This window comes from Pseudomonas rhizoryzae (assembly GCF_005250615.1).
Classification (GTDB): domain Bacteria; phylum Pseudomonadota; class Gammaproteobacteria; order Pseudomonadales; family Pseudomonadaceae; genus Chryseomonas; species Chryseomonas rhizoryzae.
Genome location: NZ_SULM01000016.1, coordinates 1 through 54,641, shown reverse-complemented (window position 1 = coordinate 54,641; position 54,641 = coordinate 1). Strand labels below are relative to the sequence as shown.

General features: G+C 64.6%; 57 protein-coding genes, 1 other RNA gene and 1 pseudogene (1 of these 59 running past the window's edge). 29 read left to right on the top strand and 30 right to left on the bottom strand.

Going from position 1 to position 54,641, the window contains the following annotated elements; genetic code table 11:
* On the top strand, window positions 1–625 hold the 3' portion of the coding sequence (locus FAZ11_RS21950; protein ID WP_137279591.1) for a hypothetical protein. Its footprint begins 359 nt before the window's first position; the window shows 625 of its 984 coding nt (coding positions 360–984); the start codon falls outside the window, past its left edge; it ends in the stop codon at window positions 623–625.
* Between the two features lie 194 nt (window positions 626–819).
* Here FAZ11_RS21950 and FAZ11_RS21945 read toward each other — a convergent pair whose 3' ends face one another.
* Window positions 820–1,290 carry a phosphate-starvation-inducible protein PsiE gene (locus FAZ11_RS21945; RefSeq protein ID WP_058773695.1) on the bottom strand — a complete coding sequence of 157 codons (471 nt, stop codon included), beginning with the start codon at window positions 1,288–1,290 and terminating at the stop codon, window positions 820–822.
* Window positions 1,291–1,569: 279 nt separating this feature from the next.
* On the opposite strand from FAZ11_RS21945, the gene FAZ11_RS21940 reads away from it, so the two are divergent.
* The gene (locus FAZ11_RS21940) at window positions 1,570–2,376 is read left to right on the top strand and encodes a SirB1 family protein (RefSeq protein WP_058773694.1); all 807 of its coding nucleotides are present in this window, start codon (window positions 1,570–1,572) and stop codon (window positions 2,374–2,376) included.
* Here FAZ11_RS21940 and FAZ11_RS21935 read toward each other — a convergent pair.
* The 3 genes from FAZ11_RS21935 to FAZ11_RS21925 form a co-directional block, all read right to left on the bottom strand.
* Complete coding sequence (locus FAZ11_RS21935; protein ID WP_058773693.1) at window positions 2,373–3,062, bottom strand: LrgB family protein; 690 nt, start codon at window positions 3,060–3,062, stop codon at window positions 2,373–2,375. The two genes, FAZ11_RS21940 and FAZ11_RS21935, sit on opposite strands and share 4 nt — an antisense overlap.
* Complete coding sequence (locus FAZ11_RS21930; RefSeq protein WP_058773692.1) at window positions 3,055–3,438, bottom strand: CidA/LrgA family protein; 384 nt, start codon at window positions 3,436–3,438, stop codon at window positions 3,055–3,057. Before FAZ11_RS21930 ends, FAZ11_RS21935 begins: the two co-directional genes overlap by 8 nt.
* 100 nt (window positions 3,439–3,538) lie before the next feature.
* A complete protein-coding gene (locus FAZ11_RS21925) occupies window positions 3,539–4,003 on the bottom strand; it encodes a flavodoxin (RefSeq protein WP_058773691.1) in 465 nt (154 codons plus the stop codon).
* 213 nt (window positions 4,004–4,216) lie between these two features.
* Here FAZ11_RS21925 and FAZ11_RS21920 point away from each other — a divergent pair, with 213 nt between their 5' ends.
* From FAZ11_RS21920 to FAZ11_RS21905, 4 genes are all read left to right on the top strand, one after another.
* Window positions 4,217–4,777 carry a putative antibiotic biosynthesis monooxygenase gene (locus FAZ11_RS21920; RefSeq protein WP_058773690.1) on the top strand — a complete coding sequence of 187 codons (561 nt, stop codon included), beginning with the start codon at window positions 4,217–4,219 and terminating at the stop codon, window positions 4,775–4,777.
* 95 nt (window positions 4,778–4,872) lie between these two features.
* Window positions 4,873–5,571 carry a dihydromonapterin reductase gene (folM, locus tag FAZ11_RS21915; protein WP_058773689.1) on the top strand — a complete coding sequence of 233 codons (699 nt, stop codon included), beginning with the start codon at window positions 4,873–4,875 and terminating at the stop codon, window positions 5,569–5,571.
* A gap of 15 nt (window positions 5,572–5,586) precedes the next feature.
* Window positions 5,587–5,880, top strand: coding sequence for a DUF1244 domain-containing protein (locus tag FAZ11_RS21910; protein ID WP_058763623.1), 294 nt, complete (start codon window positions 5,587–5,589; stop codon window positions 5,878–5,880).
* Window positions 5,877–6,215 (top strand): HopJ type III effector protein, encoded by a 339-nt coding sequence (locus FAZ11_RS21905; protein WP_058763625.1) that lies wholly within the window; start codon window positions 5,877–5,879, stop codon window positions 6,213–6,215. The genes FAZ11_RS21910 and FAZ11_RS21905 overlap by 4 nt, the downstream gene beginning before the upstream one ends.
* Before the next feature lie 58 nt (window positions 6,216–6,273).
* Here the strand turns inward: FAZ11_RS21905 and lpxC are convergent, their stop codons facing one another.
* The 17 genes from lpxC to rsmI form a co-directional block, all read right to left on the bottom strand.
* Window positions 6,274–7,188, bottom strand: coding sequence for a UDP-3-O-acyl-N-acetylglucosamine deacetylase (lpxC, locus tag FAZ11_RS21900; protein ID WP_058763626.1), 915 nt, complete (start codon window positions 7,186–7,188; stop codon window positions 6,274–6,276).
* A gap of 109 nt (window positions 7,189–7,297) precedes the next feature.
* Window positions 7,298–8,479, bottom strand: a complete 1,182-nt coding sequence (gene ftsZ, locus FAZ11_RS21895) for a cell division protein FtsZ (protein WP_058763627.1) — start codon at window positions 8,477–8,479, stop codon at window positions 7,298–7,300.
* A gap of 53 nt (window positions 8,480–8,532) precedes the next feature.
* Window positions 8,533–9,777 carry a cell division protein FtsA gene (ftsA, locus tag FAZ11_RS21890; protein WP_058763630.1) on the bottom strand — a complete coding sequence of 415 codons (1,245 nt, stop codon included), beginning with the start codon at window positions 9,775–9,777 and terminating at the stop codon, window positions 8,533–8,535.
* A 16-nt stretch (window positions 9,778–9,793) separates the two neighbouring features.
* Window positions 9,794–10,645 carry a cell division protein FtsQ/DivIB gene (locus tag FAZ11_RS21885; protein WP_058763631.1) on the bottom strand — a complete coding sequence of 284 codons (852 nt, stop codon included), beginning with the start codon at window positions 10,643–10,645 and terminating at the stop codon, window positions 9,794–9,796.
* A 65-nt stretch (window positions 10,646–10,710) separates the two neighbouring features.
* Complete coding sequence (murC, locus tag FAZ11_RS21880) at window positions 10,711–12,129, bottom strand: UDP-N-acetylmuramate--L-alanine ligase (protein WP_058766429.1); 1,419 nt, start codon at window positions 12,127–12,129, stop codon at window positions 10,711–10,713.
* A 34-nt stretch (window positions 12,130–12,163) separates the two neighbouring features.
* Window positions 12,164–13,234: an undecaprenyldiphospho-muramoylpentapeptide beta-N-acetylglucosaminyltransferase gene (gene murG / locus FAZ11_RS21875; RefSeq protein ID WP_058763635.1), complete on the bottom strand. Its 1,071-nt coding sequence runs from the start codon at window positions 13,232–13,234 to the stop codon at window positions 12,164–12,166.
* Window positions 13,224–14,423: a putative lipid II flippase FtsW gene (ftsW, locus tag FAZ11_RS21870; protein WP_099049461.1), complete on the bottom strand. Its 1,200-nt coding sequence runs from the start codon at window positions 14,421–14,423 to the stop codon at window positions 13,224–13,226. Before ftsW ends, murG begins: the two co-directional genes overlap by 11 nt.
* Window positions 14,423–15,766 carry a UDP-N-acetylmuramoyl-L-alanine--D-glutamate ligase gene (gene murD, locus FAZ11_RS21865; protein WP_081320048.1) on the bottom strand — a complete coding sequence of 448 codons (1,344 nt, stop codon included), beginning with the start codon at window positions 15,764–15,766 and terminating at the stop codon, window positions 14,423–14,425. The genes ftsW and murD overlap by 1 nt, the downstream gene beginning before the upstream one ends.
* A 5-nt stretch (window positions 15,767–15,771) precedes the next feature.
* The gene (gene mraY, locus FAZ11_RS21860) at window positions 15,772–16,854 is read right to left on the bottom strand and encodes a phospho-N-acetylmuramoyl-pentapeptide-transferase (protein WP_058763639.1); all 1,083 of its coding nucleotides are present in this window, start codon (window positions 16,852–16,854) and stop codon (window positions 15,772–15,774) included.
* Complete coding sequence (locus FAZ11_RS21855) at window positions 16,854–18,221, bottom strand: UDP-N-acetylmuramoyl-tripeptide--D-alanyl-D-alanine ligase (RefSeq protein ID WP_058773687.1); 1,368 nt, start codon at window positions 18,219–18,221, stop codon at window positions 16,854–16,856. Before FAZ11_RS21855 ends, mraY begins: the two co-directional genes overlap by 1 nt.
* Window positions 18,214–19,683, bottom strand: coding sequence for a UDP-N-acetylmuramoyl-L-alanyl-D-glutamate--2,6-diaminopimelate ligase (locus FAZ11_RS21850; RefSeq protein WP_058773686.1), 1,470 nt, complete (start codon window positions 19,681–19,683; stop codon window positions 18,214–18,216). The genes FAZ11_RS21855 and FAZ11_RS21850 overlap by 8 nt, the downstream gene beginning before the upstream one ends.
* Window positions 19,680–21,374, bottom strand: a complete 1,695-nt coding sequence (locus FAZ11_RS21845) for a peptidoglycan D,D-transpeptidase FtsI family protein (protein WP_420849728.1) — start codon at window positions 21,372–21,374, stop codon at window positions 19,680–19,682. The genes FAZ11_RS21850 and FAZ11_RS21845 overlap by 4 nt, the downstream gene beginning before the upstream one ends.
* 59 nt (window positions 21,375–21,433) lie before the next feature.
* Window positions 21,434–21,727 carry a cell division protein FtsL gene (gene ftsL, locus FAZ11_RS21840; protein WP_058763647.1) on the bottom strand — a complete coding sequence of 98 codons (294 nt, stop codon included), beginning with the start codon at window positions 21,725–21,727 and terminating at the stop codon, window positions 21,434–21,436.
* Window positions 21,724–22,665 (bottom strand): 16S rRNA (cytosine(1402)-N(4))-methyltransferase RsmH, encoded by a 942-nt coding sequence (gene rsmH, locus FAZ11_RS21835; protein WP_058766370.1) that lies wholly within the window; start codon window positions 22,663–22,665, stop codon window positions 21,724–21,726. Before rsmH ends, ftsL begins: the two co-directional genes overlap by 4 nt.
* A gap of 2 nt (window positions 22,666–22,667) precedes the next feature.
* Window positions 22,668–23,123, bottom strand: a complete 456-nt coding sequence (mraZ, locus tag FAZ11_RS21830) for a division/cell wall cluster transcriptional repressor MraZ (protein ID WP_058763651.1) — start codon at window positions 23,121–23,123, stop codon at window positions 22,668–22,670.
* A gap of 288 nt (window positions 23,124–23,411) precedes the next feature.
* Window positions 23,412–23,767, bottom strand: an RNA gene (rnpB, locus tag FAZ11_RS21825) — RNase P RNA component class A.
* A gap of 62 nt (window positions 23,768–23,829) precedes the next feature.
* The gene (rsmI, locus tag FAZ11_RS21820) at window positions 23,830–24,675 is read right to left on the bottom strand and encodes a 16S rRNA (cytidine(1402)-2'-O)-methyltransferase (RefSeq protein ID WP_058766371.1); all 846 of its coding nucleotides are present in this window, start codon (window positions 24,673–24,675) and stop codon (window positions 23,830–23,832) included.
* Window positions 24,676–24,798: 123 nt separating this feature from the next.
* Between rsmI and FAZ11_RS21815 the strand changes: the two genes are divergently transcribed.
* Genes FAZ11_RS21815 through FAZ11_RS21800 form a run of 4 tightly spaced genes read left to right on the top strand, consistent with a single transcriptional unit; the run spans window position 24,799 to window position 28,152 of the window.
* Window positions 24,799–26,586 carry a penicillin-binding protein activator gene (locus tag FAZ11_RS21815; RefSeq protein WP_058773684.1) on the top strand — a complete coding sequence of 596 codons (1,788 nt, stop codon included), beginning with the start codon at window positions 24,799–24,801 and terminating at the stop codon, window positions 26,584–26,586.
* Complete coding sequence (locus tag FAZ11_RS21810) at window positions 26,583–26,957, top strand: YraN family protein (RefSeq protein ID WP_058763658.1); 375 nt, start codon at window positions 26,583–26,585, stop codon at window positions 26,955–26,957. Before FAZ11_RS21815 ends, FAZ11_RS21810 begins: the two co-directional genes overlap by 4 nt.
* A gap of 32 nt (window positions 26,958–26,989) precedes the next feature.
* On the top strand, window positions 26,990–27,583 hold the full coding sequence (locus FAZ11_RS21805) for a phosphoheptose isomerase (protein ID WP_058763660.1): 594 nt from the start codon (window positions 26,990–26,992) through the stop codon (window positions 27,581–27,583).
* Window positions 27,580–28,152, top strand: coding sequence for a BON domain-containing protein (locus tag FAZ11_RS21800; RefSeq protein WP_058763662.1), 573 nt, complete (start codon window positions 27,580–27,582; stop codon window positions 28,150–28,152). The genes FAZ11_RS21805 and FAZ11_RS21800 overlap by 4 nt, the downstream gene beginning before the upstream one ends.
* Window positions 28,153–28,214: 62 nt before the next feature.
* Here FAZ11_RS21800 and FAZ11_RS21795 read toward each other — a convergent pair whose 3' ends face one another.
* Complete coding sequence (locus FAZ11_RS21795; RefSeq protein ID WP_058763664.1) at window positions 28,215–28,451, bottom strand: DUF2171 domain-containing protein; 237 nt, start codon at window positions 28,449–28,451, stop codon at window positions 28,215–28,217.
* Between the two features lie 144 nt (window positions 28,452–28,595).
* Between FAZ11_RS21795 and FAZ11_RS21790 the strand changes: the two genes are divergently transcribed.
* Window positions 28,596–29,249, top strand: coding sequence for a sulfite oxidase-like oxidoreductase (locus FAZ11_RS21790; RefSeq protein ID WP_058766374.1), 654 nt, complete (start codon window positions 28,596–28,598; stop codon window positions 29,247–29,249).
* Window positions 29,250–29,256: 7 nt separating this feature from the next.
* On the opposite strand, the gene FAZ11_RS21785 is transcribed toward FAZ11_RS21790, so the two are convergent.
* Window positions 29,257–29,664 (bottom strand): hypothetical protein, encoded by a 408-nt coding sequence (locus tag FAZ11_RS21785; protein WP_058763668.1) that lies wholly within the window; start codon window positions 29,662–29,664, stop codon window positions 29,257–29,259.
* Window positions 29,661–30,881, bottom strand: a complete 1,221-nt coding sequence (locus FAZ11_RS21780; protein WP_058773683.1) for an N-acetylmuramoyl-L-alanine amidase — start codon at window positions 30,879–30,881, stop codon at window positions 29,661–29,663. The genes FAZ11_RS21785 and FAZ11_RS21780 overlap by 4 nt, the downstream gene beginning before the upstream one ends.
* Window positions 30,882–31,158: 277 nt before the next feature.
* On the opposite strand from FAZ11_RS21780, the gene osmE reads away from it, so the two are divergent.
* From osmE to FAZ11_RS21730, 11 genes and pseudogenes are all read left to right on the top strand, one after another.
* Window positions 31,159–31,497: an osmotically-inducible lipoprotein OsmE gene (osmE, locus tag FAZ11_RS21775; protein ID WP_058763673.1), complete on the top strand. Its 339-nt coding sequence runs from the start codon at window positions 31,159–31,161 to the stop codon at window positions 31,495–31,497.
* 191 nt (window positions 31,498–31,688) lie between these two features.
* The gene (locus FAZ11_RS21770) at window positions 31,689–32,210 is read left to right on the top strand and encodes a hypothetical protein (protein WP_058773682.1); all 522 of its coding nucleotides are present in this window, start codon (window positions 31,689–31,691) and stop codon (window positions 32,208–32,210) included.
* A gap of 231 nt (window positions 32,211–32,441) precedes the next feature.
* Window positions 32,442–34,277 carry a dihydroxy-acid dehydratase gene (gene ilvD, locus FAZ11_RS21765; RefSeq protein WP_058763677.1) on the top strand — a complete coding sequence of 612 codons (1,836 nt, stop codon included), beginning with the start codon at window positions 32,442–32,444 and terminating at the stop codon, window positions 34,275–34,277.
* A gap of 350 nt (window positions 34,278–34,627) precedes the next feature.
* Window positions 34,628–35,872, top strand: a complete 1,245-nt coding sequence (locus FAZ11_RS21760) for a maltoporin (protein ID WP_058763679.1) — start codon at window positions 34,628–34,630, stop codon at window positions 35,870–35,872.
* Between the two features lie 63 nt (window positions 35,873–35,935).
* A complete protein-coding gene (locus FAZ11_RS21755; protein ID WP_058773681.1) occupies window positions 35,936–36,946 on the top strand; it encodes a sugar ABC transporter substrate-binding protein in 1,011 nt (336 codons plus the stop codon).
* A 106-nt stretch (window positions 36,947–37,052) separates the two neighbouring features.
* Window positions 37,053–38,135 carry an ABC transporter permease gene (locus tag FAZ11_RS21750; protein WP_058773680.1) on the top strand — a complete coding sequence of 361 codons (1,083 nt, stop codon included), beginning with the start codon at window positions 37,053–37,055 and terminating at the stop codon, window positions 38,133–38,135.
* Window positions 38,135–38,902: an ATP-binding cassette domain-containing protein gene (locus FAZ11_RS21745; protein WP_137279593.1), complete on the top strand. Its 768-nt coding sequence runs from the start codon at window positions 38,135–38,137 to the stop codon at window positions 38,900–38,902. Before FAZ11_RS21750 ends, FAZ11_RS21745 begins: the two co-directional genes overlap by 1 nt.
* Before the next feature lie 142 nt (window positions 38,903–39,044).
* Window positions 39,045–40,109, top strand: a pseudogene (locus FAZ11_RS25635) (PDC sensor domain-containing protein); the annotation flags it as partial.
* A gap of 153 nt (window positions 40,110–40,262) precedes the next feature.
* Window positions 40,263–40,967 carry a methyl-accepting chemotaxis protein gene (locus FAZ11_RS25630; protein ID WP_421958183.1) on the top strand — a complete coding sequence of 235 codons (705 nt, stop codon included), beginning with the start codon at window positions 40,263–40,265 and terminating at the stop codon, window positions 40,965–40,967.
* Between the two features lie 106 nt (window positions 40,968–41,073).
* Entirely contained in the window at window positions 41,074–42,432 is a 1,359-nt protein-coding gene (locus FAZ11_RS21735; protein ID WP_058773678.1) for a nucleobase:cation symporter-2 family protein, read from the top strand.
* Window positions 42,433–42,554: 122 nt separating this feature from the next.
* Window positions 42,555–42,755: a hypothetical protein gene (locus tag FAZ11_RS21730; protein WP_058763689.1), complete on the top strand. Its 201-nt coding sequence runs from the start codon at window positions 42,555–42,557 to the stop codon at window positions 42,753–42,755.
* On the opposite strand, the gene FAZ11_RS21725 is transcribed toward FAZ11_RS21730, so the two are convergent.
* Both FAZ11_RS21725 and FAZ11_RS21720 read right to left on the bottom strand, forming a co-directional pair.
* Complete coding sequence (locus FAZ11_RS21725; RefSeq protein ID WP_058773677.1) at window positions 42,752–43,246, bottom strand: 2-thiouracil desulfurase family protein; 495 nt, start codon at window positions 43,244–43,246, stop codon at window positions 42,752–42,754. The two genes, FAZ11_RS21730 and FAZ11_RS21725, sit on opposite strands and share 4 nt — an antisense overlap.
* Before the next feature lie 30 nt (window positions 43,247–43,276).
* Window positions 43,277–43,909: a 2OG-Fe(II) oxygenase gene (locus FAZ11_RS21720; protein WP_058763692.1), complete on the bottom strand. Its 633-nt coding sequence runs from the start codon at window positions 43,907–43,909 to the stop codon at window positions 43,277–43,279.
* Between the two features lie 179 nt (window positions 43,910–44,088).
* Here FAZ11_RS21720 and FAZ11_RS21715 point away from each other — a divergent pair, with 179 nt between their 5' ends.
* Entirely contained in the window at window positions 44,089–44,823 is a 735-nt protein-coding gene (locus tag FAZ11_RS21715; protein WP_058773676.1) for a DUF2059 domain-containing protein, read from the top strand.
* A gap of 96 nt (window positions 44,824–44,919) precedes the next feature.
* Here FAZ11_RS21715 and bipL read toward each other — a convergent pair whose 3' ends face one another.
* On the bottom strand, window positions 44,920–45,858 hold the full coding sequence (gene bipL / locus FAZ11_RS21710) for a phospholipase BipL (RefSeq protein WP_058773675.1): 939 nt from the start codon (window positions 45,856–45,858) through the stop codon (window positions 44,920–44,922).
* 180 nt (window positions 45,859–46,038) lie between these two features.
* Here bipL and FAZ11_RS21705 point away from each other — a divergent pair, with 180 nt between their 5' ends.
* The 4 genes from FAZ11_RS21705 to FAZ11_RS21690 are packed head-to-tail and all read left to right on the top strand — an operon-like array spanning window position 46,039 to window position 50,769.
* Window positions 46,039–46,509 (top strand): MarR family transcriptional regulator, encoded by a 471-nt coding sequence (locus tag FAZ11_RS21705; protein ID WP_058763697.1) that lies wholly within the window; start codon window positions 46,039–46,041, stop codon window positions 46,507–46,509.
* 3 nt (window positions 46,510–46,512) lie between these two features.
* Window positions 46,513–47,967, top strand: coding sequence for an efflux transporter outer membrane subunit (locus FAZ11_RS21700; protein WP_058766387.1), 1,455 nt, complete (start codon window positions 46,513–46,515; stop codon window positions 47,965–47,967).
* A 16-nt stretch (window positions 47,968–47,983) separates the two neighbouring features.
* A complete protein-coding gene (locus tag FAZ11_RS21695) occupies window positions 47,984–49,195 on the top strand; it encodes an HlyD/EmrA/EmrK family protein (RefSeq protein WP_058763702.1) in 1,212 nt (403 codons plus the stop codon).
* A 47-nt stretch (window positions 49,196–49,242) separates the two neighbouring features.
* On the top strand, window positions 49,243–50,769 hold the full coding sequence (locus FAZ11_RS21690; protein ID WP_058763704.1) for a DHA2 family efflux MFS transporter permease subunit: 1,527 nt from the start codon (window positions 49,243–49,245) through the stop codon (window positions 50,767–50,769).
* Here the strand turns inward: FAZ11_RS21690 and FAZ11_RS21685 are convergent, their stop codons facing one another.
* The 3 genes from FAZ11_RS21685 to FAZ11_RS21670 form a co-directional block, all read right to left on the bottom strand.
* On the bottom strand, window positions 50,770–51,144 hold the full coding sequence (locus tag FAZ11_RS21685; protein ID WP_058763706.1) for a c-type cytochrome: 375 nt from the start codon (window positions 51,142–51,144) through the stop codon (window positions 50,770–50,772). It abuts the gene before it with no gap.
* The gene (gene mutM / locus FAZ11_RS21680; protein WP_058763707.1) at window positions 51,141–51,953 is read right to left on the bottom strand and encodes a bifunctional DNA-formamidopyrimidine glycosylase/DNA-(apurinic or apyrimidinic site) lyase; all 813 of its coding nucleotides are present in this window, start codon (window positions 51,951–51,953) and stop codon (window positions 51,141–51,143) included. The genes FAZ11_RS21685 and mutM overlap by 4 nt, the downstream gene beginning before the upstream one ends.
* A gap of 251 nt (window positions 51,954–52,204) precedes the next feature.
* Complete coding sequence (locus FAZ11_RS21670) at window positions 52,205–53,029, bottom strand: HDOD domain-containing protein (RefSeq protein WP_167371478.1); 825 nt, start codon at window positions 53,027–53,029, stop codon at window positions 52,205–52,207.
* A 220-nt stretch (window positions 53,030–53,249) separates the two neighbouring features.
* Here FAZ11_RS21670 and FAZ11_RS21665 point away from each other — a divergent pair, with 220 nt between their 5' ends.
* A complete protein-coding gene (locus FAZ11_RS21665) occupies window positions 53,250–53,789 on the top strand; it encodes a type 1 glutamine amidotransferase domain-containing protein (RefSeq protein ID WP_058766388.1) in 540 nt (179 codons plus the stop codon).
* A 372-nt stretch (window positions 53,790–54,161) separates the two neighbouring features.
* Complete coding sequence (locus tag FAZ11_RS21660; protein WP_058766389.1) at window positions 54,162–54,353, top strand: hypothetical protein; 192 nt, start codon at window positions 54,162–54,164, stop codon at window positions 54,351–54,353.
* The last annotated feature ends 288 nt before the right edge of the window (window positions 54,354–54,641 follow it).

Below are 54,641 nucleotides of genomic sequence, written 5' to 3'. Positions count from 1 at the left end.
GTATTGCACCAATACCGGATTTGAATTATTAGGCGCCGGAGCTGCTAGCGAGTCAGTGAACTTTAAAGCCAGTCGCACGGCTGGACGGACGGAAATTCCCTTCGGTAGCAACGCTCAAGCCATCTGGTCAGAAAGGATATCTCCTTTAGCCAAATACTCTAAAAATATAACTATAATTGATCGCTATTTATATACTCGCATTCGCGAAAGCCTTGGACGCGGCCAGACAGCGTCAGGAGCCTTAGGTTTTCTGAGGATGCTTGCCAATAGCGATAAAAAATTTAGTGTCACTATAATTTCCGGGGGCGATGAAAAAAACAGCATCGCGTATCATGAAATAACAAACTACTTTTATGTGAATATTGCAAACTGCCCCCCAATAGCAAGAGCGCTAAATAGCCTAACTTTAATATCCAATCATGATAACTTTTTCAGAGACTATGCGCATGAACGCTTCATTCGCTTCGACTCACACGTTTGCGAAATAGGACTCGGGATGCAAATTTTTGAAAACCACCCGTCTCCCATGACCAGCTTTTCTCTAAAACACATTTCTGAAACACGTTTTAGTGAAAGAGAAAAGTTGAGTTCAAAGCAAATCCTCTGGCGTGAACTCACAATTTAGAACAACATTAAAAATTCGCGAGCAATGCTTCTAGCATTGCTCGCATCAATCCTAAACTCTCAAAAAACTCAAATCCCGCCTTGCCCGACATCGAAAGCTAGACCAGTCTAAAAGACGAAGACCCATATTTGCCAGAGCAAATCAAAACCACGCAAATCTTATCTTAAAAAGTACTATTACCCTGGCGTACCGCCTTATCTTTCTCCACTGTCCCCTACTACATCTCCGGTCGCATCTATCGCCTTGCTGGACGGAAACTTGTTGGAGGCGACCCTGACCGCCAGCACCGAAAGCGACAGCAGGAAGATCCCGCCGCAGAGATAGAGCAGCCCGACATCCGGCGGCCGGTGGTGCGAGACATCACCGATCAGATAGCGGGTCAGCGCGGTGATGGCGATGTAGAGCAGGAAGCGGATGGGCAGGTGGTTGGTCTTGAAGTAGATACCGACCATGGCCCCCAGCTCGAGGTAGATGAAGAGCAGGAGGATGTCATCGATGCTCGCCTGGCCCTTGTCCACCATTCCCATGAACGCCATCACCGAGGCCCAGGCGGTGGCGGCGCCGATGGCGAACAGACCGAAATAGTGGAAGCCTTCCACCATGAGGTTGCCGAGCGAATTCGCCCCGTCGTGCATGCGTTTGCGACTGCTATCTGCCCACTTCATACCCGGTCGCTCCATCCAGCCACCCAGAAATCCCTGGAACATCCAGCCTGCCGGCTGCCCAGACCGTCGATCCGTTGCTGCTCACGCTGGCGAAGATGCCTGCTCGAAGACTCATCCATGCTGGAAACTCCCGTTCGTCAGGTTGCTCTGGCATCAGGGCCAGCCGTTCTTATAGCGAGAAGCCGGACGGACGGCCAGTGCGCAACTGTCGCAGACTGGACGGACGCGCCTACCCAGGCTAAAAACATCAGGAAAAGCCCCGAGGGCCTGGAGTCTGCCGTGGAGCCGCGCCTTGCCTGTCTCGCCTGTCTGGACCGTACCGATCCCCGGCTGTTGGAAGCCGCCCTGTGGATCGCCGCCGAGCATCGCCAGCCTCTCGAACCCCAGGCGCTACTGCACTCGCTGGACGATCTGGCCCTGCAACTGGACGCGCGCCTGGATGGCGATGCCAGTCATGCCGAACGCGCCCAGGCCCTGCTTCGACAACTATGCGAGGCGGGCTTCCGTGCGGCGGAATGGCCACTCCGCCCGGACGCGGCGCTGCTCGACGAGGTGCTGACGCGCCGTCGCGGCCAGCCGCTGTCCATTGCCCTGATAGCGCTCGAACTGGCCCGGCGGTTGGAAATCGATCTGCAAGGCATCGGCTTTCCCGGCCATTTCCTGCTGCGCGTCCCGGGCGCCGATCACCTGCTCGAACCCTTCGGTGGCCGTCGCCTGTACATGAGTGACTGTCGCCAACTGCTGGCGGATCAATTCGGCGCCACCGCGCGCCTGCAGGCCACCCACCTGACACCTCTCACCCCGCGCCAGATGATGCAGCGGCTGTCACGCAATCTGCGCGAACTGCACCGGCAGGGCGATCAACCCCTGGCAGCGCTCAAGGATGCCCAGCGGGTCATCGAACTCGGCGCGGCCAGCGTCGCCGATCATCTGGCGCGGGCCGAGCTGTATCGCCAGCTCGACTGTCCCCAAGCCGAACGCTACGACCTGCAACACGCGATGCTGATCAGCGACGACGAAGCCGAGCGCGAGCAACTGCGACGGCGTCTCGAGCGCCTGGGTGCGCCCGCGGCCACGCTGCACTAGCCCCGCAGTAACCAGAGCACCAACTGGGCTCCGAGCAGATTGCTCAGCCCGGCCAGCACCATGACCAGACCGGCCACGGTGCCCTCCTCCAAGCCGACCTCATAGGCCTTGCTGGTGCCGACGCCATGGGCGCCCATACCGAACAGCGCCCCTCGCGCCAGGGCCGATTTCAGCGGCAATAGCTTGATCAGCAGACTGCCGAGGATGGCACCACCCAGTCCGGTGATCATCACGAAGGCCGCCGTCAGCTCGGGTACGCCGCCGACATTGGCGGACATCGGCATGGCGAAGGGCGTACTGATGGAGCGCGGCAGCATGGACAGCAGCACCCGGTCATCGAGCAAGAACAGCCGGGCCAGCAACCAGGAACTGCCGATGGCGACGGTACTGCCGACACAGAGACCCGCCAGCAAGGCCTGCCAGTAGCGCGCCAGGAGCCGGCGCTGCTGCCAGATGGGCACGGCGAAGGCTACCGTCGCCGGACCCAGTAGCATGATCAGCCAGCGGCTGTAGTGGGCGTATTGCGCATAGCTCACCTGCTGCCAGAGGGTCGTGGCATAGAGCAGCACCGTGACGAAGATGATCGGACTGACCAGATACCAGCGCAGTCGAGCATAGAGCAGCCGACTCACCACATAGCCAGCCACCGTCAGCAGCAGCCAGAAGAGTCCGGACAGATCAAGCATCGCGACGCCCTCGACGGCGGAACATGAAGTCTACGGTCAGGGCGGTGGCCACCATGGTCAGCACGGTGCTGAGCAGGATAGCCAGCAGGATACGCACGCCCTCCTGGCGCAACAGCGGTCCGTAGTCGAGCAGACTCAGCAAGGCCGGGATGAAGAACAGCAGCATCTCGCCCAGCAGCAGGCGTACTCCGTTCTGCAACCACTCGGGCTCGACGATGCGGGCGGCCAGCAGTAGCAGCAGCATGGCCAGCCCCACCACACCCCCCGGTACCGGCCAGGCGAAGTAGTTCGCCAGCAGTGTCCCCAGTCCCCACAGCGCGCCCAACGCGCACAACTCCAGAGCCAGGCGCAGATATCTATTCACCCAGGGCTCCATCTCAGAACAATCAACCAGTTTGCAAGGATACCCAGGCTGCTTGGACGGGGACAGCGACCCAGAGACACAGTGCGGACTCAGGCAGGTAAAAGACCCTTGCTTAGGATGAAACGTCCTTCGCCAGCGCAGCCATGACTTCATCGATCCAGGGCGCGGCCTCTTCGTCCGGCGTCACCGTCTCGCTGGCATCGATCCGCCGCATGGGCAGCAGCTCGCGCAGCCCCAGTTCGGCGAACAACTCCTGCATCAACTCGCCACCCCCGCAGTAGGTGTCGCCATAGCTGGAATCCCCCAACGCCAACACCGCGCCAGGGCGGCCCCGCCACGGCGGCAGACGGTCACGCAGCTGGAAATACAGGGGTTCCAGATTGGCGGGCAGTTCGCCCATGCCGGTGGTCGAGGTAATGGCCAGCATGGCATCCGGCGCAAAGGTCTCCAGACTGCCGAGTTCGGCATTCGGCTGAAGCCAGACCTCATGCCCCGCCGCCGTCAGACGCGTTTTTACCTGCCGCGCGATGTCTTCCGCGTTACCGTATACAGAGCCATTCAACAGTGCGACTTTCATGCAGACCTCGAGCAGTGACGGCCGATCAGTATGCCTCGAACGACCCAAACTTTGGCGTTTGCGGAATCCCTGAAACGACAGGCTCTGCCACGGGGTCTCAAGGCTTGTTATGCTAGCGCCGCCTGCTACCCCAGGCGTTTCCGCCACCTGCCCGCCTACCCGGCTGGCGTGACGGCGTCCGGCCTATCCGGCCCGATCGCCCGGAGTCAATGCATGAATCAGCCTGTTACCCTAATGGTCGCGCGGCGCGTCGCGGCCGGCCAATACGATGCCTTCCTGGTCTGGCTACGCGAAGGCGAAGCCCTGGCGACCGGTTATCCCGGCTATCTCGGCTCGGGTGTCCTGACCCCGCCACCGGGTGACAACCTGGTGCAAATCATCTTTCGTTTCGCCTGCCCCCACAGTCTCGACGAATGGGAACACTCGGAGACGCGGCAGCGCTGGCTGGAACGTGGCCAGGGCCTGTTCGAAGCGCCCCAGGCGCGACGTGCCCAAGGCATGGACGACTGGTTCGGTGCCGGCGTGCAAGCCCCGCCGCGCTGGAAGCAGAGCATCGCCGTCTGGCTGGCCTTCTTCCCCATTTCGCTACTATTCAATGCCGCCTTCGGTGACTACCTCGCCCACCTGCCGCTGCTGCCACGCATCCTGCTCAGCACCCTGATCCTCACGCCGGTGATGGTCTGCGTCTTCATTCCGCTGATCACCCGGGCGCTCAAGGGCTGGCTGCACAGCGCCTCGTCCAGGGCCGAAGAGTTAAGGGGCAGCGCCCGCTAGACGCAACGGATCGGCCTGCTTCCCGACGAGTCGAATGCGTACAATACGCACGGCCAGCTCCCTGGCCGTTTCGCTCTCAAGGATCGGGTACCCCCATGTCTGCAGCCCTTCCCCTTCTGGTAACCGGCGCCAATCGCCGCGTTGGCTTAGCCCTCACCCGTCGTCTTCTGGCGGCAGGCCAGCCGGTCATCGCGGTCTACCGCGACGATCCGGGTCCGTTGCGCGAGCTGGAGATCGAGGCCTATCAGGTCGATCTGGCTGAGGAACAGCAGCGCGACATCCTGTTGCAACAACTCCATGAACGTCATGGGGCACTGCGCGGGGTGATTCACAATGCCTCGGTCTGGGCGGAAGATAGCCTGGACAATCTGCGCCTGCTCTATCGCCTGCACCTGGAAGCGCCCTACCACCTCAACCTGGGCCTGCAGGATCTGCTGCTGGCCGCTCCGCGCGCCGACATCATCCACATCGGCGACGACAGCGCGACGCGTGGCAGCCGCAACCACATCGGCTACGCTGCCACCAAGGCTGCCCTGCACAACCTGACCCTGTCATTCGCCGAAGCCCTGGCGCCCACCGTCAGGGTCAACACCATCGCGCCGGGCCTGCTGATCTTCAAGGAAGGCGCCGACGAGGCCTATCGTCAGGCGACTCTGGACAAGGCCTTGCTGGATTTCGAACCCGGCGCCGATCCCATCGTGGATACCGTGCTCTATCTGCTGTCGACGGCCTATGCGACCGGCAGCACCTTCACCGTCAACGGCGGGCGCCACCTGCGCCATGGCCGCCGCTAGCCAAAGGAGTCACCCATGACCGAACAAGACCGCCTGGAACTGGAGGCTGCCGCCTTCCGCACCCTGGTCGAGCACCTGCGCAAGCGCACCGATGTGCAGAATATCGACCTGATGAATCTCTCCGGCTTCTGCCGCAACTGCCTGTCCAAGTGGTACAAGGCCGCTGCCGACGAAAAGGGCCTGGAGCTGAGCCTGGATGACGCGCGCGAAGTCGTCTACGGCATGCCCTATGCCGATTGGAAGGCCCAGTACCAGACCGAGGCCTCTCCCGCCCAGGCCGCTGCCTTCCAGGAGAAGCAATCCAAATGAGCGATCTGTCCAGCTTCCGCACCAGCCTGGCCAGCGGTAACCACGCCTTCGCCGACACCCTGGCGTTCGTGGCCGAGCATTACCACTATCAACCCACCGCCTTTCACAACGGTGATGTGGAAAACGCCGCCGGCCAGAACGAAGGCTCTTGCAAGACCCTGGGCCTGGCCAAGCTCGAAGGCCTGAGCGATCAGGAAGCCCTGCTGGCCTTCGGCGAGCATTATCGCAGTGTGCTGGAGACCCCTGAGGGTAGCGACCATGCCAATATCCGCGCCCTCATGACCAAGGGCCTGGCCGGCGTGCACTTCCAGGGTGAACCCCTGAGTCGTCGCTGAGCGATCTTGCGCGCATGAAAAAGCCCTGCATGTGCAGGGCTTTTTCTTGGAACCGGGCTCAGACGGCAGCCGCGGGTCTCATATAGGAAATGGGTGCCAGACCGGAGTCTTCGAAGGTCACCACTTCCCAGGCATCGCGATCGGCCAGCAGCGCACGCAGCAGGCGATTGTTCATGGCGTGGCCGGACTTGTAGCCGCGGAATTCGCCAATGAGGCTCTTGCCGAGCAGATAGAGGTCGCCGATGGCGTCGAGGATCTTGTGCTTGACGAATTCGTCTTCGTAGCGAAGACCGTCTTCGTTCATCACGCCCTTCTCGTCCACCACGATGGCGTTATCAACGCTGCCACCCAGGGCCAGGTTGTGCGAACGCAGGAATTCCAGGTCGCGCATGAAGCCGAAGGTACGGGCACGGCTGACTTCCTTGAGGAAGGAGGTGCTCGAGAAGTCCACCGAGGCTTTCTGGGTACGGTTGCTGACCACCGGATGATCGAAATCGATCTCGAAGGTCACCTTGAAGCCATCGAAGGGCACGAAGGTAGCGCGCTTGTCACCGTCGACGACGCTCACTTCACGCTTGATACGGATGAATTGCTTGGCCGCTTCCTGCTCTTGCAGACCGGCGGATTGGATCAGGAAGACGAAGGGACCAGCGCTACCGTCCATGATCGGCACTTCGACCGCGGACAGCTCGACGTACGCATTGTCGATACCCAGACCAGCCATGGCCGACAGCAGATGCTCGACGGTACCGACCTTGACGCCGCTGTCGCTGAACAGGTTGGTCGACATGGTGGTTTCACCCACGTTCTCAGCCCAGGCCGGGATTTCCACGACCGGATCGAGATCGGTGCGACGGAACACGATACCCGTATCGACCGGAGCCGGCTTCAGGGTCAGGTATACCTTCTCCCCGGAGTGCAGGCCGACGCCAGTGGCGCGAATGGTGTTCTTGAGGGTGCGTTGTCTAATCATGCCTGGGCCGCTCGGTCGCAAGGTGCGAATGGTGGTCAACGAAATCGCGATGATAGCAGAAGCGAAAATCGATGCCCACTAATCACACCTGCGCTTGTGATATACCCGATCAATCAGCCTGACGACGCAGGAAAGCCGGAATGTCCAGGTAATCCAGATCGTCGTTGGGATTGACCTTGGTCGCCGCTGCCGAGCCGCCATGATTCTGGCTGCCACGACCGGAGCGCATGGAGGTCGGGTACTTGAGGTCGTCGTAGTTCACCGGAGCCGGTTCCTGACGCGCAGCGGCCAGGGTCTGGGCAGTGTTGTCCACCACCTTGACCGGCTTCTCGATGCGCGCGCCCAGGCCGGTGGCGACCACGGTGACGTGCAGCTCGTCGCGCATTTCCGGATCGATGACCGCGCCGACCTTGACGGTGGCGTGCTCGGAAGCGAAGTCCTCGATGATCTCACCCACGGCGGCGTATTCACCCAGGGACAGATCCAGGCCGGCGGTGATGTTGACCAGGATGCCGCGCGCGCCGTGCAGGTTGACGTCTTCCAGCAGCGGGTTGCGGATGGCGGCTTCGGTGGCCTCGCGCGCCCGGTTCGGGCCGCTGGCGTGGCCGGTACCCATCATGGCCATGCCCATCTCGCCCATCACGGTCTTGACGTCGGCGAAGTCGACGTTCATCAGGCCGGGACGCTGCATGATGTCGGAGATACCGCGCACGGCGCCAGCGAGGACGTCGTCGGCCTTGGCGAAGGCGGCCAGCAGGCTGGCGTCCTTGCCCAGAATGGTCAGCAGCTTCTCGTTGGGGATGGTGATCAGCGAGTCGACGCATTCGGACAGGGCGCGAATACCCTCATCGGCGACCTGCATGCGCTTGCGGCCTTCGAAGGGGAACGGGCGGGTGACCACGGCGACGGTCAGGATACCCATTTCCTTGGCGACCTCGGCAATGATCGGCGCGGCGCCGGTACCAGTGCCACCGCCCATGCCGGTGGTGATGAAGACCATGTCGGCGCCTTCGAGGACTTCGGCGATGCGCTCACGATCTTCCATGGCCGCCTGACGGCCGATTTCCGGGTTGGTGCCAGCACCGAGACCCTTGGTGACGCCCGGGCCGAGTTGCAGCACGGTACGGGATGTGACGTTCTTCAGGGCCTGGGCGTCGGTATTTGCACAGATGAATTCGACGCCTTCAACACCGCTCTTGACCATGTGGTTGACGGCGTTACCACCGCCACCGCCCACGCCGATGACTTTGATCACGGCGCTTTGTGGAATGTTGTCTACGAGTTCGAACATGGTCCCCTCTCTTCCTTTCGGATCTTCGCCTACTGCCGCGGTTTAATTGTGAATTACAAATTGCCCTGGACCCAACGCTTCATGCGCTCCAGGACTGTGGATTTGGTTTCGTTGCTGTATCCGCCAGAAACAACCGGCAAGGGATCGGTCTGCTTTTGCAGGCCATAGAGCAACAGGCCGACGCCTGTGGAATAGATAGGGCTGCTGATCACGTCAGTCAGACCCTTGACCGTCTGGGGTACTCCCAGGCGTACCGGCATATGGAAAATCTCTTCAGCCAGCTCGACCGCGCCTTCCATCTTCGCGGTACCACCGGTAAGTACGATCCCCGCAGGGATCAGATCCTCGTAACCACTGCGGCGCAATTCCGCTTGCACCAACGTAAATAGCTCATCGTAACGAGGCTCGACCACTTCTGCGAGGGCCTGACGCGATAATTCTCGCGGCGGACGATCTCCTACGCTGGGTACCTTGATGGTTTCACCCGGACCGGCCAGCTTCGCCAAGGCACAAGCATACCGAATCTTGATTTCTTCGGCATATTGCGTAGGGGTTCTCAAGGCCATGGCGATGTCATTTGTGACTTGGTCGCCAGCAATAGGTATCACCGCAGTATGGCGAATGGCGCCTTCGGTGAAGATCGCGATATCGGTAGTGCCGCCGCCGATATCCACCAGGCAGACACCCAACTCCTTTTCATCGTCGGTCAATACCGAATAGGCCGACGCCAGTTGTTCGAGAATGATGTCGTCGACTTCCAGGCCACAACGTCTGACGCACTTCTCGATATTCTGGGCCGCGTTAACGGCGCAGGTCACCACGTGAACCTTGGCCTCGAGACGCACGCCCGACATGCCCAGGGGTTCGCGCACGCCCTCTTGGTTATCGATCACGTAATCCTGGGCCAGGGTGTGCAGCACGCGCTGGTCGGCGGGAATGGCCACCGCCTGGGCAGCATCGAGTACGCGCTCGATGTCCGCCGGGCTCACTTCGCGGTCGCGAATCGCCACGATGCCGTGGGAGTTCAGGCTGCGAATATGATTGCCGGCGATACCGACGAAGGCCGAATGGATTCGGCAACCGGCCATCAGCTGGGCTTCTTCGATGGCCCGCTGGATGGAGGCGACGGTGGATTCGATGTTGACCACCACGCCCTTCTTGAGCCCGCGCGACGGATGGGTGCCGATTCCGACGATCTCGATCCGACCATCGGAAGACACTTCGCCGACCAGAGCCACGACCTTGGAAGTGCCGATGTCGAGGCCGACGATCATCTTGCCGCTTTGCACGCTTGCCATAGTAAGAAACTTCTCCTCAATGCTTGGCCGGTTCGGTCACGGGGGTGGCGGCGACAGCGGGATCACGCCAGGCCACGGCCAGACCGTTCGGGTAGCGCAGATCGATCCGCGCGATGTTGTCCATCTGGGGCTTGAGCACCTGATCGTACAGGCGCATGAAGCGCCGCATCTTTTCCACCAGCTGGTCACGGCCGAACACCAGTTCCAGGCCTTGACCGGTGGTGAGGTACCAGCTGCCGCGTTCGTGCATTTCCAGGCGCGCCACGGTGAACCCGAGCGGCCGGAGCATCTGGCTGAACATCTGGTACTGCTGCATCACTTGCTGTTGCGCCCGCTTGGGCCCGTACAGCCGCGGTAGATTGTCATAGTTGGCCAGATCCTGCGGGGCAAAAGCCTCACCCTGGTTATTCAGCAGGGCTTCATCACCCCAGCGGGCGATGGGCATCTGCTCTTCCAGGCGGATGCTGATCTCGTCCGGCCAGACCCTACGCACCTCGGCATGGGCGATCCAGGGCATGGTTTCCAACTCATGGCGCATGTCGGCCAGGTCGACCTGGAAGAAGGTGGTGCCCACGAAGGGCGCGATGCGCTGCTGCACGGCCTGCTGGCTGATGTAGGACAGATCGCCCTTGACGCTGACCTTGGCGATCGGCCGGTCGGCGTAGGGCAGCAGCTTCTGGGCGCCTTCATAGGTACCGAAGCCCAGGCCCAGCAGCAGGAACGGCCAGAGGATGCGCTTGAGCAGGCCCAGGCTCGGCCGCGGCAGGCGCGTCGACAACGGCTCTTCGGCGACCAGGCGGCTGGCGCCGCGCGGTTCGACCTGGCGTGAGCGACTGAACGGCTGGTTATGACGTAGGGTGGCGACCAAGGTTCAGCCCTCCACGTGAACGCCGGCGACGGGGATCGTCGCCAGGCGATGGACTAGATGACGGCTCATGCCGAACTCCCGGCTGCAGCGGCAGCCTCGGCGAACAGCGGGTGCTTGAGCAGTTGCGGCGCCAGCGCGCCGATGTCGCCCGCGCCCTGGCAGAGCAGGATGTCGCCGGGACGCAGCAGCGGCTTGACCAGCGGGGCGATGTTGGCACCGCGCTCCACATAGATGGGATCGAGCTGGCCGCGCTGACGGATGCTGTGACAGAGCTGACGGCTGTCGGCGCCGGGAATGGGCTCCTCGCCGGCCGGGTAGACCTCCATCAGCAAGAGGACATTGGCATCGGCCAGGACCTGGACGAAATCCTCGTAGAGATCGCGGGTACGGCTGAAGCGGTGCGGCTGGTAGACCATCACCAGCCGACGCTCGGGCCAGCCACCACGCACGGCCTTGATCACCGCGGCGACTTCGCGCGGATGGTGACCGTAGTCGTCCACCAGCATGACGCTGCCGCCGGCGACCGGCAGTTCGCCGTACACCTGGAAGCGCCGCCCTACCCCCTGGAAGCCGGACAGGCCATTGAGGATGGCCTCGTCGCTGACGCCTTCATCGGTGGCGATGGCGATGGTGGCCAGGGCGTTGAGCACATTGTGCACGCCCGGCATGTTGACCGAGACCGCCAGCGGTGCGTGGCCACTGCGTAGCACGGTGAAATAGGTACGCATGCCTTCCTGGCGGATGTCCACGGCGCGCACGTCGGCGTCTTCGGCGGTGCCGTAGGTGACGGTGGGCCGGGCGACCTGGGGAATGATCTCGCGCACCACCGGGTCGTCGACGCAGAGCACCGCCAGGCCATAGAACGGCAGGTTGTGCAGGAAGTCGACGAAGGTGCGCTTGAGCCGATTGAAGTCACCTTCGTAGGTGCTCATGTGGTCGGCGTCGATGTTGGTGACCACGGCGACCATCGGCTGCAGGTGCAGGAAGCTGGCGTCGCTCTCGTCGGCTTCGGCGACCAGATAGCGGCTGGTGCCGAGCTGGGCATTGGTGCCGGCGGCATTCAGCCGACCGCCGATGACGAAGGTGGGGTCCAGCCCCTCGGCGGCGAACACCGAGGCGATCAGGCTGGTGGTGGTGGTCTTGCCATGGGTGCCAGCGACGGCGATGCCGTGGCGGTAGCGCATCAGCTCGGCGAGCATCTCGGCACGGGGGACCACGGGAATGCGCTGCTCGAGGGCGGCGGAGACCTCGGGGTTGGATCTGTTGATGGCACTGGACACCACCAGCACATCGACCTGATCGAGGTTCTCGGCACGATGGCCGATATAGATACGTGCGCCGAATTGCTGCAGGCGCGCGGTCACCGCGGATTCCTTGAGGTCCGAACCCGAGACTTCGTAGCCCAGATTCAGCAGCACCTCGGCGATGCCGCACATGCCGACACCGCCGATCCCGACGAAATGGATGCGCCGGATGCTGCGCATGCGCCGAACTTCGGCCTGAATGGCGCTTTGCGACTTAACCACGGGCGACCTCCAGGCAGGCGTCCACTACCGCACGGGTAGCGTCGGGTTTGGCCAGGGCACGGCTACGGGTGGCCATGTCGGCAAGACGTTCGGGATGCATCAGGACCTCGGTAAGCTGCGCGGCGAGATCCGCCGGGCGGGTGGAGTGTTGGGGCAGCACCACGCCGGCACCGGCCCGCTCCAGGAAGCGGGCGTTGCTGGTCTGGTGGTCGTCGATGGCGTGGGGCAAGGGAATCAGCAGTGCCGGCAGGCCGGTGGCGGTGAGTTCGGCCACGGTCAGGGCGCCGGCCCGGCAGATCACCAGGTCGGCCCAGGCGTAGGCGGCGGCCATGTCGGCGATGAAAGGCTGGACCTCGGCCTCCACGGCGGCGTTGGCATAGCGCTCAGCGGTGACTTCGGCATGCTGGCGCCCGGCTTGATGACGGACCTGCGGACGCAGCCCAGCGGGCAATTGGGCCAGGGCTTCAGGCAGCAGCTTGTTGAGCGGCTCGGCACCGAGGCTGCCGCCCAGCACCAGCAGGTTGGCAGCGCGTTGATCCAGCGGCGCGCGGGTCACCGGGGCGAAGAGTTCGGCCCGCACCGGATTGCCGGTGGACAGGCGCTTGGCCGACGCCGGGAAGGTCTCGGCGAAACCTTCGCAGACGCGCGCCGCCAGGGGCACCAGCATGCGGTTGGCGGTGCCGGCATAGGCGTTCTGCTCGTGGATCACCAGCGGGATGTTGCACAGCTTGGCCGCCAGGCCGCCGGGACCGGTGACGAAGCCACCGAGGCCCAGCACGCAGACAGGCTTGAGCCGGCGCATGAGACCGACGGCCTGCAGCAGCGCGCCGCTCAGTTGCAGCGGTGCCTTCACCAGCGAGCGCACGCCCTTGCCACGCAAGCCAGAGACCTGAATGTGGTGCAAGGTGATGCCAGCCTTGGGCACCACGTCGTTCTCGATGCCGCGCGGGGTACCCAGCCAGTGGACGGTATAGCCGCGGGCTTCGAATTCACGGGCACAGGCCAGCGCGGGGAAGACGTGCCCCCCGGTGCCGCCAGCCATGATCAGGACATTAGCGGACATCGGCGAAGTCCTCCTCGCTGAATTCCACATCCTCGTTATCGACCAGGGTGCGTCGCTCCCACTCGATGCGCAGCAGCAAGCCCATGCTCACGCAGCAGATCACCAGGGAGCTGCCGCCGTAGCTGAGGAAAGGCAGCGTCAGGCCCTTGGTGGGCAGCAGGCCGACGTTCACGCCGATGTTGATCAGGAACTGGCCGATCCACAGCATCGACAGGCCATAGGCCACATAGGCCGAGAAGAACTGCTTGGACTGCTCCGCCCAGTGACCGATGAACAGGCCACGCACGCAGACGAAGAGAAACAGGCCGACGGTGGCCATGGCGCCGATCAGACCCAGCTCCTCGGCCAGCACAGCGAAGAGGAAGTCGGTGTGGGCCTCGGGCAGGTAGAACTGCTTCTGGATGCTGTTGCCCAGGCCGAGACCGGTCCAGCCGCCACGACCGAAGGCGATCAGCGCCTGGGTCAACTGGTAGCCGGAGCCGAACTGGTCGGCCCAGGGATCGGTGAAGGTGATCAGCCGCTGCATCCGGTAGGACTGGGTCTGCACCAGCACGAACACTGCCAGCACGGCCAGGGCCACCATCAGCAGGAAGCGGAACAGGCCGACGCCGCCCAGGAACAGCATGGCGCCGGCGGCGCCCATCATCACCACGGTGGCACCGAAGTCGGGTTCGCGCAGCAGCAGCATGGCCATGGGCAGCAGTACGATGAACGGCTTGAAGAAGCCCGCCCAGGTATGGCGCACCTCGTGCTGACGACGGACCAGATAGCCGGCCAGATAGAGCACCACGAAGACCTTGGCGATCTCCGAAGGCTGCACGTTGAAGAAGCCGAAGCCGATCCAGCGTAGCGAACCGTTCACCTCGCGGCCGATGCCGGGCACCAGCACCGCCACGAGTAATAGGAAAGCGATGATCAGCAGCGGAAAACCGAAGCGCTGCCAGGTGGCCATGGGAATCATCATGACCACGCCGCAGGAGACGAAGCCGATGGCCAGATAGATCAGGTGGCGGTACATGAAGTACAGCGGGTTGCCGGACTGGGCGGCGGCGACTTCGGAAGACGCCGAGGTCACCATCACCAGGCCGAGGCCGAGCAGCAACAGGCAACCGGCCAGCAGCGGGAAGTCCAGGTCGATGCCGTGGCGGCTGGCCAGCGGCGAGGGATAGGGACGCAGCAGGCTGAGGATCATGCCAAGTCCCCCACGGCCCGGGCGAACAGCCGTCCGCGCTCTTCGAAATTACGGAACATGTCGAGGCTGGCGCAGGCCGGCGACAACAGCACGGCATCGCCCGGCTGGGCCAGGGCGCGGCTCTCGCGCACGGCGTCTTCCAGGGTGGCGACACGCACCTGTTGCACGGTCGGCGGTAGGATCTCGGCGATCCGCTCGGCGTCACGTCCCAGCAGCACCACGGCGCGGCAGTGACGCGCGATGGGCTCGCGCAGGGCGCTGAAGTCGGCGCCCTTGCCGTCGCCACCGGCGATCAGCACCAGTTGGCCGGCGATGTCGTCGCCCAGGCCTTCGACGGCGGCCAGGGCCGCGCCGACATTGGTCGCCTTGGAGTCGTTGTAATAGTTGACGCCCGCCACCTCGCCCACCCACTGGCAGCGGTGTTCGAGACCGGGGAAGGCACGCAGAGCCTCCAGCATGGGTTCCAGCGGCAAGCCGGCAGCCTGACCCAGGGCCAGCGCGGCCAGGGCATTGCTGTGGTTGTGGGTGCCACGGATCTTCAATTCCTCGACATCCAGCAGGTTGTCGAAGGCCAGTGCCAAATAGCGGCGGCCCTCCTCCTCGCGAATGCCGAAGACACGGAAATCGGGACGACCCAGGCCGAAGGTCAGGCAGGGCACGCCATCGGCGATCAGCGGCCGCGACAGCGGATCGTCGCGATTGACCACTACCTGGCGGGCGCCGCGGAAGATGCGGTGCTTGGCCTGGTGATAGGCCGGCATGCCGGTGTAGCGATCCATGTGGTCTTCGCTGACGTTGAGCACCGTGGCCACCTCGGCGTTCAGGCGCTCGCAGGTTTCCAGCTGGAAGCTCGACAACTCCAGGACATAGAGCTCGACGTCATCGGCCAGTAGATCCAGCGCCGGGGTACCGAGATTGCCGCCTACGGCCACGCGCTTGCCGGCGCGCAGGGCCATGTTGCCGACCAGGGTGGTGACGGTGCTCTTGGCATTGGAACCGGTGATGGCGACGATGGGCGCCTTGGCGTGGCGGACGAACAGATCGATATCGCCCGACAACCGCACGCCACGGGCCGCGGCCTCTTGCAGCGCAGGCGTTTCCAGCGCCAGACCGGGACTCACGTAGATTTCCGCCGCGCGGGCGAGGAAGTCGGCATCCAGCTCACCGCAACGCACCTCGACCTGGGGATACTGGGTCCGCAGCGTCGCAAGCTCCGGCGGCTGTTCCCGCGTATCGGCCACAGCAAAGGGCACGCCGCGGCGCGCGAGGAAGCGCACCAGCGACATGCCACTCTTGCCGAGGCCGACGACGATACGGAACTGGTCGGAAGCGATGAGCACTGCGATTACCTCAGTTTCAGGGTGGCGAGGCCGAACAGCACCAGGATCACGGTGATGATCCAGAAGCGCACGATGACCCGCGGTTCGGGCCAGCCCTTCAATTCGAAATGGTGGTGGATCGGCGCCATGCGGAACACGCGCTTGCCGGTCAGCTTGAACGAGGCGACCTGGATGACCACCGAGAGGGTCTCCATGACGAAGACGCCGCCCATGATGAACAGCACCACTTCCTGGCGGACGATCACGGCGATGGTGCCCAGGGCCGCGCCCAGCGCCAGAGCGCCGACGTCGCCCATGAAGACCATGGCCGGATAGGTGTTGAACCAGAGGAAGCCCAGGCCCGCCCCGATCAGCGCGCCACAGAAGACGATCAGTTCACCGGAGCCATCGATGTAGGGGATCAGCAGGTAGTCGGCGAACTTCACGTTGCCCGACAGGTAGCAGAAGATGCCCAGAGCGCCGCCGACCATCACGGTGGGCATGATCGCCAGGCCGTCGAGGCCGTCGGTGAGGTTGACCGCGTTGCTCGAGCCGACGATGACGAAGTAGGTCAGCACAACGAAGAAAATCCCCAGCGGGATTTCGATGTTCTTCAGCAGCGGCAGGATCAGTGTGGTTTCGATCGGTGCCTTGGCGGTCATGTAGAGGAAGATCGCCGCCCCCAGGCCGAATACCGATTGCCAGAAGTATTTCCAACGACTCGGCAGGCCCCGGGAGTTCTTCTCGATCACCTTGCGATAGTCGTCCACCCAGCCGATGGCGCCGAACAGGAAGGTCACCGCCAGCACGGTCCAGACATAGCGGTTATGCAGATCGGCCCACAGCAGGGTGCTGATGCCGATGGTGGTCAGGATCAGGGCGCCGCCCATGGTGGGGGTGCCGGATTTGGACAGGTGCGACTGGGGACCATCGTTGCGCACGGCCTGGCCGATCTGGCGGATCTGCAGGGTGCGGATCATCCAGGGACCGAGCCACAACGACAGCAACAGGGCGGTCAAGACGCCCAGAATGCCGCGCAGGCTGAGGTATTGAAAGACGGCGAAGCCTTTGTAGAACTGTTGCAGGAACTCCGCCAACAGCAGCAGCATCAGTGTTTCTCCTCGGTATTGATGGCGCAGAGCGCGGCGACGACCTTGTCCATCGCGGCGCTGCGGGATCCCTTGATCAGCAGGGTGGTTCCGGCCCGGTCCTCGTCCGCCAGGGCCTCGATCAGTTGTTCGCGATCGGCGAAATGCCGGGCCTCGGCGCCATAGGCACGGGCCGCGTGGGCCATCGAAGGACCGACGCTGTAGAAGGCGTCCACCTTGCCGCGGGCATGCTCGCCCACGTCGCGATGGCCCTCTTCCGTCCACTCGCCCAGCTCGGCGATGTCGCCCAGGACCACCACCCGACGGCCCGGCAGGGCGGCCAGCAGATCGATCCCGGCTTTCATGGAGGCAGGATTGGCGTTGTAGCTGTCGTCGATGACCTGGGCGCCGCGCCGGCTGGTCCGGGTCAGGGTGCGCCCCTGTACCGGCGCGGCCGCGGCCAGGCCGCAGGCGACGGTGGCCAGGTCCAGACCCAGGCTGAGAGCGGCTGCAGCAGCTGCCAGGGCATTGCCGACGTTGTGGGCACCCAGCAGTTGCAGGGCGATGCGCGCCTCGCCCTGGGCACTGTGCAGGGTGAAACTCGGACGGCCCTGGCCGTCGAGGCTGACGTCTGTCGCGCGGACATCGGCGCGGGCATCCAGGCCGAAGGCGACGACCTGGCGGCCGGCGGCGCGGCGCTGCCAGATCTCGAAGGCTGCGTCGTCACGGTTGAGCACCACGGTGCCGCCCTCGCCCACGCCTTCGATGATCTCGCCCTTGGCCTCGACGATGCGGTCGACGCCGCCGAATTCACCCACATGGGCCTGGCCGGCGTTGGTAATGATAACGACATCCGGGCGTGTCAGGCTCACGGTGTAGGCAATGTCCCCGACGTGCGAAGCGCCCAGCTCGATGACGCCATAGGCGTGCTCGGCGGCGAGTTGCAGCAGGGTCAAGGGCGCGCCCAGCTCGTTGTTGAGGTTGCCCTGGGTGGCCAGGGTCGCACCGCGCTGGCGCAGGATGGCGGCGAGCAATTCCTTGACGGTGGTCTTGCCACTGGAGCCGGTGACGGCAGCGATCTGGCCGTGGAAGAGATCTCGGTTGAAGGCGCCCAGGCGACCGAGCGCCAGGCGGGTATCGGCCACCACCAATTGGGGCAGATGCACCTCGGGCACGGCGCGTTCGACCAGAGCCGCCGCGGCGCCCTGGGCCGCGACATCGGCCAGATAGGCATGACCATCGAAGCGCGGCCCGGTCAGGGCGACGAACAATTGCCCGGTCACGGCCTTGCGGCTGTCGGTGCCAACGCCATCGAACAGGGCATCGGCGCCCAGCAGATTGCCGGTCAGGGCTGCGGCCACTTCGGTGAGGGTAAAGGATCTAAGCATGTTGCTGCTCCCAGGCGGTCAGGGCCCGCTCGGCCTGGTCGAGATCGGAAAAGGGCTGCCGGACACCGGCGATTTCCTGGTAGGGCTCATGGCCCTTGCCGGCCAGCACCACGATGTCCTGCGGCTTCGCTTCGGCAATCGCCAGGGCGATGGCCGCTTCGCGCTGGCCGGCGAAGCGAACCTGTTCGGGATGCTGGAAACCGGCGCGGATGTCGGCGACGATGGCGGCCGGATCTTCCGTACGGGGGTTGTCGTCGGTCACCACCACCCGATCAGCCAGGCGCTCGGCCACCGCGGCCATTTCCGGACGCTTGCCGCGATCACGGTCACCGCCGCAGCCGAACACGCAAACCAGCTGCCCTTGATCACCGACATGAGGTCGCAGGGCGGTGAGCACCTTGTCCAGCGCATCGGGGGTGTGGGCGTAGTCCACCACCACCAGCGGCCGACCGGCGCCGCCCAGGCGCTGCATGCGCCCGGCGGGGCCCTGCAGCTGCGGGAGGATGGCGAGGATGTCGGCCAGCGAATGACCGAGACCCAGCAGGGCACCGATGGCGGCCAGCAGATTGCTCAGGTTGAAGCGCCCGATCAGCTGGCTGCGCAGCTCGCCGGTGCCCTGGGCGGTGACCAGCTGGGCGCGCACGCCGTGGTCGTCGAACTGGACAGCCTGGCAATGTAGGCTGGCGGCCGGATCGCTCAGGCTGTAGGTCAGGGTCGCTGCCGGGCTGGGACGAGCCGCCAGCTCACGGCCGAAGGCGTCATCCAGATTGAGGACGCGGGTGCCGAGCGCCGGCCAGGCCAACAGCTGGGCCTTGGCTGCGCCATAGGCGGCCATGGTCCCGTGATAATCGAGGTGGTCGCGGGTCAGATTGGTGAACACCGCCACCTTGAAGGCCAGCGCGGCCACACGGCCCTGGGCCAGGCCGTGGGAAGAGACTTCCATGGCCACGGTGGCGGCGCCGCCTTCGGCCAGTTCAGCCAGGGTCGCTTGCAGCTTGAGGGCGTCCGGCGTGGTGTGACGGCCTTCGGCGAGCGCGCCATAGAAGCCGTTGCCCAGGGTACCGACGATGCCGCAACGCTGACCGAGCAGGTCACAGGCCTGGGCGATCAATTGGCTGACACTGGTCTTGCCATTGGTGCCGGTCACCCCGACCAGGGCCAGGCGCTGGCTGGGTTCGTCATGGAAACGACCGGCGATGGCGGACAGTTGCCCGGCGAGGCCCTGAACGGGGACGAGGGGAATGTCCAGCGCCGGCAGCGCGGGGGCGTTATCGGCTTCGTAGGCGATGGCGGCGGCGCCTCGCTCGGCGGCGCTGGCGATATGGGCACGACCGTCGCTGTGCAGACCGGGAATGGCGAGGAACAGGAAACCCGGCTGGACTTCGCGGCTGTCCAGCGCCAGACCGGCGATCTCGACGGCAGCGGTGGCATTCGGCAGGAGGGAGGTCAGCAAGCGGCTCATCGATCACGCTCCCCGACCAGCAAGGTCTTGGCGGCGGCCTGAGCCTGCTGCTGTTGCACCGGCAGCGGCTGCAGGTTATCCGGCTGGATGTTCATCAGGCGCAGGGCACCGGACATGACCCGGCTGAACACCGGTGCCGAGACCACGCCGCCGTAGTAGCCGCCCTTGCTCGGGTTATCGATCACCACCACCGCGACCAGGCGCGGGTTGCTGGTGGGGCCGAAGCCGGCGAACAGCGAGCGATAGGAATTCTCGGCGTAGCCGCGGGTACCGGTGCTGGTCTTGCGCGCGGTACCGCTCTTGCCGGCGACGTGATAGCCGGGCACCTGGGCGCGGAAGGCGCCGCCCGGAGCTTCCACCACCTGTTGCAGCATGCCCTGCAGGGTCTTGGCCACGCGTGCGTCCACCGCTTGATCGCTGGCCGGGGCCTTGTCCAGGCGCACCATCGACAGCGGTACCGAGCGACCGTCGTTGGCCAGCACCGAATAGGCATGGGCCAGTTGCACGGCGGTCACCGCCAGGCCGTAGCCATAGGACAGGGTGGCCGTTTCGGCCGGACGCCAGTTGCGATGGTTGGGCAGGTTGCCGACGCGCTCGCCGGGGAAGCCGAGGCCGGTGTCCTGACCCAGACCCACGGCGCGCATGGCGTTGTAGATGTTTTCGCCGCCGACGTCGAAGGCGATCTTGCTCATGCCGACGTTGCTGGATTTGATGAGGATGCCGGTCAGGTCGAGCACGCCATCGCTGTGGGAGACGTCCTTGATGGTGTAGCGACCGATCTGCAGCGAGCCGGGATAGACGTTGACCTTGTCGGTGGGCTTCCAGCGACCGCTGGCCAGGGCAGCGGTCATGGAGATGGGTTTCATCACCGAGCCGGGCTCCATGACGTCGATCATCGCCCGGTTGCGCATGGCGGCCGGTTCGAGATTGCGTCTGTTGTTGGGGTTGTAGGTGGGCATGTTGACCATGGCCAGGACCTCACCGGTCTTGACGTCGACGATGGTCAGGCTGCCCGCCTCGGCTTCGAACTGGGTCAGGGCATTGCGCAGTTCACGGGCAGCGAGATATTGCAGACGCAGGTCGATGGACAGCGCCAGGGTGTTGCCCGGCTTGGCGTTCTTGGCGACCTGGACGTCCCGGATCAGGCGACCGCGGCGATCCTTGACCACCTGGCGACGACCCGGAATGCCCGCCAGCCATTCGTTGAAGGCCAGTTCGATACCTTCGCGACCCTGATCGTCGATGTCGGTGAAGCCAACCACATGGGCAGCCACCTCGCCGGCTGGGTAGAAACGACGAAATTCCTCGATGTCGTAGACACCGGGAATCTTGTGCGCCTTGACCTGCGTCATCACCGCCTCACCCTGCTCGGGGGTCAGGCCGCGGGCGAGGTAGAGGAATTCCTTGCTGGCATTCTGCTCGATACGCTTGGTCAATTCGCCACGGGGCTGGCCAACGGCATCGGCCAGGATCGCCCAGCGATCTTCGGCACCGATCAGCTCCTTGGGGTTGATCCACAGGGTAGTGACCGGCGTGCTCACGGCCAGCGGCTCGCCGTTGCGATCAGTGATCAGGCCACGGTGGGCCGGAATCGGAATGGTGCGCACGCTGCGCGCATCGCCCTGCCCCTTGAGGAAAGCTCGGTCGATCACGTGCAGGTCGACGATGCGCCAAACGATGGTAGCGACCATGGTCAGCAACAGCCCGATGATCAGGCTGAAGCGCCAGGGCAGGCGCGCAATCAAGCCCTTCACGGATTGACCATCCGAATTTCGGTCGGATCGGGAATGCGCATCTGCAACTGGCCGCTGGCCAGGGCTTCGACGCGGCTGTGAGCCGTCCAGGTACTCTGCTCCAGCAGCAGGCGGCCGTACTCGGCCTGCGCCTTGTCGCGGATGGCCATTTCACCGTACAGGGTGTTGAGCAGTTGACGATTCCAGTGGGCACTGTAGGCCACCGCCACCGCCGAAAGCAGCACGCCCACGAAGAGCACCAGCATGACGCTGCTGCCCATCGGCAGTTTCTTCACGAACAGGCGGCTCATTTCAGCTTCTCGGCAACGCGCATGACGGCGCTGCGGGCACGAGGATTGGCGGCCAGTTCGCCTTCGCTGGCATAGATGGGTTTGCCGAGCAGGCGCAGCGAGGGCTCGAATACCGTGGTGCGGATGGGCAGGTCACGCGGCAACTGGTCGGCCTCGCCCTTGGCCAGCCGGCGCATGAATTGTTTGACGATGCGATCTTCCAGGGAGTGGAAGCTGATCACCACCAGCCGGCCACCGACCGCCAGTTGCTCGTAGGCTGCCTGCAGCCCCTGCTCCAGATCGCTCAGTTCACGGTTGATATAGATACGCAGCCCCTGGAAGGCACGGGTGGCCGGATGCTTGCCTTTTTCCCAGGCCGGATTGGCTTCGGTGAGCACCTTGGCCAGATCGGCGGTGCGCTCGAAGGGTTGCACCTCACGGCGCTGCACCACGGCGCGGGCCATGCGCTTGGCGAAACGCTCTTCGCCGAATTCCTTGAACACCTGGGCGATGTCGGCCTCGGCGGCCGTGGCGATCCAGGCAGCGGCGCTCTGGCCCCGGCTCGGGTCCATGCGCATGTCCAGTGGGCCGTCCTGCATGAAGCTGAAGCCACGCTCGGGGTCGTCGAGCTGCGGCGAGGACACACCCAGGTCCAGCAGTACGCCATCGACCTGACCGGACCAGCCGCGACTGACCAGTTCATCGCCGAGTTCGGCGAAGCTGCGCTGGACGATCTCGAAGCGGGCATCCTCGGCGGCCAGGGCCTGGCCCGCGGCGATCGCCTGGGGGTCCTTGTCGAAACCCAGCAGCCGCCCTTCCCCACCCAGCAGGCGCAAGACGGCCCGGCTGTGCCCGCCGCGGCCGAAGGTGCCGTCCAGATAACGGCCGGCAGGCTGGATTTCCAACGCCTGTACGGCCTCGTCCAGCAGAACGGAGACGTGGTGGAAGACTGGGTTCATGGTCACAGGATCAAATCGCGCATTTCATCCGGCATACCGCCGGGTTCCTTAATTGCCTGGAGATCCGCATCGCACACGGCGCTCCAAGCGTCCTCATCCCATAACTGGAACTTGTTCAGCTGCCCGACCAGCATCACGCGCCGGTCCAGCTTGGCGTAGTCACGCAGGCGCGGCGGAACCAGGAAACGACCGCTGCCGTCCAGTTCCAGATCCACCGCATTACCGATCAGCAAGCGCTGCAAGCGGCGAGTTTCCTCGCGTAGCGAGGGCAACTGCCGCAGCTTGCTTTCAATGATTTCCCACTCAGGAAGCGGATAGACGCAGAGGCAGGGGTCGACGGCATCGATCGTCACGATGAGCTGGCCGGCACAACGCTCCATGAGCTCGTCGCGATACCGGCTCGGCATCGCGGCGCGCCCCTTGGCGTCGAGACTGATGGCGTTCGCTCCCCGGAACAATTTCGCGTCCTCTAATAGGCTGTCCTTGCCATTAAATCCCACTTCGCCCCACTTCGTACCACCGGACGCCACTATATTGAGGAGGCCTACTTTCAGTCAAGGTAAGCGAAGGGGTTCCCAGGCCGCGTAGGGCGCGGATTTCGAGCAAATTGCACGAGTTCACGACCAGGACGAGCGACATCGATTTCCGACAAACGGAAATGAAGTCAATCAATTGGCGTAATTGATTAAAGTGATGTGTGAAGAGGGAAGTTTTGACGCCAGGCGCAGGGGCCCGGGAAGAGGGAGTGCGAGAGCCGACCTGTAAGCCGGGTTCTGTCGAGGACAGTCATTCCTCTGGGACAACCATCGCTGGCTGCCTCTAGCGACCTACCCGAATCCAGCGCGGGCCACGCCTATGGATTCCTATTTGGTCTTGCTCCAGGTGGGGTTTACCTAGCCACGAACTGTTGCCAGCCGTGCGGTGCGCTCTTACCGCACCTTTTCACCCTTACCGGCGCTTGCGCGCTTAGGCGGTTATTTTCTGTGGCACTTTCCGTAGGCTCACGCCTCCCAGGCGTTACCTGGCACCTCGCCCTATGGAGCCCGGACTTTCCTCCCTCGCGACCCTTGCGGATCACGACAGCGACTGCCCGGTCGGCTCTCGCGGCGCAAGGGTATAGAGAGTGCCGCGAGATAACAAGGACAGATGTCACCAAAGCGCCACTCACTCGGCCTTGCGCTCCAGCGCCAGTTGATAGAGCAGATTCTTGCGCGCGCCGGTGATCTGCGCAGCCAGGGCCGCGGCGCGCTTGACCGGCAGCTCGGCCAGCAGCAGATCCAGGATACGCAGCGTCTCGGCATCGACTTCGGCGTCCTCGGGGGCCGCCCAACCAGCCACCAGCAGCACGCATTCGCCACGCTGCTGATCCGAGTCCTCACGGATCCATGCCAGCAACTCCCCGGCCGGTAGGCCTCGCAGGGTCTCGAAGGTCTTGGTCAGTTCGCGGCCGAGCACGATGTGCCGGTCGGGACCGAAGGTGGTCACCATGTCGGCGACGCATTCCTCGAGTCGGTGGGGCGCCTCATAGAAGATGAGCGTGCGTGGATCTTCGCGCAGCGCGGCCAGCCGCCCCTGGCGACCCACCGCCTTGGCCGGCAGGAAGCCTTCGAAGCTGAAGCGATCCGAAGGCAAGCCAGCCGCGGACAGTGCCGCGATCAGGGCGCAGGCACCCGGCACCGGCGAGACCTTGATCCCCTCGGCACGGGCCGCGCGCACCAGATGAAAGCCTGGATCGGAGATCAGCGGCGTGCCCGCGTCGGAGATCAGGGCGACATCGTCCCCGGCCTGCAGCCGCGCGATGAAGCGCCCACCGGCATCGCGCTCGTTATGATCATGGCAGGCGACCAGCGGTGTTTCGATGCCGAAATGTCGCAGCAGGCGCGCCGAATGGCGGGTATCTTCGGCGGCGATCAGCGCCACGTCGCGCAAGACCTTGAGGGCTCGGGCGGTGATGTCGTCCAGGTTGCCGATGGGGGTGGCAACCACATAAAGAGTACCCGGCGAAATCATGATGAAACCTGACGGACTGGAAATAGCCCAACAGTGTACGCCGCTCTTGCCCCCGGCGTTCGCAGCGCCTGGGTGCTGTGAGACAATCGCCCCCTTTCCAGACAATTGCTCAGGAACCACCGCATGAAGTTCCGCCTGCGCCCGCTGCTCTGCGCCACCGCCTTCGCCCTGCTCGCCGCGTGCAGCAGTGCCCCCGTCACGAACTCTCTCGGCGAGCTGCCCCAGCCCAGCCAGGCCAGTATCGAGCAACTGTTGAACCAGGCCGGTGGCAGCCAATCCGAACAGGCCAATCTGCTGCGCCTGACCGCAGCCGACAAGGCCTATGCACAGCAGAACAGCCGCGAGGCGCGGCAGATTCTGGGCATGATCAACCTGCAAGGCCTCAAGCCAGCGCAGCAGATCTTCGCCCAGACGCTGCTGGCCCAGCTCGACCTACTGGACAAGCAGCCCGCCCAGGCGCTCAAGCGCTTCAATGATGCGAGCTTCGCCCAACTGGGCGAGTTGCCGGCGCAACAGCAGATCCGTAGCGGCCTGACCAAGGCCGAGGCCCTGGCGGCCAACGACCAGCCGCTCGCCGCCGCCCAGGAGCGCGTTTTCATCGGCCCCTTGCTGCAGGGCGAGGCAGCCCACCAGAACCGCGAGCGGATCTGGCAACTGGTGAGCAGCCTGCCGGACGCCCAGCTCCGGCAGAACGTCAAGGATGCCGATCTCAACGGCTGGCTGGCCCTGGCCGCCGTGACGCGCGGCAACCTAGCGCTGGACCAGCAACTGGCAGCCATCGAAGAGTGGCAGAAGCAGCATCCCGGTCACCCTGCCGCACAGCAACTGCCCGACGGCCTGGAGCGCCTGAAGACCCTGGCGCGGGAGCCACTCAACCGCGTGGCGCTGTTGCTACCCATGCAAGGCCAGCTCGCCGGGGTGTCCCGCGCCCTGCAGGACGGCTTCATGGCCGCCCGCTACGAAGCCTTGGCCGCCGGCCAGCCCGTCCCCGCCGTGACGCTATACGACAGCACCCAGATCGGCAGCCTGGACAACTTCTATCGCCAGGCCCAGGCGGCCGGCATCCAACTGGTGGTCGGCCCCCTGGAAAAGAACCTGGTCAAGCAACTGGGCGATCGTCCTCAGTTGCCGATCAATACCCTCGCCTTGAACTACGGCGACAGCCAGGGCGCCCAGCCGCCACAACTGTTCCAGTTCGGCCTGGCCGCCGAGGACGAAGCCCGCGACGCCGCGCGTCGTGCCTGGGCCGATGGCAAGCGCAGCGCGGGCGCCCTGGTGCCCCAGGGCGACTGGGGTACCCGCGTGCTGGCCGCCTTCCAGGATGAATGGCAGAAGCTGGGTGGCCGCCTGGTCGCCGCCGAGCGGATCGGCCAGCCGGTCGAGATCGCTAATCGCATCAGCAGCCTGCTGCAGATGCGCCAGGGCATGGACTTCATCTTCCTCGCCGCGACCCCGGCACAGGCGCGCCAGATCAACCCCATCCTGGCCTACCAGAACGCCCGCGACCTGCCGGTGTATGCCACCTCCAACCTCAACAGCGGGGTCAACGAACCCGGGGTGAATCAGGACCTGAACGGCATCATGTTCTGCGAAACGCCCTGGCTGCTGGATTCCAGCAATCCGTTGCGCGCCAAGATCACCGCCCAATGGCCGCAAGCCGCTACCAGTATCGGCCGGCTCTACGCCATGGGCGCCGACGCCTATCTGCTGGCGCTGCATCTGCAGCAGCTCAAGGCCCTGCCCAACTCCGAGCTGCCGGGGCTGTCGGGCGACCTGAGCGTCGCCGCCGATCAGCGCGTGGTCCGGGATCTGCCCTGGGCGGTATTCCGCAATGGCGTGGCCCAGCCGCTGCCGGCCAGTAGCGCCCCGCTGCCGGCTGCCAGCATTCCGCCGTCGCTCAGCATGCCGTGAAACAGGCGGCGCACCTCCAGCGTGGCAAAGACGGTGAAGACCGCGCCTTGCAGTTCCTGCAGACGCGCGGCCTGCGCCTGATCACGCGCAACTGGCGCTGGCGCGGTGGTGAGCTCGATCTGGTCATGCTCGACGGCGATACAGTAGTATTCGTCGAGGTACGCGCCCGTCGGCATGCCGCCTGGGGTGGCGCCGCGGAGAGCATAGATGCCCGCAAGCGGCAGCGTCTGGTCAACAGCGCGGCCCTCTTTCTGCAATCCGAAGCGCGCTGGGCCAAGCGGCCCTGTCGTTTCGACGTGATCGCGATCGGCCCCGGGGCCGACGCCTCCCCTCAGGCACTCGAATGGATCACCCAAGCCTTCGAGGCCTGAGGCCCTCCACTGCACAGGTCAAAGATATCGCGATGGACACCCACGCCCGCATCCAGAAACTCTTCCGGGACAGCATCGAAACCAAGCGTCAGGCCATGGAAGTCCTGATTCCTCATATCGATCTGGCCAGCCAAGTCATGGTTGCGGCCCTGCTCAACGAAGGCAAGATCCTCACCTGCGGCAATGGCGGCTCCGCCGGCGACGCCCAGCACTTCTCCTCCGAATTGCTGAATCGCTTCGAGCGCGAACGCCCCAGCCTGCCGGCCCTGGCCCTTACCACCGACACCTCGACGCTGACCTCCATCGCCAACGACTACAGCTACAACGAGGTGTTTTCCAAGCAGATTCGCGCCCTGGGCCAACCCGGCGACATCCTCTTGGCCATTTCCACCAGCGGCAATTCGGCCAACGTGATCCAGGCGATCCAGGCCGCTCACGACCGTGAGATGACCGTGGTCGCCCTCACCGGCCGCGACGGTGGCGGCATGGCTTCGCTGCTGCTGCCCGAAGACGTCGAGATCCGCGTGCCCTCCAAGGTCACCGCCCGCATCCAGGAAGTGCACCTGTTGGTGATCCACTGCCTGTGCGACCAGATCGATCAGCAACTGTTTGGAAGCGAAGAATGAAGAAAGCTCCTCTGCTCGCCCTGCTGGCGCTGTCCTTCGTCGTGGCCGGCTGCAGCAATGTGGTCACTGCCAGCCGCGACAAGCCCATCGACGACAACCGTGGCACCCGTACCCTGGGCAGCACCGTCGACGATGCCCTGATCGAGACCAAGGCGGCGGTCAACATCGCCAAGGCCAGTCCGGGCCTGGCCGACTCGCACATCGTGGTGGTGAGCTACAACGGTGTGGTGCTGATCGCCGGCCAGGTCCCCCGTGCCGATCTCAAGCCGCTGGCCGAACAGGCGGTACGCAGCGTGCAGCGGGTCAAGACCGTGCACGACGAGTTGCAGGTCACCGCCAATTCCTCAATGCTGGCGCGCAGCAACGACGCCTGGCTGACCACCCGCATCAAGACGCAGATGTTCGCCGACGAGGATATCCCCGGTTCGCGTATCAAGGTGGTGACGGAGAACGGCATCGTCTACCTGCTGGGCCTGGTGACCCAGCAGGAAGCCGCGCATGCGGTGCAGTTGATTCAGAGCGTCTCGGGCGTCCAGCGCATCGTGAAGCTGTTCGAATACATCAACTGATGCCTCATCGCCCATGAAAAAGCCCCGCTCTGGCGGGGCTTTTTCATGGGTGGCTGCTGCTATCAGGCAGCCTGCCACTCGCGCTCGGCTTCATCACGCGTCTTGACCAGACGTACCTGAGTGCCTTCCACCGACTGCACCCAGCTCAGCGGAATGTAATGATGTTTGCCTTGAGCATCCTGGTCGCGCTTGGTCAGCTTGATGCGATCGGCGCCTTCCAGGTGGTCGACGGTGCCTACGTGTTCGCCGTCCGAACCTACGACTTCCGCATGCTCTTTGATCTGGGTTGCATCTACCATGGTCGTTTCTCCGGCAGTTTGAAGGGGAAGGCCTCTTGCAGAGCGCCTGCAGGATAGGAGGTGTAGAGCCTCGCCTGGGTTCGCCTCCCGCCGACGAAAGGCCATCGGCATGGTCATAAGCTCAGCACGCGAGAGGATCCTGCAATGAGCGACGAACCGAGCAAACTGACCCGATCCAAGGAGCGCTGGGCCCAGGAGGGCCGCTTCCTGACCGGCCATAGCGGCCGCCCGGAAAGCGAACGCCTGCCGCCCGGCCAGCACCGCGTCAGCAACTGGCCGGTACTGGACCTGGGCGTGCGGCCGGAAGTCAGCCGTGAACGCTGGCAGCTAGCGGTGACCGGCGCGGTCCGCCAGACGCTGCGCTGGAATTGGGCAACCTTCGCGGCGCGGGCGACCACGCATGCGGTGAGTGATATGCACTGCGTCACCACCTGGTCGCGCTACGACAATCACTGGATGGGGTTGCCGGTCAGCGAATTGCTGGACGAGGTGCAACCGCGCGAGGAGGCAACCCATGTGCTGCTGCACAGCTACGACGGCTACATAACCAACCTGCCCCTGGCCGATTTCGCCGCGCCCGGCGCCATGCTGGTACACAGCTGGGAAGGCCAGCCGCTGACCGCCGAGCACGGCGGCCCGGTACGGGCACTGATCCCGCATCTCTATCTGTGGAAAAGCGCCAAGTGGCTAAGACGCATCGACTTTAGAGTGGGCGATACGCCAGGCTTCTGGGAAATGCGTGGCTACCACGACCGTGGCGACCCCTGGCAGGAACAGCGCTACTCGGACGATGCCTGAGGGCGGCCTAGGGTGCCGCCGGGGTCAATTGCAGCTCCACCGGGTCGCCTGGATTGAGACTGCGGATACGGAATTCGTCGCGCTTGAGGCTGAGGATTTCCGTCGGGTAGGTGATGCCTTCCTCGATGAGGTTGAGGCCTTTCTCGGTGCGCGCCCAACGACCCAGCGACGGTTGGCTGCTGGGCGAGGCCATCACCAGGGTGCCATCGCTGAGGAAGACGTACAGCATGCCGGGTTCGATGCTGTTGCTGGTCTTGATCTGCCAGACCTTGTTGACGAAGCTCTCCTGGGCGCTGGTCGTTTTGTCACCACCACCGCTCTTGCCATAGCCGATCAAACCCGCCACGACGCACAGGGCGCCTATCGCCAATACCGCTACCCGCCAGTAGCGGCGTACCTTGCCTTGCAAACTCATGTCACTCCTTGGTTGTTCTTCAGACTGGCCAGGTAGCTGCCCAGCGGCGGCCGCTCCTGGAAGTAGCCGTGCAACCCGGCGAAGATCGAGTCGGCCAGTTGCTTCTGATGACGGCTGTCGAGCAGCCGACGGCAGTCACGATCATTGGAGATGAAGCCCGTCTCGACCAGAATCGAGGGGATGTCCGGCGATTTGAGCACGGCGAAGCCAGCCTGCTCCACGCGTTTCTGGTGCAGGTTGGTGATGCTCGAGAGCTGCCCCAGCACCTTGTGACCCAGATCCAGGCTGGAGGAGATGGTGGCGTTCATCGACATGTCCAGCAGCACCCCGGCGAGCATGGGATCACGTCCCTTGAGAATCTCGTTGGCACCGATCAGATCGACGTTGTTCTCACTGTCGGCCAGGAAGCGCGCCGTGGTGGAGGTCGCTCCCCGCTCGGACAGGGCATAGACCGAGGCACCATAGGCGGTACGCCGCGGCGCGGCATCGGCGTGCACCGAGACGAACATGTCGGCGTTGTAGCTGCGCGCAACCTCGACGCGCTTGCGCAGCGGCACGAAGAAGTCGTCGTTGCGTACCAGCTTGGCCTTGAAGCCCTTCTGCAGGTTGATACGCCGCGCCAGGTTCTGGGCCACGATCAGGGCGATGTCCTTTTCCCGGTCACCCCGAGCGCTCAAGGCGCCGGGATCCTTGCCGCCGTGCCCGGCGTCGACCACCACCACGATGTCGCGACCGGTGGCCAGGCCCTTGCCGCGCTTCACCTCCAGCGGCGGTTCAGGGTCGACCGGCTGGCGCGCCGCCACGGCGGGCGCACCGGCGCGCTTGAGATCGAGCACCAGCCGGCTAGCCGCGCCTTCGCCAGGGCCGAGGATGAAGCTTTCCATCTCCACCGGATGGGCCAGCTCCAGCACCACACGGGTGTCCTGAGCGCCATAGCGCGCGCTGCGCACGGCCCGTACCGGCGACCCTTTCAAAGCCAGGTGATTGAGTACCGCAGGCGCCTGGGTATCGGCGAGATCGAGAATGATGCGATCCGGCGCCACCAGGGTGAAGGTCTTGTAGCGGACCGGCCCGGTGAGATCGAAGACCAGGCGGAGCTTTTCGGCGTCCTGCCAGGCCCGGGCATCCTTGAGTTGTTGCCGGGCGGCAAACACCGGTAACCCGACGGGCAAGGTCATGCCAGCCAGGATCAGATTGAGCAGACGACGGCGATTCATGGGGTCCTCGCGAGAAACGAGAAACGACAGGGGTTACAACATAACGACAAAGATCGCCTGCCACCCGCCTCCTGTCAACTGCCGTTCGAGCAAAATATTCCTTAAAAAACCAGGGCATAGCGTTCGTTTGAAGAATCAGCTTTAGATACAGTCACTTGCCGCAGCCAAAGGCTGGTCCGTCAGAAAGGCGAACGGCGAGAAGTGCGACGGAGAGCGAATTTATCGGCGGCGTCATCGTCGAAGTGTCAGGCACTTCCGCCTTTGAAGGGATCACACCATGAACAAGAAGATTGCAGTCGCGACCGCCCTGTTGGCTGGCACCGTCCTGGGAGGCTGCGCCTCGGTGAAGAACACCACCGACTACGCCGTGGGTCGCGTCGAATTTCGCGACCAACCGCTGGTGAAGCAGGTGGAAAAAGGCATGTCCAAGTCCGAGGTCCTGCGTATCGGCGGCACCCCGTCCAGTACCTATACCCGCAAGTATCGTCCTGGCACCTGCAACAACTATGTGCTCAACAAGGATGGCAAGGAGCAGGTCTACTCGATCGGCTTCGACAGCATGAACCGCGTCGATAGCAAGGATTTCGAAACCTGCGAAAGCGCCGACCGCGCCTGAGCCGGAGCGCCAGCCGGCCCCTGGGGCCGGGTGTCCTGAAGGGCCCAGGCGGCGTCTGATGGACAGGACGGGAGAGCGGTATCACCATGGGCGCTCCCGTCCACGACCGTTGCGCCGATGTCATGCACTGCGGAGCGACGCAGGCCCGGCCAACGCCGCCACGTTCTACCATCGTTCCAAGGAATTCAGGCATGTCCAGACGTCACCTCATACTCACAGCTGCGGTGCTTTCCCTGACTGGCTGCGGTGGCTATGACTACAGCTGCGATGCGGCCAAGACCGCCGAACTCGTTCGCCAGCAGTACGCCCAGACCATCAACGAGATCTACGCGGACGACATCGCTGCTGGCCAGCCCGCGCTGGATGCCAGCCAGGTCTCGCTGGTCGATATCAAGACCCAGGAAGAGCCGTCGGACAGTGGCGACGCGGGCTTCTATACCTGCAACGCAACCGTGGAGGCAACCTGGCCCAAGGCTGCCCTGGAGCGCCTGACCCCTGCTGCTGCCCAACTGGCCAGCGTCGGCGCCATCCTCGAGAACGGCCACCTGCGTCATGCCCTCAGCTATGAATCCTCGCTGGAAGGCGGCGACAAGCAGCAGGTCGACCTCACCCTACCCGAAGCTGTCGAGCTGAGCCTCAAGACCCTGGCCGGCCAGGAACCCATGGACGAATACCTGGAAGATGCCCCCGACGGCGAACAGGAAGCTCCCTGAATCCGCGGGGCGCCAGCGCCGCTGTGCAGCCCTGGCGCCCGCGTGTATGATCGTTGTTCCCCTCGCCAGCATCCTCCGGCGGGTTCGTGAGCCCTGGTGCCCCTGTGGTGATCCCGCATGGCGTCGCCGCCCTCCGGCCCGGCATTCGTCACTCCGCGTTTGCACCGTGCCCCGCCTGCGCTCACGATGATCAGAACCGTGACCTAGAAAGCCGCCTCGGAGTGCCGCTTCATGCCTGACTATCGCTCGAAAACCTCCACCCAGGGCCGCAACATGGCTGGCGCCCGGGCGCTTTGGCGCGCCACCGGGATGAAGGACGAAGACTTCAAGAAGCCGATCATCGCCATCGCCAACTCCTTCACCCAGTTCGTACCGGGCCACGTCCATCTCAAGGACCTCGGCCAGTTGGTCGCCCGGGAGATCGAGAAGGCCGGCGGCGTGGCCAAGGAATTCAACACCATCGCCGTGGACGACGGCATCGCCATGGGCCACGACGGCATGCTCTATTCGCTGCCGAGCCGCGAGATCATCGCCGACGCCGTGGAATACATGGTCAATGCCCACTGCGCCGACGCCCTGGTGTGCATTTCCAACTGCGACAAGATCACCCCCGGCATGCTGATGGCCGCGCTACGCCTGAACATCCCGGTGGTGTTCGTCTCCGGCGGCCCCATGGAAGCCGGCAAGACCAAGCTGGCCAGCCACGGCCTGGACCTGGTGGATGCCATGGTCATCGCCGCCGACAGCTCGGCCAGTGACGAGAAGGTCGCCGAATACGAGCGCAGCGCCTGCCCCACCTGCGGCAGCTGCTCGGGCATGTTCACCGCCAACTCCATGAACTGCCTGACCGAAGCCCTGGGCCTGGCACTGCCGGGCAACGGCTCGACCCTGGCCACCCACGCCGACCGCAAGGAGTTGTTCCTCGAGGCCGGTCGCACCATCGTCGAACTGTGCCGCCGCTACTACCAGGAGAACGACGAGTCCGCGCTGCCGCGCAACATCGCCTCCTTCGCGGCCTTCGAGAACGCCATGACCCTGGACATCGCCATGGGCGGCTCGACCAACACCATCCTGCACCTGCTGGCCGCGGCCCAGGAAGCCGAGGTGGACTTCGACCTGCGCAACATCGATGCCCTCTCGCGCAAGGTGCCGCAGCTGTGCAAGGTGGCGCCGAACATTCAGAAGTACCACATGGAAGATGTGCACCGCGCCGGTGGCATCTTCAGCATCCTCGGCGAGCTGGCCCGTGGCGGCCTGCTCAACACCGATCTACCCACCGTGCACAGCCGCACTCTCGGCGAAGCCATCGAGAAGTGGGACATCACCCTGACCCAGGACGAGGCGGTGAAGACCTTCTTCCTCGCCGGCCCGGCCGGGATTCCGACCCAGGAAGCCTTCAGCCAGTCCACCCGCTGGGACAGCCTGGACGACGACCGTGCCGGTGGCTGCATCCGCAGCGTCGAGCACGCCTACTCCCAGGAAGGCGGTCTGGCGGTGCTGTACGGCAACATCGCCCTGGACGGCTGCGTGGTGAAGACCGCTGGCGTGGATGAGTCCATCCATGTGTTCGAAGGCAATGCCAAGGTGTTCGAGAGCCAGGACGCCGCGGTACGCGGCATTCTCGCCGACGAGGTGAAGGCCGGCGATATCGTCATCATCCGCTACGAAGGCCCCAAGGGCGGCCCCGGCATGCAGGAGATGCTCTATCCCACCAGCTATCTGAAGTCCAAGGGCCTGGGCAAGCAGTGCGCCCTGCTCACCGACGGGCGCTTCTCCGGTGGCACCTCGGGCCTGTCCATTGGCCATGCCTCGCCGGAAGCGGCCGCGGGTGGTGCCATCGGCCTGGTGCGTGACGGCGACAAGGTGCTCATCGACATTCCCCAGCGCAGCATCAACCTGCTGGTGAGCGACGAAGAGCTGTCCCACCGCCGTATCGAGCAGGACAAGCTGGGTTGGAAACCCGCTCAGCCCCGCGCTCGCCGCGTCACCACGGCGCTCAAGGCCTATGCCCTGCTGGCGACCAGCGCCGACAAGGGTGGTGTGCGCGACAAGGCACTACTCGGCTGACCGCTGCACTCGGGCGACGGCATGCGCCGTCGCCCCTCCTCCCCCTCCGCTGCACCCTTTTTCCCCAGCCTAGACGCCATGCGCCAGCGCCCATTCCGGGGCGGCTGCAATGTTGCTTGGCTTGCTACTTTTGCAGAAACATTTCTTGTGATTCAGCTAACACTTAGCCGCAAGCGGAGCGCTAGGCCGTTGAGTGATCAAAGGCTACCCTCCGTCTGCCGCTGAATTGATTCAGCGGCCAGTTTGTAGTCTGGTTAACGCCAATGGTCACACCTTAAAGAGCTGCTTCTGGAGCACAACTCGGCTTGACCAGGCTCTGCTGAATAAAAAAACAATAAATAGGGAAAAACATGAGTAAGAAAAAGGCTATCCCCTTTGCCAGGGTTTCCGCTGCGTCCCTGCTAGGCACCCTCCTCCTCGCCCCTACCGTTCACGCCTTCGAAACCACCGGCTACTTCCGTGCCGGCCTGGGTGACTCCTCTGGCCGCGATTCCATGCGCTGCTTCAAGCTGCAAGGTGCCCAGTCCAAGTATCGCCTGGGTAACGAGTGCGAGCAGTACGGCGAGTTCGCGGCCAAACAGGATGTCCTCAAGCTGGACGACGGTTCCGCCGTCGGCGTCTACGGCATGGCCAGCCTCTACAACCAGTACGACCGTACCCCAACGTTCCATGGCGACAACGGCCAGATCCGCATGCCCCAGGCCTACGCCTACTGGAACAACATCGCTGCGCTGAACGGCGGTAACCTCTGGGCCGGTCGCCGTTACTACAAGCGTAACGACATCCACATCTCCGACTTCTTCTACTGGAACCAGAGCGCCACCGGCGGCGGTATCGAGGACGTCAACATCGGCGGCCTCAAGTACAGCCTGGCCTTCTCGCGCAAGGACAACCAGAACCAGAAGGACTTCCAGAACCGCTACGACTTCAACGTCGCCGGCTTCAACACCAACCCCAATGGCTCGCTGGAAATCGGCGTCAGCTACCTGGACAAGCCCACCAACCAGCCCAACGCCAACAGCGGCGTGGCGGTGACCCTGCAGCACAAGCAGGCCAACTTCATGGGCTGGGGTGGCGTCAACACCTTCGCCGTGCAGCGCGGCCAGGGTCCGGGCACCGCCCTGGGCAGCACCGGCGATCCGACCCTGAGCAGCTCGGACGTCTCCTACCGGGTGGTGGATTTCTTCGACTGGCAGATCAGCCGCTACTGGGGTGGCCAGATCGCCGCGGTGTACCAGAAGGATGAGCGTCCCAACGGTAACGACCTGCGCTGGACCTCGCTGGGTGGTCGCCTGGTGTACGGCATCAGCGACCAGTTCAAGTTCTCCACCGAGCTGGGCCACGACCAGGTGGAAGCCCCTGGCGGCACCCGCAAGCTGACCAAACTGACCCTGGCACCGACCTGGTCGCCCAAGGGCCCGGAGTTCAAGACCCGCCCGGAATTCCGCCTGTTCTACACCTATGCCGTGTGGAACCGCGCGGCGCAGAACGCCGCTGACCAGTTTGATCCGGGTTCGGCGCTGTCGAGCACCGGCACCTTCGGCAGCGATCTGCACGGCTCCAACATCGGCTTCCAAGTCGAGCAGTGGTGGTAACAGCTCCACCGCGACCGGCGTCCTGCCGGTCGCTTTCCTGTGTCTGAATGCGAGCGTACAACAATGAAAAAAACCGTCTCCCTGTCTTCCTTCGCCGGCTGCTTGCTGGCAGCGGCCCTGAGTATAGGCACCGCCCAGGCCGCTCCCGTCTCCGCCTGTCTCATCACCAAGACCGACACCAACCCCTTCTTCGTCAAGATGAAGGAAGGCGCGGCTGCCAAGGCCAAGGAGATGGGCGTGGCGCTCAAGGCCTACGCCGGCAAGATCGATGGCGACAGCGAAAGCCAGGTAGCGGCCATCGAGACCTGTATTGCCGACGGCGCCAAGGGCATCCTGATCACCGCGTCGGACACCAAGGGCATCGTGCCCAACCTGCAGAAGGCCCGTGAAGCCGGCATCCTGGTGATCGCCCTGGATACCCCGCTGGACCCGCCCAGCGCCGCCGACAACCTGCTGGCCGGCAAGCTGATCGGCCAGTGGGCGAAGGAAACCCTGGGTGACAAGGCCAAGGACGCCCGGGTGGCCTTCCTCGACCTGAACGCTTCGCAACCCTCGGTGGACGTGCTGCGCGACCAGGGCTTCATGCTCGGCTTCGGCATCGATCCCAAGGACCAGACCCGCATCGGCGACGAGACCGATCCGCGCATCGTCGGCCACGACGTGACCAACGGCAACGAGGAAGGCGGCCGGGCGGCGATGGAGAATCTGCTGCAGAAAGACCCCAACATCAACGTGGTGCACACCATCAACGAACCCGCCGCCGCTGGCGCCTACGAGGCGCTCAAGGCCGTCGGCCGCGAGAAGGATGTGCTCATCGTCTCCATCGACGGCGGTTGCCCGGGCGTGCGCAACGTGGCCGACGGCGTGATCGGCGCCACCTCCCAGCAGTACCCGCTGCAGATGGCCGCACTGGGCATCGAGGCGATCAAGACCTTCGCCGACACCGGCAAGAAGCCGACCCCGACCGAGGGTAAGAGCTTCGTCGATACCGGGGTGAAACTGGTGACAGACAAGCCGGTACCGGGCATCCAGTCCATCGACAGCAAGACCGCCCTGCAGAAATGCTGGGGCTGATGGTCCGTCGTCCCGGCTGAACGAGCTCGGTCGCACCCGCTAGGCTGCCTTGGCGGCGGCGGGCGCGACCGGCTCTCAGCCGCTTTCCCGCTATCAGGAGATTGCCATGAGCGATCCGACCTTGCCCTCCTCGTCCGGCCAGCCGTTCGAGCAGGTGCTCAAGCACAGCGCCACGGAGGTCGCTTCCTTCAACCGTGACGAGCGCAGTGCGCTGCTCAGATTCCGTCACTTCCTGCATTCGCGCCCGTCGGCGGTCTCGCTGCTGGTGCTGTTGCTGTCGCTGGGCATCTTCGGCGCCCTGCTGGGCGGCAAGTTCTTTTCCGCCTTCACCCTGACCCTGATCCTGCAGCAGGTCGCCATCACCGGTATCGTCGGCGCCGCCCAGACGCTGGTGATCATCACCGCCGGCATCGACCTGTCGGTGGGCGCCATCATGGTGCTGTCCTCGGTGGTCATGGGCCAGTTCACCTTCCGCTACGGCTTGCCGGTGGAGCTGTCGATCCTCTGTGGCCTGGCGGTGGGTACCCTCTGCGGGATGGTCAACGGCTGGCTGATCGCCCGCATCAAGCTGCCGCCCTTCATCGTCACCCTGGGCATGTGGCAGATCGTGCTGGCGGCGAACTTCCTCTACTCGCGCAACGAGACCATCCGCGCCCAGGAGATCGGGACCACGGCGCCCTTGCTGCAGCTGTTCGGTGAGAATTTCCGCGTCGGCGGTGCCGTCTTCACCTACGGGGTGATCGCCCTGGCGGTACTGGTCGCGCTGCTCTGGTACGTGCTCAACCATACCGCCTGGGGCCGCCATCTCTATGCGGTGGGCGACGATCCCGACGCCGCGGCCCTGGCCGGGGTCAATGTCCGGCGCATGCTGATCACGGTGTATGGCTTGTCCGGCCTCATCTGCGCCTTCGCCGGCTGGGTGCTGATCGGTCGGATCGGCTCGGTCTCGCCGACCGCGGGGCAGTTCGCCAACATCGAGTCCATCACCGCGGTGGTGATTGGCGGCATCTCGCTGTTCGGCGGCCGTGGCTCCATCCTCGGTATGCTGTTCGGCGCCCTGATCGTCGGCGTCTTCGCCCTCGGCCTGCGCCTCCTGGGCACCGACGTGCAATGGACCTATCTGCTGATCGGCACGCTCATCATCGCGGCCGTGGCTATCGACCAATGGATCAGAAAGGCGGCCAGCTGATGACTACCGAACCCCTGCTGATGGCGCGCGGCCTGGTGAAACGCTACGGCCGCGTCACCGCCCTCGACCATGCCGACTTCGACCTGCTGCCCGGCGAGATCCTCGCCGTGATCGGCGACAACGGCGCCGGCAAGTCCTCGCTGATCAAGGCCATCTCCGGCGCCCTGCGCCCGGACGAAGGCGAGATCCGCTTCGAGGGCCAGCCCATTCAGTTCGCCTCGCCCATCGACGCCCGGCGCGCCGGTATCGAGACGGTGTACCAGAATCTGGCGCTGTCGCCGGCACTGTCCATCGCCGACAACCTCTTCCTCGGCCGCGAGCTGCGCAAGCCGGGGCTGCTCGGTACCCTCTGCCGTACCCTGGATCGCAAGGCCATGGAGCGCATCGCCCGGGAAAAGCTTTCCGAACTGGGCCTGATGACCATCCAGAACATCAACCAGGCGGTGGAGACCCTCTCCGGTGGCCAGCGCCAGGGCGTGGCGGTGGCCCGTGCCGCGGCCTTCGGCTCCAAGGTGATCATCCTCGACGAACCCACCGCGGCCCTGGGGGTGAAGGAGTCGCGCAAGGTACTGGAGCTGATCCTCGACGTGCGCGCCCGGGGCATCGCCATCGTGCTCATCTCCCACAACATGCCCCATGTGTTCGAGATCGCCGATCGCGTTCACATCCATCGGCTGGGGCGCCGGCTGACGGTGATCGACCCACGCGAGCACTCCATGGCCGACGCCGTGGCGCTGATGACCGGCGCCCAGACCGCGGCTGCCTGAAAGGAGCTCAACCCGGGGTCTTCCAGCCGGTATCCGCGCTGGAAGACCCCGACTAGGCCGTTTCGCTTGGTTTGCCACAATCATCTTTTCACCGAAAACCTGACTAAATACTCAAGTTATCTCGTACGACCACCGATAAAGGATGACTAATAATTCTTATCGGAGTCACTCAGTCGTGCCCACTGCCTTGTCGTTGAAACAGAAACTGTCGCTGTCTGCCACGGCGGCCGTCCTGGTCGTCGGTGTCGGCCTGACGACCATCAACTTCTTCAATACCCGCGCGGCGCTCGAAGCCTCCACGGTCGAGCAGCTGAAGACGGTCAGCTTCGTCTTCAACGGTGGCGTCCAGCAATGGCTGGATGGCAAGGCCGCCGCGCTCCGCGCCCTGGCGGCCGAGACCCCGGAGGCGAATCTTCCGGCCAGTCTCAACCAGGTCAGGCTGTCCGGGAGTTTCGATAATGTCTTCTATGCCCGCGGCGATGGCAGCCAGGTGAATGCCAATGGCGTCCAGTTGCCGCCGGACAACAACGATCCCCGCAAATGGCTGTGGTACCAGCAGGCATTGCAGAATCCCGGCCAGGTGTTCTTCTCCATCCCCACCGTGGCGGCGGCGACCAAGCAGAACGTGCTGTCGCTGGGCTGGGCGTTGCAGGCGGGCGGCAAGCCCGTGGCGGTGCTCGGGGCGGACGTGAGCATCCGCGACATCCTCGAGCAGCTCAAGCGCGTGCAATTGCCGGGTGCTGGCAGCGCCGTGCTGGTCAACGGCCAGGACATCGTGCTGGGACATGAGGATGCCGCCCTGCTGGCCAAGCCCCTCACCGACCTCTACCCCTTGTTGACGGCAGATACCCTCAAGCGTCTGGCCCAGGCGCCGGGCGAGAGCTACGTCGAGACCGCGGCTGGCCAGCGGCTGTACGCGGCGCCCATGAACCACAACGGCGAAACCCTGATCATGATCGTCGACGAGGGGGTGCTGATGGCGCCGCTGCAACGGCAACTGTGGATCAGCATCGCCATCCTGGCCGTGGTGCTCGGGGTATCGCTGCTGCTCATCAATCTGCTGTGCAGCTATCTGCTCCGGCCGCTCGGCGTGGTCTCGGCGGGCCTGCAGGTGATCGCCAACGGCCAGGGTGACCTGACCCGGCGGATCGCGGTACAGAGCAACGACGAAGTCGGCGGCCTGGCGGGGCACTTCAACCAATTCGTCGCCAGTCTGCACGGCCTGATCGGTGGCGTGCGCCAGCATGCCGAGGACGTGGATGCCGAATCGCAAAAAGTCCTGCAGCGTAGCGCCGCGGCCACCCAGGAGCTGGGCCGCCTGCAACAGGAAATCACCCTGGTGGCCACGGCGGTGACGGAAATGTCCTCCGCGACCCAGGAAATCGCCCGCAACGCCGAGCAAACGGCCGCGGCCATCCGGCAATCGTCCGACAGCACCACCCAGGGTCTGAACCTGGTGCAAACCAGCAAGCTGTCCATCAACAGCCTGGCCCAGGAAGTGGATGACGCCACCCGGGTGATCGGCGAACTGGACCATCACTCGCAATCCATCGCCAAGGTACTGGACAGCATCCAGAGCATCGCCGAGCAGACCAACCTGCTGGCGCTGAACGCGGCCATCGAGGCGGCCCGGGCCGGTGAGCATGGTCGGGGCTTCGCGGTGGTGGCCGACGAGGTACGGACGCTGTCGCAGCGGACCCAGGCGTCGACGCGGGAGATCAACGAGACCATCGGCACGCTCCAGCAGATGACCCGCCAGGCGGTGCAGCGCATGGACAGCAGCATGGCCATCGCCGAACGCAGCGTGGCCGACGTGGAGCGCGCCTCCAGTGCCCTCGAAGAGATCGCCCAGAGCGCGGGCGTGATTTCCGAGATGTCGCTGCAGATCGCCACGGCGGCCGAGGAGCAGACCTCGGTCACCGAGGAAATCACCCGCAACGTGATTACCATCAAGGGACTGGGCGATACCCTGGCCAGCGGCGCCGAGGATTCGGAACGGCAATCGCGCTCCCTGCAGCATCATGCCGCCGATCTCAGCCGCGACGTGGCGCGCTTCATCCTGTAAGTCGACGCCGATACCCGCCCACGGCCAGGCGGGCGGGTATCCTTTCGACCTGCGGACACGGGCAGGCATCCGGTAAGATCGGCGCTTTTTCCGCGACGACCCGCCCATGTCCCAGCCACCCCGCTCCGAATTGCTCTATGGTCCCGCCGACCGCCCGCGCCCGCTGATCGCCCTGCTGGCGGCGATCCAGCACCTGCTGGCGATCATCGTCCCCATCGTCACGCCCGGCCTGCTGATCTGCCAGGCGCTGGGCGTCGCGCCGCGCGATACCAATCTGATCGTCTCCATGTCGCTGGTGATCTCCGGCATCGCCACCTTCGTCCAGTGCCGCCGCTTCGGGCCCTTCGGCGCCGGATTGCTGATCGTCCAGGGGACCAGTTTCAACTTCGTCGGCCCGCTGATCGCCGGCGGCGCCCTGATGGTGAAGAGCGGCACCCCGGTGGAAGCGGTGATGGCGGCCATCTTCGGCGTGGTCATGGCCGGCTCCTTCGTCGAGATGGGGGTATCGCGGATCCTGCCCTTCGTCAAAAGACTCATCACCCCACTGGTGACCGGCATCGTGGTGCTGATGATCGGCCTGACGCTGATCAAGGTCGGCCTGATCAGCATGGGTGGCGGCTTCGCCGCGCTGGGCAACGGCACCTTCGCCAACGGCGAGAATCTGCTGCTGTCGGGCACGGTGCTGGCGACCATCGTGGTGCTCAACCGTATCCCGCTCCGCGGCTTGCGCAGCAGCGCCATCGTCGTCGCCCTGCTGCTCGGCTATGCCCTGGCCGCCTGGCTGGGTCGGCTGGATTTCACCGGCATGCACCAGGCCGCATGGATACAGGTGCCCCTGCCGCTGCACTTCGGCCTGGGCTTTTCCTGGTCGCTGTTCGTGCCGCTGCTGGTGATCTACCTGGTGACCTCGCTGGAGGCCATCGGCGACATCACCGCCACCAGCAAGGTCTCCCGCGAGCCGGTGGAAGGACCGCTATGGATGCAGCGGATCAAGGGTGGGGTGCTGGTCAATGGTGCCAACTCGCTCCTGGCCGGGTTGTTCAACACCTTTCCCAGCTCGGTGTTCGCCCAGAACAACGGGCTGATCCAGCTGACCGGCATCGCCAGTCGCCACGTCGGTCTGTGGATCGCCGCCATTCTGGTGCTGCTGGGACTCTTTCCGGCGGTGGCCGGGGTCATCCAGGCGGTGCCCGAGCCGGTGCTCGGCGGCGCCGCCATGGTGATGTTCGGCGCGGTGGCCGCCTCGGGGATCAACATTCTCGCCGGCGTCGACCTGGATAGACGCGCGCTGCTGATCATCGCCGTATCCCTGGCCCTGGGCCTGGGCATCTCCCAGGTGCCGGAATTCCTCGCGCACCTCCCCGCAGGCCTGCGAGCGGTGCTGGAATCGGGGGTCGCCACCGGCGGCCTGTGCGCCCTGCTGCTGAACTGGTTCCTGCCGGAAACACCGAAGGCCGCTGACTAGACCAGCTTTTTCATCCGGCGAGTTGAAGTTCCCCTAAGGGATGCCGATAGCCTGGCGAGTAAACTGTGGACCCACGCGCGGTCGTCGCTTCGACCCTGCGCCATCCACCCAGCAGAGCGCCCATGATCAGCCCGGATGTTCCTGTCGTTAAGGTCCCGCTGCGCGAGTATGCGGCCCTGGCCCGTGCCATGGGGGCCACGGTCTTCGCGCAGAACCTTGAGAAGCGGCCCGGCGAACTGGTCGGCTGGCGCTTTCCCAAGGGCTGCTTCGTGCAGAAGGCGCATTTCCAGCTCTTGCTGGGGCGCCTGCCGGATACCCTCTAGCCAGTACCCTCCAACTCTGCCAGCAGGCGCTGCGCCGCGGCCAGTTCGGTCTCGTTGAAGACGGTGACCCCCGCGCGCTTCAGTGCCGCCGCCGTGACGCCTTCGCCCGCGACCCGGGTGCCACTGAAACTGCCGTCGTAGTTTTCGCTATTGCCGCACGAAGGGCTGCGCGCCTTGAGCACCGCCAGGCGGATGCCATGGCGCGCCACCAAGTCCAGCGCGGCCTCGGCGCCAGCGACGAAGGCGGCGGTCACGTCCGCGCCGCTGTCGGTCAGTACCGGCAGCTGGCCATCCAGCACGGCGCGACCCTGGCCGCCAGGGATCTCGGCTGGCGGGCGCGGTGTGGGCAAGCCTCCCGCCACTTCCGGGCAGAGGGGCACGATGCGTCCTTCCGCCTGCCAGCTCCCCAGCAGATCAAAGGGACCATGGGCGCCGCCGTCGTAGCGCACCCTATGCCCCAGCAGGCAGCGACTCACCAGTATCTTTTCCATGGTGCCTCCGGTAGTCACACCACTGTAGCCCTAACCCTGCAGCGGATTCTCGCCACGGCGGCGGAACCAGCCGGTCAGCGACAGTCGCTCGCGGGTGGCGGGCAGTACCTCATGGGGCAGTTGGCCGGACAGGAAGCAGACCAGGCTACCGCCCTGGGGCAGGACGTCCTGGTGGCGCTGCTCGTCCAGGTAGAGGCGCAACTCGCCGCCCTGCTCCGGCAGCCAGGCGTCGTTGAGATAGAGCACCAGGGAGACCATGCGCCGGTCGTCGTCGCGGAAACGATCAAGATGCCGGGCATAGAAGGCGCCGGGCGGATAGAGGGCGAAGTGGCTTTCGTAGTCCTCGAGGCCCAGGAACAGGCTGCGATTGAAGGCTTCGCGCAGGGTGTCCATGAGTTGCAGATAGCGTTGCACGCCCGGATGGGCATCGTCCGGCTCCAGCCAGGCGATGTGATCGCCGCGCACGCCCTCGCGGATCTGCGGACTGTCGCCACGGCCAATGCCGGCGCGTTCGAGTTCGCCGCGGGCATGGCGCAGGCGGCATTCGGCGGCCAGTTCGGCGGTGAGATCCAGCGGCAGGAAGATGCTCTGCCGCGACCAGCCATGCTCGGCGAGATCGTCGACGATACGTTGCAGCAGGGGATGCTCGGGGTGCAGAGCCATTGGGAAAACCGTGAGGAACCGGACAGGACCGGCGGGACGCCGAGTGTAAGAGAAGTGGGCCGCTCCTGCGCGGCTGTCTGGACCAGGCGACGAATGCCCCGGACCAGCGCCTCGACAGCTAGGCCGCGGTTACCGACAATGACGGACTTTCCGGCTCCGCGCCGCTGCCCGAGGTGTCCATGCGCGTTCTGTTCGCTTCCCTGCTTTTCGCCGTCGCCCTGCCGACCCTGGCCGATGATGCGGTCAGTCTCTATCAAGCCGCAGGCTGGCCCGAACAGCGCGGGCATTTCCGCGATGCCCTGCAAGCCGCCCAACAGCGCTACCAGAACAGCCTGCCGCCGGCGCTCTACCAGAGCCTGGTGGACAACAGCAACAAACGCTACACCGCCGGCGCCATCGACCAGCGCGCCCTCGCCGCCCTGCGGCAGAACCTGCCCGCCGAGGGCCCGGCGTTGCAATTCTTCCAGTCGCCGGTAGGCCAGAAGGTGGTCGCCGCGGAAATCGCCGCCACCCGCAGCGACCAGTTGGCCAAGAACGCCAACGGCGTACCCCAGATGCAGGCCAGTGCGGCGCGGCGCGCCCAGGCCAAGCGCCTGGCCACCGCCCTGCCGGTGCGCGAAGCGGGGGCCGAGGTGAGCGTGGCCCTGGCGGGGCTGGCCGCCGACAGCCTGAGTTCGATGCTGCCGGGCCTGCTGGGCCAGCAGCAATCCGGCGGCATGATCGAGCAGCAGCGTCAGCGATTCATCCAGCAGATGAACGCCGGTGACCTGGAAAACACCCTGCTCTACGTCTACCGCACCCTGAGCGACAACGAACTCACCCAGTTCGCCGACTTCGCCAGCTCGCCCAATGGCACGGCCTACTACCGCGCCGCCGTGGCCGCGCTGCGCGCCGGCCTGGGTAGCGGTCAGTAAGGCCGCTTAGAACCTGTTCAAAGTCTCGCGAGCTAGTGACAAACAAGGCATTTTTAACGCCGTTTGGCCGACGCGCAGCAGACTTTGAACAGGTTCTCAGGTCAGGCGCTCGTCCAGCCAGCGAAAATAGCGCTGGCGCAGCGCCGCGGTCTCGTTCACCAGGTGGTGGCGTGCCTCGGGCAGGCGCAGCACCTCGGGCCGAGCGAACTTGGCCTCCAGCACGCCGAGGTTGTGCCGCCAGTCGACGGTGAAATCCTGCTCGCCCTGGATCACCAGGGGCGTACGGGTGCTCGGCGGCGCCGCTTCCAGTTGCGGGATCCAGCGCGCCAGCGCCCCCACCCATTGGGCGGGCAGCTCGCGCGGCTGCAACCCGTCCTGTTGCAGAAATTCGAGAAAGGCCGGATCGCCGGAATTCACCGAGAAGCGTCGCGGCAAGGCCCGCATGAAGGGCTTGACCAGGCGATAGGTCCACAGGCCCTGACGCCAGGCGTGGGGGCGCACCAAGGGTGCCAACAGCACCGTCTCGCCCAGTTCGGCGGCAGGATTTCCCCGCAGCAGATAGTCCAGCAGGATGGCGCCACCGGTGCTCTGGCCAAGGAGATGCCAGGGGCGCGGTAGCTGCAGGCGCCGCGCCTCGGCGAGCAGCGCCGCGAGGGTGGTCTGGTATTCAGCGAAGTCATGGATGCTGGCGCGGGCCCCGCTCGACAAGCCATGCCCGGGCAGGTCGCAGGCCAGGACCGCCAATTGCCGCGACAGCGCCCAGTCCACCACATGGCCATAGAGCCCCATGTGATCGTAGTAGCCGTGCAGCATCAGTAGGCTGCCCCGCGGCTCACGCGGCCACCAACCTTGGACGGCGAGCTGGTAGTCCCCGGCCGACAGGCAGCCCAGGGCCACGCTCACCTCGGGCCGTACCAGGCTGTCGGCCAGGCGATAGAAGGCGCGATAGCCCTGGTGGTCGACATCCGGTGGCAGGTCCGGGCGCAGCGGCACCAATGTCTGGCGGAGTCGGTCTAGATCGAAGGAAGCGGTCATGGGTGCTCTGGCAAGCAAAGGGCATCCATGATCAACGTCCGCACCGACCGCGGACAAGTCCTCCATCACCTATTTCCAATTGTTTCAAATCGCGTAATGCACAGCTGCGCAAAGGTGACTGAATATTTCACTGCCTAGGCAGTATTCTTCATGTGCTTGATTGCCTGGGCAGATACTGCAATGTCACATTTCGACCGTAGCAACTTTCCACTGCGCTATTCCGTTGGCCACCTCATCCACCTGGCGAACCAATACAAGGATCGCTTGCTGGATCATCACCTGGTGCCCTACGACATCACCGCCGCCCAGTTCAAGGTGCTGCTGCTGCTCGCCCGCGATCTGACCGATACCCCTGCCGAACTCAGCCGCTGCCTATCCCTCGACAGTGGCGCCATGACCCGCATGCTCGATCGCCTCGAAGCCAAGGATCTGCTGCGCCGCGTACGCAGCCTCAGCGATCGCCGCCAGGTGCGGCTGGAATTGACCGAACAGGGCAAGGCACTGAGCAGCGAACTCATGCAGATCGGTGTGGATGCCCTCAATGACCTCACCCAGTGCCTGGATCGCCAGGAGCTGGATGAACTGGAACGCCTGCTACGCCGCGTACTCGGCCCCTCCGGCCTGTTGCCGGAGAACTCTGGAGAGCTCTGATCCATGACCCTTCGCCTGCCATTGACCGCCCTCTGTGCCGCCCTGCTGCTGGCAGGCTGCGTGTCGTCCGAGGGACTTAACCCCCAGGGGCACGCCGTGGATCCGGCGACCCTCAAGGGTGAGGCCACCTTCGCCAATGATCGCCTCTCGCCCGCCCAATGGCCGAGTGCCGACTGGTGGACCCGCCTGGGCGATCCGCAACTCGATGGCCTGATCCGCGAGGCCCTGCGCGACAGCCCCTCGCTCCAGGAAGCCGATGCCCGCAGCCGCCAGGCCGACGCCGCGGTGCTCGCCGCCGATGCCGATCGCGAGCCGCAGATCGACGCCAACGCTGGGGTCACTCGCTCGCGGCTGGCGCGACCGGACGATCCGCTCGGTCAGGGCGACCGCTACAGCACCCTGCGCCAGTTGAATGTGAGCGGCAGCTACAGCTTCGATCTCTGGGGTGGCCAGCGCGCCGCATGGGAAGCCGCCCTGGGCCGGGCCCGCGCTGGCGAGGTGGATCGCCAGGCCGCCCGCCTGACCCTGGCGGCCGATGTGACCCGCGCCTATAACCAGCTCGGCCTGGCCTACACCAACCTGGACGTGGCCCAGCAGGATCTGGAACGTACCCGTGGCATGCTCGACCTGGCCCAGCGTCGGGTCAGCGCCGGCCTCGATAGCGACTATCAGTTGCAGCAGACCCAGAGCCTGGAAGCCAGCTCCGCCTCGGCCCATACCGCCGCCGAGCAGCAGGTGCGCAGCGCCCAGATCCGTCTCGCCGTGCTGCTGGGCAAGGGCCCCGATCGCGGTGCCGAGATCCCGCGGCCCAAGTTGATCGCCCCCGCTGCGGTAAATCTGCCGGCCCAGTTGCCCGCCGAGCTGGTGGGTCGGCGACCGGACCTGATCGCCGCCCGCTGGCGGGTGGAAGCCGCGCGCAAGGACATCGCCGCGAGCAAGACCAACTTCTATCCCAACCTGAACCTGACGGTAGCCGCCGGTAGCAAGGCCATCCTCGGCGATGCCCTGTTCGGTGGTCCGGCGCGCTTCTTCAACGTAGGGCCGGCGCTGTCGTTGCCGATCTTCGATGGCGGTCGCCGGCGGGCGGACCTGGCCAGCCGGGACGCCGACTACGACCTGGCCGTAGCCCAGTACAACCAGACCCTGGTCCAGGCCCTGGGCGACATCGCCGACGCCATCACCCGCCAGCGGTCGCTGGAGCAGCAACTGGTCGATCAGCAGCGGGCGCGCGACATCGCCAAGAGCTCCTTCGACATCGCCATGCAGCGCTATGGCGCCGGCATCGGCAACTACCTCGACGCCCTGACCGTCGAGCAACAACTGCTGCAGGCCGACCGCCAGCTCGCCAGCCTCCAGGCCGATCGCATCGACAGCGGCGTACTGCTGATGCAAGCCCTGGGTGGCGGCTTCCAACCGTCCAAATTGCCGCCGGCGCCCGCCGCCGCAACCTCACACTGATACCGAGATCGCGACCATGGCCGATTCCGCCACAACCGCTCAAGACAACGCCCAGGAGCAGCCGAACAAGGGCTCCGGCAAACGCAAACTCTTCCTGCTGCTCCTGCTGCTGGTGGTGATCCTGGCCGGGGTGGGCGTCTACTGCTACCACCTCTTCTATGGCCGCTTCCATGCCAGCACCGACGATGCCTACGTCAATGGCAACCTGGTGCAGCTCACCCCCCAGGTGGCCGGCATCGTGACCCGCATCGCCGTCGACGATGGCGATTTCGTGCACGAAGGCGATGTCCTGGTGGAACTCGACCCCAACGACACCGCCATCGCCGAGCAGAGCGCCGAGGCCAACCTGGCCCAGACCGTGCGCAAGGTGCGCGGTCTCTACAGCAACGTGGACGGCTACAAGGCTCAGGTCGCCGCGCGCAAGGTCGAGGTCGAGCGCGCCCGTGCCGACTACGCCCGCCGGCAGAAACTGGCCAGTGGCGGTGCCATCTCCCAGGAGGAACTGGCCCACGCCCGTGACACCCTGGCCGCCGCCGAGAGCTCCCTGACCTCCGCCCAGCAGCAACTGGATACCAACAAGGCCCTGGTGGACGACACCCAGATCGCCTCCCACCCGGACGTCAAGGCCGCCGCCGCCCAGTTGCGCCAGGCCTACCTCAACCATGTCCGCACCAAGCTACTGGCCCCGGTGAGCGGCTATATCGCCAAGCGCTCGGTGCAGGTCGGCAGCATGGTGCAGCCTGGCGCTGCGCTGATGGCGGTGGTACCCCTGGACCAGATCTGGATCGATGCCAACTTCAAGGAGACCCAACTCGCCGAGATGCGCATCGGCCAACCGGTGGAAATCCATTCCGACTTCTATGGCGACGACGTCCGCTACCGCGGCACCGTGGAAAGCCTCGGCGTGGGTACCGGCAGCGCCTTCTCGCTGCTGCCGGCGCAGAACGCCACCGGCAACTGGATCAAGATCGTCCAGCGCCTGCCGGTACGGATTCGCCTGGAGCACGACAACCTGGACAAGCATCCGCTGCGGATCGGCCTGTCGACGGTGGTCGATGTCGACCTGCACGACCAGGACGGCGCCCGCCTGCCCGCCACCACGCCGAAGCAGCCGCGCTACAGCACGGACGTCTACGACCACCAATTGGCCGACGCCGAGCAACTGATCCAGCAGATCATCCACAACAACGGTCCGGCGGCGCGCGCCTCCGGTGTCACCAAGCGCTGAGGTCGCGGGGCCCGTACAGAGGCCCCCATCCCTTCTGGTAATCCGTCATGAGCGATAATGCCTTTCGCCCGGCGAGCCTGGTGCTCGCCACGGTGGGTCTGTCCCTGGCCACCTTCATGCAGGTGCTCGACACCACCATCGCCAACGTCGCCCTGACCACCATTTCCGGCAACCTCGGGGTCAGTCAGGAACAGGGCACCTGGGTCATCACCGCCTTCGCCGTGAGCAACGCCATCGCCCTGCCCCTGACCGGCTGGATGGCGCGCCGCTTCGGCGAGGTCAAGCTGTTCATGGCCGCCGTGGTGCTGTTCGTCATCACCTCCTTCCTCTGCGGCATCGCCACCTCCATGCCCGAACTGGTGGTATTCCGCGCCATGCAGGGCTTCGTCGCCGGCCCGCTCTACCCCATGGCCCAAACGCTGTTGCTGGCGATCTTCCCGGCGGCCAAACGTGGCATGGCCCTGGCGCTGCTGGCCATGGTGACGGTGGTAGCGCCCATCATCGGCCCCATCGCCGGTGGCTGGATCACCGACAACTACAGCTGGCCGTGGATCTTCTTCATCAACGTGCCCATCGGCATCTTCGCTACCCTGGTGGTCTGGAGCCAACTGGGCAAGAAGCCGGAGAAACTGGTCGCCCAGCCCATCGACTACGTGGGCTTGATCCTGCTGGTGCTCGGCGTCGGCGTGCTGCAGGTGGTGCTGGACAAGGGCAACGACCTGGACTGGTTCGAATCCAACCTGATCTGCCTGGGCGCGGCCATTTCCGCCGTCTCCCTGACCGCCCTGGTGATCTGGGAGCTGACCGACAAGCATCCCATCATCAACCTGCGACTGTTCCGCTATCGCAATTTCAGCTTTGGCACCCTGGCCCTGGTGCTGGGTTATTCGGGCTTCTTCGGCATCAACCTGCTGCTGCCGCAATGGCTGCAGACCCAGCTTGGCTATACCCCGGTGTGGGCGGGCCTCGCCGCAGCGCCCATCGGCATCCTGCCGGTGATCCTCTCGCCGCTGGTGGGCAAGTTCGCGCACAAGACCGACCTGCGCCTGCTGGCTGGCGGGTCTTTCCTGGTGATCGGCGCCTCCTGTTTCATGCGGGCGACCTTCAACAACGAGGTGGACTATCGCCACATCGCCGAGGTGCAGACCTTCATGGGCCTGGGCGTGGCGCTGTTCTTCATGCCCACCACCAGCATCCTGCTGTCCAGCCTCAAACCGTCGGAGCTGGCCGATGGCGGCGGCCTGGCGACCTTCCTGCGGGTCCTGGGTGGCAGCTTCGCCTCTTCGCTGACCACCTGGATCTGGCAGCGCCGCGCCATCCACCATCATGCCCAGTTGACCGAGGACGTGACCGCCTATAGCCCGGCTACCCAGCATTACCTGGACGCGCTCGGCGGCCCGTCGCAACACGCCTACGCCCAGATCGACAAGGTCGTGGAGAGTCAGGCCTATATGCTGTCGACGATAGACTACTTCACCCTGCTCGGCTGGACCTTCATGGGCCTGTTCCTGATCATCTGGCTGGCCAAGCCGCCCTTCGCGGCCAAGCCGGGGGCTGGCGGCGGCGATCACTGATCAGGGCGTGGTGTGCTGGGTTTGCAGGTAGTCGGCGATGTCGCGTAGATCCTCGGCATCGCCGATGCCCCAGAATCTCATCTTGGTGCCTGGCACCTGCTGCTCGGGATCGCGCAAGAAAGCCTCCAGGGCCTTGCGATCCCAGGCGAAGCCAGCTTGGCGCATGGCCTCGGAATAGGCGTAGCCCGGCAGGCTGCCCGCCCGGCGCCCGAAGAGGTCGTTGAGTTGCGGGCCGAAGCCGGACTGGGCATTGGGCCCCACGGAATGGCAGTTGTGGCAGCGGCGCAGGAACAGGTTGCGGCCGTTGTCGGCATCGGCCCAAGCCAGCTCCCCGCTCAGCAGCGTCAACAGTGCCAGCCCGGTCAGCGCCTTCATCGCTGGCATTTTCCGCAATAGACGCTGGCGCGCTGGCCGAGGCGGATCTCCTTGAGTCCCGTCCCGCAGAGCTTGCAGAATTCGCCCTTGCGGCCGTAGACGAACAACTCCTGCTTGAAATAACCCGGTGCCCCGTCGCCGCCGATGAAGTCGCGCAGGGTGGTACCGCCGCTTTCGATGGAGCGCGCCAGCACCTTCTTGATCTCCTCGGCCAGGCGATCGTAACGCGCCCGGGATATGCTGCCGGCGGCGCGGCGGGGATCGATACCGGCGGCGAACAGCGCCTCGGCGGCGTAGATGTTGCCCACCCCCACCACCACGGCGTTGTCCATGATGAAGGGCTTGACCGCCATGCTGCGCCCGCGTGACAGCTCGAACAGTCGACCGCCGTCGAAGGCATCGGTCAGGGGCTCGGGGCCCAGCTTGCTGAGCAGCACGTGGGCATGGGGGTCCTGGGTCCAGAGCAAGGCGCCGAAACGCCGGGGATCGGTGTAGCGCAGCGACAGACCGGATTCCAGCTCGATGTCGACATGCTCGTGCTTGGCCGGCGGCTGGTCCGCCGGGACCAACCTCAGACTGCCGGACATGCCCAGGTGGCCGATCAGGGTGCCGCTCTCGGCGCGGATCAGCAGGTACTTGGCGCGCCGCTCCACGGCCTCGATGCGCTGGCCGGAGAGGCGCACATCCAGATCCTCGGGCACCGGCCAGCGCAGGCGGGCGTCACGGACGATAACCCGACGCACACGCTGACCGACGACATGGGGCTCAATGCCCCGGCGAGTGGTTTCGACTTCAGGTAATTCGGGCATGGGGATCCAGGAGGCTTATTCCAGAGATTTGGCTTAAAAGGCGCCGAGCGAAGGTCAGGCAAGCCGCAACGACCAACGGGAGTAACAGCCAAGGGCTGGCCCGAAGGGTGAGCGCCAGCGAATCAAAACAGCGAGGAAGCGGACCGGGCTCGCGCACGAGTTTACAAAGGCTAAATGAGCATTCCGACCGGGCTGGCGAACCAGCTGGTTTTCAACGCCGCATGGCCGAGCGCAGGCCCTTTTAACCAAATCTAGTAATTGATCCGACCGCTGCCCATTTCAAGGATGGTCTCTTGAAGCGACTCGAAGTCGTACTCGGACAAGCCGACATGATCGAGCACCCGGGAGGCGATGGCCGTCCACTCATGATCCTCGTCCTGGCCGCCGAGGGCGCGATAGCAACCGCAGATGTGCTCGGCCATCTTCAGCAGCGCCAGCAGATTCTTGATCTGGATGTCGGTGGTGGCACCCTCTTCGAACACCGATTGGGCGTTGTGATGATTGGCGATGGCCTGGCCGACATGCTCCGGCAAACGCCAGGAGCGGGAAATGAAGTAGCCCACCACGGCATGGTTGGTGTTGTACAGGCGGTTCTCCACGTCCACCACCCGCACCTGCTCGTTCACGCTGGCATAGGCCTCTTCCAACACCGCCATGTAGTTGGGGAAGCGCTTGAGCATCAGCGGAATGCCGCAATTGTGGAACAGGCCCAGGGCATAGGCCTCGTCGGGCGTCGGGTAACCGGTTTTCTTGGCCAGGCTCAGGCAGGTCTCGGCCACGTCCTGGGCGGTGTCCCAGAAGCGGTTGAGGGTGACGATGGTCTCGTCGCTGAGTTCACCCTTGATCGACTGGGCGTTGATCAGATTGATCACTGACTTGCTGCCCAGCAGATTGACCGCCCGCTGGATGGAGGTCACCCGGTTGCTCAGGCCGAAGTACGGCGAGTTGACCAGCTTGAGCAAGGCGCCGGACAACCCCGGATCTTGACCGATCAGGCGGGCGATGACCATGAGATCGGGGTTGGGCATGATCTGTTCGAGTTGCAGATCCACCATGATCTGCGGCTGCGGAGGAATGCTGATGCCTTGCAGAGCCTGGCGGATCTGCTCCTCGGTCAGCTGCGGGGAAGCTTGGGACATGGAGACTACTCTGCGATGAATGTCGCAAATTTACTCCGGGCCGCTTGGGGATGCCATCGGGCGCGACGAAGGAACTTCGTATGGCCTGCATGAGCCGGATCTATGAGCGCTGGCAAAAGGCTAGTCCCACCCGAATTCCACACGAGGTTTCTGCATCATGGCTGCATCCCTGAACGGCAAGAAAATCGCCATCCTGGTCACCGATGGCTTCGAACAGGCCGAGCTCACCGGCCCTAAACAGGCGTTGGAACAGGCGGGTGCCCAGACCCACATCATTTCCGCCGAAGCTGGTCAGGTACAGGGCTGGAACCACACCGACCCGGCCGACAGCTTTCCGGTCGACCTGACCTTCGACGCCGCCAACGCCGGTGACTACGATGCCGTGCTGTTGCCCGGCGGCGTGGTCAACGCCGATACCATCCGTACCGATGCCAAGGCCCAACAGTTGGCCAAGGAGATCGCCGACGCGGGCAAGCCAGTCGCCGTCATCTGCCACGGCGCCTGGCTGCTGATTTCCGCCGGCTTGGTGCAGGGCAAGACCCTGACCAGTTGGCCATCGCTGACCGACGATCTGCAGAATGCCGGCGCCACCTGGAAGGATCAGGAAGTCATCGTCGATGGCCAACTGGTGAGCAGCCGCAAGCCGGACGACATCCCAGCTTTCAACCGCGAGTTCATCAAGCTGCTGGCGGGCTAGATACCGCTCGGCAACCTTGGAAGCCGCGGCGCTGCAGACCTATAGCGCCTTGGCAGGACAACTAGTCATTCAAGGTTGCCCGGTCGCACCCTCTGCAAGTGCTCACGCTTGGATCGAACAGAGGGTAGCGAACCGTTCAGCGGAGGCAGGAGCTGCGGCTACAGCCCCGACGAACAGTCATTCTAGAGGGACCGAGCCCCGTCAGGACGAGGGGCTGGTGCCTCTTTTCTTCGATAGGCCGGCACTGGAAGCCAGGTTGCTATCGGGGCTTGATGAAACGTTTCGTCTGAAAGCCAGCTATCGCGATAGCTAATGAAACTCGATGGGGTACGCTAGTTTGACTTACATCACCCCCATGCAAGGATGCATGCAATGCCCTACCGCAGTCCCGACCTAGAGATGATGGAGCAGAAACCCTTGCTCGAGTTGGAGCGCGAGGTCGAACGCCGTCGACGCAACGTCGAGTCGAACAGCCGCTGGGTGAACCATCAGCTCACCCGCCTCGCCAAGCAGCAAGAGGATCTGGCGGCGCTGGAGGCCTTGCTTGAGCGAAAGCGGACCTAGGTTCTGTACGAAAAATGCCTGCGCTCGGTGATGCTTCGTTGAAAAAGGCTTCGGAATGCTCATTTAACGCTCGTAAACTCCGCTTCCTCAGCCTTTTTCGCCTCGCCTGACCGTCGCTCGGCGACTTTTCGTACAGAACCTAGTGTGGTGTTTCATAAATAAGGCTCATATATTGATGGTCTAAGCTTGTGGAGATTCAGTGTTCCGACACAGGAGTCAGCTATGAGAACAGGTCGTCCTGCCGCCCCCATCGTGCTCGATGAAGCAGAACAAAGAGAGCTGCTACGC

Excerpts from the sequence above, each read along its gene's own strand:
- FAZ11_RS21945 (WP_058773695.1), bottom strand. The coding sequence starts at position 1,290 with ATGAAGTGGGCAGATAGCAGTCGCAAACGCATGCACGACGGGGCGAAT.
- FAZ11_RS21935 (WP_058773693.1), bottom strand. The coding sequence starts at position 3,062 with ATGCTTGATCTGTCCGGACTCTTCTGGCTGCTGCTGACGGTGGCTGGC.
- FAZ11_RS21930 (WP_058773692.1), bottom strand. The coding sequence starts at position 3,438 with ATGGAGCCCTGGGTGAATAGATATCTGCGCCTGGCTCTGGAGTTGTGC.
- FAZ11_RS21925 (WP_058773691.1), bottom strand. The coding sequence starts at position 4,003 with ATGAAAGTCGCACTGTTGAATGGCTCTGTATACGGTAACGCGGAAGAC.
- FAZ11_RS21920 (WP_058773690.1), top strand. The coding sequence starts at position 4,217 with ATGAATCAGCCTGTTACCCTAATGGTCGCGCGGCGCGTCGCGGCCGGC.
- folM (WP_058773689.1), top strand. The coding sequence starts at position 4,873 with ATGTCTGCAGCCCTTCCCCTTCTGGTAACCGGCGCCAATCGCCGCGTT.
- FAZ11_RS21910 (WP_058763623.1), top strand. The coding sequence starts at position 5,587 with ATGACCGAACAAGACCGCCTGGAACTGGAGGCTGCCGCCTTCCGCACC.
- FAZ11_RS21905 (WP_058763625.1), top strand. The coding sequence starts at position 5,877 with ATGAGCGATCTGTCCAGCTTCCGCACCAGCCTGGCCAGCGGTAACCAC.
- lpxC (WP_058763626.1), bottom strand. The coding sequence starts at position 7,188 with ATGATTAGACAACGCACCCTCAAGAACACCATTCGCGCCACTGGCGTC.
- ftsZ (WP_058763627.1), bottom strand. The coding sequence starts at position 8,479 with ATGTTCGAACTCGTAGACAACATTCCACAAAGCGCCGTGATCAAAGTC.
- ftsA (WP_058763630.1), bottom strand. The coding sequence starts at position 9,777 with ATGGCAAGCGTGCAAAGCGGCAAGATGATCGTCGGCCTCGACATCGGC.
- murC (WP_058766429.1), bottom strand. The coding sequence starts at position 12,129 with ATGCGCAGCATCCGGCGCATCCATTTCGTCGGGATCGGCGGTGTCGGC.
- murG (WP_058763635.1), bottom strand. The coding sequence starts at position 13,234 with ATGTCCGCTAATGTCCTGATCATGGCTGGCGGCACCGGGGGGCACGTC.
- mraY (WP_058763639.1), bottom strand. The coding sequence starts at position 16,854 with ATGCTGCTGCTGTTGGCGGAGTTCCTGCAACAGTTCTACAAAGGCTTC.
- FAZ11_RS21855 (WP_058773687.1), bottom strand. The coding sequence starts at position 18,221 with ATGCTTAGATCCTTTACCCTCACCGAAGTGGCCGCAGCCCTGACCGGC.
- FAZ11_RS21850 (WP_058773686.1), bottom strand. The coding sequence starts at position 19,683 with ATGAGCCGCTTGCTGACCTCCCTCCTGCCGAATGCCACCGCTGCCGTC.
- FAZ11_RS21845 (WP_420849728.1), bottom strand. The coding sequence starts at position 21,374 with ATGGTCGCTACCATCGTTTGGCGCATCGTCGACCTGCACGTGATCGAC.
- ftsL (WP_058763647.1), bottom strand. The coding sequence starts at position 21,727 with ATGAGCCGCCTGTTCGTGAAGAAACTGCCGATGGGCAGCAGCGTCATG.
- rsmH (WP_058766370.1), bottom strand. The coding sequence starts at position 22,665 with ATGAACCCAGTCTTCCACCACGTCTCCGTTCTGCTGGACGAGGCCGTA.
- rsmI (WP_058766371.1), bottom strand. The coding sequence starts at position 24,675 with ATGATTTCGCCGGGTACTCTTTATGTGGTTGCCACCCCCATCGGCAAC.
- FAZ11_RS21815 (WP_058773684.1), top strand. The coding sequence starts at position 24,799 with ATGAAGTTCCGCCTGCGCCCGCTGCTCTGCGCCACCGCCTTCGCCCTG.
- FAZ11_RS21805 (WP_058763660.1), top strand. The coding sequence starts at position 26,990 with ATGGACACCCACGCCCGCATCCAGAAACTCTTCCGGGACAGCATCGAA.
- FAZ11_RS21800 (WP_058763662.1), top strand. The coding sequence starts at position 27,580 with ATGAAGAAAGCTCCTCTGCTCGCCCTGCTGGCGCTGTCCTTCGTCGTG.
- FAZ11_RS21795 (WP_058763664.1), bottom strand. The coding sequence starts at position 28,451 with ATGGTAGATGCAACCCAGATCAAAGAGCATGCGGAAGTCGTAGGTTCG.
- FAZ11_RS21790 (WP_058766374.1), top strand. The coding sequence starts at position 28,596 with ATGAGCGACGAACCGAGCAAACTGACCCGATCCAAGGAGCGCTGGGCC.
- FAZ11_RS21785 (WP_058763668.1), bottom strand. The coding sequence starts at position 29,664 with ATGAGTTTGCAAGGCAAGGTACGCCGCTACTGGCGGGTAGCGGTATTG.
- FAZ11_RS21780 (WP_058773683.1), bottom strand. The coding sequence starts at position 30,881 with ATGAATCGCCGTCGTCTGCTCAATCTGATCCTGGCTGGCATGACCTTG.
- osmE (WP_058763673.1), top strand. The coding sequence starts at position 31,159 with ATGAACAAGAAGATTGCAGTCGCGACCGCCCTGTTGGCTGGCACCGTC.
- FAZ11_RS21770 (WP_058773682.1), top strand. The coding sequence starts at position 31,689 with ATGTCCAGACGTCACCTCATACTCACAGCTGCGGTGCTTTCCCTGACT.
- ilvD (WP_058763677.1), top strand. The coding sequence starts at position 32,442 with ATGCCTGACTATCGCTCGAAAACCTCCACCCAGGGCCGCAACATGGCT.
- FAZ11_RS21760 (WP_058763679.1), top strand. The coding sequence starts at position 34,628 with ATGAGTAAGAAAAAGGCTATCCCCTTTGCCAGGGTTTCCGCTGCGTCC.
- FAZ11_RS21755 (WP_058773681.1), top strand. The coding sequence starts at position 35,936 with ATGAAAAAAACCGTCTCCCTGTCTTCCTTCGCCGGCTGCTTGCTGGCA.
- FAZ11_RS21750 (WP_058773680.1), top strand. The coding sequence starts at position 37,053 with ATGAGCGATCCGACCTTGCCCTCCTCGTCCGGCCAGCCGTTCGAGCAG.
- FAZ11_RS21745 (WP_137279593.1), top strand. The coding sequence starts at position 38,135 with ATGACTACCGAACCCCTGCTGATGGCGCGCGGCCTGGTGAAACGCTAC.
- FAZ11_RS25630 (WP_421958183.1), top strand. The coding sequence starts at position 40,263 with ATGTCCTCCGCGACCCAGGAAATCGCCCGCAACGCCGAGCAAACGGCC.
- FAZ11_RS21735 (WP_058773678.1), top strand. The coding sequence starts at position 41,074 with ATGTCCCAGCCACCCCGCTCCGAATTGCTCTATGGTCCCGCCGACCGC.
- FAZ11_RS21730 (WP_058763689.1), top strand. The coding sequence starts at position 42,555 with ATGATCAGCCCGGATGTTCCTGTCGTTAAGGTCCCGCTGCGCGAGTAT.
- FAZ11_RS21725 (WP_058773677.1), bottom strand. The coding sequence starts at position 43,246 with ATGGAAAAGATACTGGTGAGTCGCTGCCTGCTGGGGCATAGGGTGCGC.
- FAZ11_RS21720 (WP_058763692.1), bottom strand. The coding sequence starts at position 43,909 with ATGGCTCTGCACCCCGAGCATCCCCTGCTGCAACGTATCGTCGACGAT.
- FAZ11_RS21715 (WP_058773676.1), top strand. The coding sequence starts at position 44,089 with ATGCGCGTTCTGTTCGCTTCCCTGCTTTTCGCCGTCGCCCTGCCGACC.
- bipL (WP_058773675.1), bottom strand. The coding sequence starts at position 45,858 with ATGACCGCTTCCTTCGATCTAGACCGACTCCGCCAGACATTGGTGCCG.
- FAZ11_RS21705 (WP_058763697.1), top strand. The coding sequence starts at position 46,039 with ATGTCACATTTCGACCGTAGCAACTTTCCACTGCGCTATTCCGTTGGC.
- FAZ11_RS21700 (WP_058766387.1), top strand. The coding sequence starts at position 46,513 with ATGACCCTTCGCCTGCCATTGACCGCCCTCTGTGCCGCCCTGCTGCTG.
- FAZ11_RS21695 (WP_058763702.1), top strand. The coding sequence starts at position 47,984 with ATGGCCGATTCCGCCACAACCGCTCAAGACAACGCCCAGGAGCAGCCG.
- FAZ11_RS21690 (WP_058763704.1), top strand. The coding sequence starts at position 49,243 with ATGAGCGATAATGCCTTTCGCCCGGCGAGCCTGGTGCTCGCCACGGTG.
- FAZ11_RS21685 (WP_058763706.1), bottom strand. The coding sequence starts at position 51,144 with ATGAAGGCGCTGACCGGGCTGGCACTGTTGACGCTGCTGAGCGGGGAG.
- mutM (WP_058763707.1), bottom strand. The coding sequence starts at position 51,953 with ATGCCCGAATTACCTGAAGTCGAAACCACTCGCCGGGGCATTGAGCCC.
- FAZ11_RS21665 (WP_058766388.1), top strand. The coding sequence starts at position 53,250 with ATGGCTGCATCCCTGAACGGCAAGAAAATCGCCATCCTGGTCACCGAT.
- FAZ11_RS21660 (WP_058766389.1), top strand. The coding sequence starts at position 54,162 with ATGCCCTACCGCAGTCCCGACCTAGAGATGATGGAGCAGAAACCCTTG.